Raw genomic sequence first — 47676 nt, forward strand, 5'->3', positions numbered from 1 at the left:
ACAAAAAATGGCTGAAAGCTAGATTTTATCTAACTTTCAGCCATTGAAATTTTTATACTTTCCTATACATTAAAAAAATGATGAATATTAATTCATCATTTTTCATTTTTACAATATTTAAAATTAGCCTAAAATATCAGTTAAATATTTTCTTAGTTCCATATCTAAAGAGTTATCTCTTAAGTACATTAATTTACTATTTATTTCTTCATCTTTATTATGTAAAGAATAAAAACTTAAAGCGGCCTTAAGTCTTAAATCTTCTGCTACAGATGATAAATCAAATTCACCATTTTCATTCTTTAAAATTAAAGATAATTCTAATACTTCATCGCTAAGTGCAACCGCTTTTAAAAATATTAATTGTTCTCTTGTAAATGTTCCAACATTATTTATTATGCTTAATGTAACATCGTATGCTGATTCGATATTATTATCATAAATATATTTTTTAAAATATATTTCTAGAGTTCTTAAAACTTTTGGATTATTTTTTACTTGTGATAAAAATCCTAATGTTGAAATTATATTTTCAGCACTAAAGTTCTCCATTATATAAATGATGGAATCTATAATTTTATCTTCTTCAATTCCTTTAGCAGCCATTTTACATAATAAGTTCACGGCCTTTATGCTACTACTAGATTTTTCATTAGCAATTTTTAATAGTTCATCAACACTATTTTCATTAAATGAATATAATATAGTTAATACGGCATTTTTTACAGCATTAGGCCAGGCTCCTAACCCATTATATCTTCCTTTTAATGCATTTGGTTTAGAAATACCACCATATAAATACTCTGTTAAAGGTTGTATGTTTTCTATGCCTATTGCTTTTGCAGCTTCCTTTGCATATGCTTCCATTGAATCAAAACTTTGAGACTTATCAACTACTCTTAATATTTCACCAGTTATTAAAGATTTTAATTCTTCTGGTGTAAGTTCATTTCTATTGTGAAATTCTTCTATATTATCTATTACAAAGTTATAATTAAAACTATCAGTTTCAGTATTTGTAGTATTTATATTAGTATTGTCTTCCTCTTTTATTTCTTTTATATTTAAAGCTTCTTCTAAATCAATATCATCTTCGATATCTTTTTTTCTTTTAAAAAAATCAAATATCCCCATTTATGTTACCTCCTAATTCAAGTTCACTTATTACATCTATAGATGATTCTTTTAATAATTGTGCTGTTAGGCCCATGCCTTTTATTTTAGTTCCATTAAATTTACCATCATATATATAATTAACACCACATGATGGGCTACCATCCTTTAGTATAGCTTTTTTAATGTTTAGTTTTTTTGCAATTTGTAATGTTTCTTGTGCGCCTTTTATAAATTGTGATGTTACATCATTACCATTTTTATCGATTACTACTCTATTATTATTTAATATATTTAAAGACTCTCCTATAATCTCACTTGGTATTCGAGGTGTAGGTAATCCTCCTAATTGTTCTGGACAAACTAAAATTGCATTTCCAGAAGTAAATAATTTATCACATATTTCATTATAATTATTCAATCCATTGTATTTACAATTTACTCCACACAAACATGCGCTTATTAAATACATAAAACCCCTCCTTAGTATGCTTTAATTATAGCATACTAAGAAAGGGTTTCAAATGAATTTCATTTATTAATTTAACTCTATTTTAGCTCTACGATGGTTACACCATCTCCACCTTCACCATATACTCCTAGTCTATATGATTTTACATGTGGATGTCTTTTTAACATATCATTAATAGCTTTTCTTAATATTCCTGTTCCTTTTCCGTGAACTATAGTAACTTCACCTAAGTTTCCTAAGTATGCTTCATCTAAATATTTATCTGTTCTGTAACAAGCTTCTTCAGAATCCATTCCTCTTAAGTCTATTCTACTATCAACAGATTTCATATTTAGTTTAACTTCTCTTTTCTTTTTTTCTTTTTTCTTTGGCTCTTCTGGAACCTTTCTTAAATCTTTTAGTTTAACACTAATTTTCATTATTCCTGCTTCTACCTGTACATCACCTTTGTTATCAGGAGTTGATACAATTATTACTCTTTGATTTAAAGATGGTAAGAATGCTTCCATACCAAGAGTAACTTTAGTAATAGCTTCACCAGTATTTTCTCTAGACTTAATTATAGCTGCTTCCTTTTCTTCAAGACTAGCTTTAAGTTTTCTTCTTTCTTCTTCAAGTCTATTTCTACCACCTTCAGCTATTCCCATTTTTTCAAGCTCTCTCATTGCTTTAACTATTTCATCAGCCTCATCTTTTGCATTAGAAATAATTTGCTTAGCTTCTTGACGAGCTTCATCATAAACTTTATCTCTAACTGTATCTAGCTTTTTAAGCTTTTCATCATACTTCTTTTTTAGGTTTTCTGCTTCATCTTTGATTCTTTTCGCTTCTCTTGCATCACGATTAGCTATTATACTCTTTTCTTGAAGATCTCTAATTAAATCCTCAAATTGTAGATTTTCTTCAGACATAAAATCTTTAGCCTTTATTATAACATCTTCACTTAATCCAAGCCTTTTTGATATTTCAAAAGCATTAGATTTACCAGGAACACCTATTAATAATCTATATGTAGGTCTCAATGTTTCTACATCAAATTCAACAGAAGCATTTTCAACACCGACTGTTCTTAAAGCGTATCCTTTTAATTCACTATAATGTGTTGTAGCTATAATTCTACATCCTCTTTTATTTAAAGTTTCGATAATTGCAACAGCTAATGCAGCACCTTCAGTTGGATCAGTTCCTGAACCTAATTCATCAAATAGTACCAACGAATCAAAAGAAGCAGCTTCTAAAATTGTTACTATATTAGTCATATGTGATGAAAAAGTTGATAAAGATTGTTCTATACTTTGTTCATCACCTATATCTGCAAAAATATCTTTGAAGAAACCAATTGATGAACCATCTTTTGCTGGTATTAATAATCCACTTAGTGCCATTAGATGTAATAAACCAACAGTTTTTAATGTTACAGTTTTACCTCCTGTATTAGGACCTGTAATCATAAGTGTAGTAAACTCTTCACCTAAATATATATCAGAAGGAACCACTACTTTAGGATCAATTAAAGGATGTTTTCCACCTAAGATATCGAAACTTCTGTCGTTTCTAACAGTTGGCTTTATTGCATTTAATGAAGAAGCATATTTTCCTTTAGCAAATATAAAATCTAGCTCTCTTAGAATGTTAGAGTTACTTTTTAAAGCGTCAATATTATCATGAACCTTTGCAGAAAGCTCACTTAATATTCGTTCTATTTCAGCTTTTTCTTTAAGCATTAATTCCTTGATTTCATTATTTAAATTAACTAAACTAATTGGTTCAATAAAAAGTGTTGCACCAGTAGAACTTTGATCATGCACAAGGCCAGGTACTGCACCTTTATACTCTGATTTAACAGGAATTACATATCTATCTCCTCTCATTGTGTAAAGAGAATCTTGTAAATATTTTGAGTTAGCCCTAACAATAGAATTAATTTTTTCTCTAACAGATGAATTTTTTTCTTTTAGACTTCTTCTTATATTATATAAAGTTCCACTTGCTTTATCACTTATTTCATCTTCAGAAATAATAGCAGAATCAATCTCATTTTCAAGATTTTTAAGTGGTACTAAAATATAAGCTAAATCTTCAAGATGTTTATAGCCTATTTCTTCCTCCTTTCTTGAAACATATTCTTTGAATCTTCTAGAACATCTAAGCATTGATCCAATTTTCATTAATTGTCCTGGATTTAATGTACCACCTTTACTAGCTCTTTCAAGTTCTTCTTTTGTTTCATGTAAGCCTTCAAATGGTGGAGTCCCTTTTTTTATTAATATATCTAAAGCTTCATTAGTCTCTTCTAGTTTATTTTCAACTTCATAAATTGAATTATATGGAGAAAGAGCATCTATTAACTCTTTCCCACCACTAGTTACAGCATAGCTTCTAAGCTTATTTTTCACTTTGTTAAATTCTAAAATTCGTAAAGTTCTTTCCTTCATAAATTTCTCCTATATAAACGCTATTTTTTTATATCTTTTGATAATTTTTGGTTATTAACAATTAACAATATTGTTACTATAATATTTATAATTAAAATTGATATATTAATTATATTCTCATAATAATGAGTTTTTCCAATAAAAGAAGAAATTAAAATTAGCATTGCACAAACTATTATAGCAAGTAAAATAATACTTGTTTTCCAATTATCTTTTATTTCAGCTGTTATTGTAAGCTTTTCATTATAAGATAAATTTTTGAACCAATCTGTTCTAATTATAGATGATGATTTTCTCATTTGAATAATACCAAATATAAATACAGAAACTAATAATAATATATTTATTATTTTCATAGCTCCCCCTCCTATTCTATTCCTCTTCTAAACAGCCCTTTAGTATAATTACTCTTATCATAAGATTCATTATTTTTATACATATTAATTACTTTTTTTACTTCTTCATAATTTTCATCTCTAAAATCAAATCTAAATGTCTTAATTCCCATTTCCTTCAGCATACTAATTTCATCAAATAAATTTAGTGGTACTGGATTCAAGATATAACTTCTGCAGAATAAATCAGTCATTACTCTATTTTTTTCATTTACTCTATCTATAAGAGTAAATTTATCTCTGGTACAAATAGCATTACATTCTACATTAGTTTTTCTACCTCCAAAAGTACTTCCTATTGGACAATATTCACTAATCATAAGCTCTGGTTTACCATAAATAACATAGGCATTATTTCCTTTATTTTTACGAGTTATTTCTTTAATTTCTGTCCTATTTAATTCCATGCTTAATGTAGGAATTGAAATTTCTCTTTGATAAAATTCTAAACTCTGAGAGTTCATTATATTAAGTTTATAATCACCAATTATAATAAGTGAATCTTTATATATGTTAATTAATCCTATATTAGAAGTTATTATTCCTTTTATGTAAGGTTTAGCCTTATCTATAAATTTACATACCTTATCAAATTCACCTTTTATTATAGAAGATGTTTTTATGTATAAATTTATATCTCCATTTACCCTATCAAATGTATCAATTAAGTCAGATATTCTAAGAGCACCTAATTCCCTACTAAATATGTCAAAAGCTATATGTTTAACTTTACAATCTAATAATGCATTAAGTTGGTCTTTTGTAATACAACTATATATTTCAGAAATATTAATATCATTATTTATTGAATCAGATAAATTTTTATCCTCTTTCTTTGGACGTTTTCTTCTATATTTCTTACAAATGCTTTTAGTGATACCCTCTAAAGCATCTCTTCTTAAATTATTTAAATCAGCAATACGTAAGAATCCATCTTCGAATTCAGTAAACTCAATAAAATCTAATTTAAATGGGATATCACCAGATTTTTTTAGTGCTTCTTCAATTCTTTCTTTATCTAAAGGTCTTTTTTCTGCTTTTTGTACAATTTCACCACTAAATCTATATTCTTTATTATTATGTATTATGTTTAGTTCAATTGGAGAATTAACAGCAAATTTAACTCTTGCATTTAAAGAAATTTTCTTATTATAAGGTTTAATATAATCTTCTAATTCATCAAAAAGTTGTTTATTTAAGCTCTTAAATAATTCATCACCTTTTTTATAATCTATAGGGAAAAGTTTAACGATATCTCCTCTTTTAGCATTGGAAACTTCTTTTCCATTCAATAAAATTTTACTTACTGAGAAGCCTTTATCTCTATATCTAACTCCATCGCCTAAAGATAAACTTTCTTTAAGTTTAATTTCACCTGATTTTTCTACTACTCCTAGTGGAACTCCAGCATTTTTTGGAGAGTTGAAACTCATCATATCCCTACCAGTATTACCTTTTAAATATGCGTTGGTAAATCCACTTCTATTAAAGAGTTGTAGTAACTGTCCTTTACCTTCTTGTACATTGTATTTTTTCTTAAATAATACCTTATCTACTGCTTTTCTATAGTTATCTACTACTCCAGCTACATATTCTGGTCTTTTCATTCTTCCTTCTATTTTTAAAGAATGAGTTCCACTTTCAACTATATCTTTAATATCATCTATAGTACACATATCTTTTGGACTTAATAAATGTCCTTTTTGCTCACCAGATTTTTCACCTTTTAATATATATTCCATTCTACAAGGTTGAGCACATCTTCCCCTATTACCGCTTCTTCCACCTATTATTGAACTCATTAGACATTGCCCAGAATAACTAACACAAATCGCCCCATGAACAAACATTTCAGTTTCTATCATTAAATCTGTAGATATATATTTAATTTCATCAATTGTCATTTCTCTAGACAAAACAACCCTATGAAAGCCTTTTTCTTTAAAATATATAGCAGCTTCTCCATTATGAATTGTCATTTGTGTAGAAGCATGAAGTTCAAAGTCAGGATAATCTTCTTTAATTCTTTTGAAAAGACCTAAGTCTTGAATTATTAGAGCATCGGCACCTATTTCATATAAATATCCAACATATCTAACAGCTTCTTCAATTTCATTTTCTTTTAGTATTGTATTTATAGTTACATAAATTTTCACACCATAACTATGGGCATAATCAATAGCTTTTTGCATGTTTTCATTATCAAAATTCGATGCATAAGCTCTAGCAGAAAATTTGTTTCCACCAAGGTAAACAGCATCAGCCCCCTTATTTATAGCAGCATACAAACTTTCCATACTTCCAGCTGGTGCTAGAACTTCTATTTTATTCATAAAAATCTCTCCTAAATTTAAAAAGTTAATGTAATCTTTCGTTTAAAATCTATAAGTATTTACTATTAATCTAGTATAACTACTTATTGTTATAACATAATTACTATTGTTTTTCTATACTAATTAAGATAAGTCCGCTCAATGATGAGCAGACTTATCTTAATAGTGGATTTTTATCTCTTTTTTCTACCGCTAGATTGAATTGAGTATCAATAAGTTTTTTTTCTAAATCTAAAACTTTGTACTTATAGTTTTGTAGTTGGAAGTTAATATCCTTATTACGTAACCTATAAGTTTCCTTCTTCTTTAAAGCATCTTGCAATTCTATTTCTAATGAATTAATCTTTTTTTCCATAGTGATTTTTTCTTCTAAACTTTGTTTTTCATTTAATTCCTTAAACTCTTCTAATTCAGCTTCTTTAAATTTTATTGTTTCTCTTAATTTATGTTCAGTTTCTTTTAATTCTGAATTTTCAATAGAATAATTATTAACTTGATTTTGATATGTTGATACTTTTTCTTTAAGATCATCATTTTCATCACTTAATATAAGATTAATTTTTTGTGTTTTTTCTAATTTTGTAATGGCTTCTTCAAATTCAGAAATTGATACTCTATTATTTATTTCATCAGTACAACTTTTAACCTTATCTTCAAGTTTTTGATTTGTACTTTGCAAGTCTAATAATTCTTTGTTTAACTCTGAAATTTGAGTTTCATTATTATTGTTTATTTCAGTTAATGTTTTTACTTTCTCTGTTAACTCTTCACTTAATAATTTATAGCTTTCTAACTCTTTTAACTTTGATTCCATATCAAAGATAACAGAATTTAGAGACTCAACTTCCGAGGCCCTTGCTTTTGCAGTTTCGTCTATTTCAACTTTAAGTTCTCTTAATCTTTCTTTTAATGTTAAATGACGTTCTTCAAGAGAATTTTTTTTCTTAGTAATATTTCCAATTTCTAAATCACATTTAAAAAGTTCATCAGCAATATTAACAGCAGTAAGAACTGCAGCAGAACTTGTACTTAATTTTTTATTGCTTCCTGAAATTTCTCTTATTTTAGTATCTACATAAGCGGCAACTTCAGACAAATATCTTTCATCTTCTTTTCCTCTCAAATTATATTCAATACCATTTATTACAACCGTTACCGTATTCATTATATTACACCTCTCGAATTTTCATTATGCCACAATTATACCACAGTTGACCTAAAATAACTATATGTTACCTTAAATTGATTAATGTAATATATACTGATATACTAATTTTTACGAGGTGTTTATATGGATTATATGAAATTATTAGAAAATTGTACTTTATGTATGAGAAATTGTAATGTAAATAGAAATAAAGGAATTAAAGGCGTATGCAATAGTACTAATAGTATAAGAATAGCAAGAGCTGCTCTACATTTTTGGGAAGAGCCATGCATTTCAGGGAAAAGTGGCTCAGGAACAGTATTCTTTTCTAATTGCAATTTAAAATGTGTTTTTTGTCAAAACTATAAAATATCAAGTGAAGGATTTGGAACAGAAATAACAATAGACAGATTAGCAGAAATATTCTTAGAATTACAAGATAAAGGAGCAAATAATATTAATTTAGTTACGCCAACGCACTTTGTGCCACAAATTATAGAATCATTAAAAATAGCAAAGAATAAAGGGCTTAATTTACCTATAATATATAATACGAATTCTATAGATACATTAGATACAATAAAAACTTTAAATGGATACATAGATGTTTATTTACCTGATTTTAAGTATTTTGAAGATAAATATGCCTTAAAATATTCAAAGATAAAAGGATACTCGAAAAATGTATTAGAAGTTATAGATGAAATGGTAAAACAAGTGGGGCATCCGAAATTTAATGAAGATGGAATTATTGTGAAAGGAGTTATTGTAAGACATTTATTATTGCCTGGATTATTATTTGATTCAAAAAAGATTATTGATGCAATTTATAAAAAATTTGAAGATAGTGTGTATATATCATTAATGAATCAATATACGCCAATGTACAATGCTAAAATGTATCCTGAAATTAATAAAAGCATTAATGAAAAAACATATGACTCTATTATTAATTATGCCCTTTCATTAGGAGTAAAAAATGGATTTATTCAAGAATCCGGAACTAATTCAGAAGAATTTGTACCAGATTTTAATAATAAAGGTGTATAAAATAAAAAGGATAGTTTAATACTAAACTATCCCCATTTTACTAATAACACTATCAATTATTTGCTTTCTTTTTTGACTTAAATATTCACTATAAAAAGCTTCTTGTTCTTCTAGACTTAATTTATCTAAAATTTCACTATTAATACTATTTAGTACTAATTTATTAATATCAAGTCTATAAGTTTTTTTAATTCTATTAGTAATTTCATTATATTCTTCTAATGATCTGCTTTTTTTATATTTTCTTATTAATGAGTCTAAAGATGTATCATATTTTTTAATTTTATAAATTATTGAGTTTAGAGTAGTTAATTTATTTTTTAGGAAATAAATTTCATAAGCTTGTTTACATTTAATTAACTCATTAATAGTATATTCAATATTGTTTATATTAAATTTAACGATTCCATCGTTAAAAGCCTTTTCTATGATATAGTTTAAAATTTCATTATTATCCTCTAATAGTAAATTAGATTTTCCGCCAACTATTTCCAAACCTTTTTTTAATTGATTAATTTTTTCATTTAATCCTCTATCCTTTATTTCCATGTATTTCCCTCCAATATCATTGATAAAAATTTTTTCTTTAGATTAACATAGAATAGTTAAATTATTTTAGCACTGTTGATTATACAGGATTTAATATATGTTTGTAAAATATATTTATAAAAATAATAGATTTTCTTACTAAAAAAAGGTGTTAAATTTATGTAATATTACTGAGCTTTCATTCCAATTAGAAAATGAATTTAAAGACATTAAAAATTTTTCAATTACAGAGAATTCAAAAGGCGAAATTAAAGAATTTTAAATTTATATATAATAAGGAATCCCCCATTTAATGTACTCATTACATTAGATGAGGGATTTAATAAAGTATTTAATAAATATTTTCTAGGAAATATTCGAAATTATTTCATTAATTTACAGATGTCGTTTGTGAATTCAACAGGATCTGATATTGATAATCCTTCTATTAACAATGCTTGATTGTATAAAAGATTAGTATATAAATTAAATTTATCTTTATCATTTTCATATGCATCCTTTAAAGCATTGAATACTTCATGATGAACATTAATTTCTAATACCTTTTGAGCCTTTATAGCTTGATTATTTGGCATTGAATTTAATACCTTTTCCATTTCAATAGATAAATCTCCTTCGTTTGATAAGCAAACAGGATGATTTTTTAATTTATTCGAAACTTTAACAGCACTTATTTTATCGCTTAGAATCTCTTTCATAGCATCAAATAATGATTTATTTTCTTCATTATTCTCTTCTGTTTTATTTTCTTCATCATTACTTTCTATACCTAAATCACTACTAGATACAGATTTAAATTCTTTTTCTTTATATTTCATTAACATTTTTATAGCAAACTCATCAATATCATCTGTAAAGTATAGAATTTCATATCCTTTATCTAGTAAAAGTTCAGTTTGTGGCATTTTTTCAATTCTATCAATAGATTCACCAACAGCATAGTAAATATATTTTTGTTCTTCGCTCATTCTTGTAATATATTCATCTAATGTAACCATCTTCTTTTCCTTTGATGAATAGAACATTAATAAATCTTGAAGTACTTCCTTTTCAGCTCCAAAATTATCATATACACCAAATTTTAAAGTTCTTCCAAATGCTTTATAGAATTTTTCATAATTTTCTCTTTCATTTCTAAGCATTTTTTCAAGTTCACTTTTGATTTTATTTTTAATATTTTTAGCAATGAATCTTAATTGTCTATCATGTTGAAGAATTTCTCTAGATATATTTAATGATAAATCTTCTGAATCAACAATTCCTTTAACAAATCCAAAATAGTCAGGAAGAAGGTCGGAGCATTTATTCATTATCATAACTCCATTAGAATATAACTCTAATCCCTTTTCATAATCTTTTGTATAGAAATCATAAGGCATATTTTCAGGAATATATAATATTGCATTATAGCTTACAGTTCCATCAACACTTAAATGAATATGTTTTAAAGGAGTATCAAATCCATAATGTTTTTCTTTATAAAAATTATTGTAATCTTCTTGAGTTAATTCATTTTTATTTTTTCTCCAAATTGGGACCATACTATTAACTACTTTTTCTTCTATATAGTGTTCATACTCATTTTCAGTTCCTTCTTTAAGTTTTCTTTCAGTAAGATCCATTTTGATTGGATATCTAATAAAATCTGAATATTTCTTTATTAAAGATTGAATTTTATATTCATTTAAATATTCATCAAAATTTTCATCCTCTGTGTTAGCTTTTACATGTAATATAATATCAGTACCAACTGTATCCTTAGTAGAAGGTTCTATTGTATATCCTTCAACACCAGTAGATTCCCATTTATATGCTTCGTCACTTCCAAAAGCTTTAGTAATTACAGTAACTTTATCAGCTATTAAGAATGAGGAATAAAAACCAACACCAAATTGTCCTATTATATCGCAACCATCTTTAATTTCATTTTCTTTTTTGAATTGAAGAGAACCACTTTTAGCAATAACACCTAAGTTATCATCTAATTCATCCTTACTCATACCAATTCCTGTATCAGAAATTTTTATAGTTCTATTTTCTTTATCTATAGAAACCTTAATAAAGAAATCTTCTTTATTGAAGTTTATATTATCATCACTTAAAGACTTATAATAAATTTTATCAATAGCATCACTAGCATTAGATATAAGCTCTCTTAGAAAGATCTCTCTATGTGTGTAAATTGAATTAATCATTAAATCTAAAAGTCTTTTAGATTCAGCTTTAAATTGTTTTGTTTCCATAAAACTCTCTCCTTTTAAGTTAACATATTATTGTTAGCACTCTACTGCGATGAGTGCTAACTCTATATTATTTATTTTACTCCTTTAAATTTTAATGTCAACATCTTGGAGGGATATTTTAGTAAAGTAGTTTTAGTGATAATGTTTTCATTGTCATTCTAGTTTGAAAAATTTATGAATATAATTAGGATATACTACTTGTAATATGGGGGAGTTATTACGAGAAGATACTGTAGAGAGAATAAAAGTTTAAATAATTATATCAATGAAAAATTTATAGTAATTTCACTTTATCAGTAATTTCAGCACCATTAATATTTATATCTACAGCTATTTTTATTTTATTATCAATAATTTTTATTATAGATAGCTATTCTTTTAAATAATTTAGATACTAAAGTATTAAATAGGTTTATTTATAACTCTCCTTGATATTTAAATAAGGAGAGTTATATTTTTATTAGACAGGTAATTAAATTTCTTTTAATATTTTACTGCTAAAAGGTTCCATTTTTATAATCATTTTATTATTTTCATTTATATATTTATTATTTTCATCTAACAAATTAGTAATAGTACTATTTTTAAATGGAGCATTAAGTTCAATTGATTCTTCTTTATCATCTAGATTTAATAATATTATTATCCAATTATCATTTAGGTATCTACCAAATGCAAATTGTTTATTTTTGACAACAAATTCTTTATATATACCTAAAGTAAGTTCTTTATTATTTTTCCTTATAGTAATTAACCTTGTAATAAAATCTTCAAGATTTTTTGATTTTTCATTATTATAGAAATCATCTATTGAAAGTTCTGGCCTTAGATTAAGATCAGTTATACTTCTATCGCCCTCTATTCCCCACTCACTACCATAATAAATTGATGGGATTCCTGGAATTGTGAATAATAAAGTGTATATATTTTTTAAATATCTTTTGTCATTTATTATAGTTGCTATTCTATTTACATCGTGATTATCAACAAAGTTATATAATGTTAAATTTTTATATATCCCATATTCACCGAATTGTCTATTAAGTGAATAAGCTATTTCAAAATAATTTTTATCATTATGACTTGAATATAATCCTTTATATAATTCATAATTTGTAGCAGAATGTAGCATTTCTGGTGAAACTATAGAATTATAATCGCCATGAATCATTTCTCCCATTAGCCAAAAATCATTTTTTAATTTATTAGTTGTAAATCTTAATTCTTTAATAAAGTCTTTATCTAATAAATATGCAACATCTAATCTTATACCATCAATATCAAATTCATTAATCCATTCTTCAACAACATGAAGTAAATAACATTTTACATCTTTATTATATAGATTTAATTTAACTAAATCATAGTGACCTTCCCAGCCTTCATAATAAAAGCCGTCATTATAGTTACTATTGCCATTAAAGTCAATGTTAAACCAAGAAGAATACTGCGAATTTGATTTGTTATTTTTAACATCTACAAATGCCCAAAACTCTCTTCCTACATGATTAAATACACCATCGATAATAACTCTTATATTATTAGCATGGAGTTTAGAAACTATATTTTTAAAATCACTATTTGTTCCTAAGCGCTCATCTATTTTTAGATAATCTATTGTATCATAACCATGATAGCTAGATTGAAATATAGGTCCAAAATAAATTGCATTTATGCCCATATTTTTTAAGTGATTTATCCATTTATCATCAAACTTATTAAATCCAGAAGCTGATGATATACTTTTTCTATTATTTATAACCCCACAAAAGCCTAATGGATAAATGTGATAAAATATTGCATTTTTTATTGACGTTAACATCTAATACCCTCCTGAAACATTTACTTTTTATCATAAATACAACTATTTACCATATAATATATAATATCGAAAAACTCATAATATTCTCCTATAAATAAAGACTTTTGGATTAAAAATTATTATCTGCAGATTTTATTCCTGTAAATCCATCTCCATAGTAAACAACATTAACATAAAGCTCTAGAATTTCTTTTTTTGAGTATAATTTTTCAAGTTCAAATGCTATAAATATCTCATTTATTTTTCTTTCTAAAGTTTGATCCATATTTAGAAATAAATTTTTTACTAACTGTTGAGTAATAGTACTTCCCCCCTCAACAATTTCTTTATTTTTTATGTTAATAAATGTTGCACGAGCTATAGATATTAAATCAATTGCACCATGTTTATAGAAACGGTGATCTTCAATTGCAACAATTGCATCTAAAAAAATTTGGCTAATATCTTCAGCTTGTACATAATTAGATCCAGATTGTATTTCATTAACTATATTTTGAATTTCTATATCATTAACAATAGAACGATAAATACTAGAAATTATCAACATAAAAGTGAAAAATATTAAGAGTATGGAAGTCAATAAAAATTTTACCAATTTAAATCTACCTTTTTTTGCCATACATATAAATTCCTTTTCTTTAATTTAATTATAAATATATTATACAATAAAAATTAAAAGCACACTCATATAAATATATTACATTTAAATTACAATTTTGTAATATATCAAGAAGAAAAAATATAAATATTGTGTATAAAATATAAAAAATGGTAATAATCTTTAATGTAGATACATTTTGTGTATTAAGCTACACATACCTCTGTATAATTACCTTAAAATAAATGAGCAGGTTTTAATATTACCTGCTCATTTTAATTCATTTAATTTTATTTATTAAAAATCTCTATAACGTAAATATCTTTGATTTAAAAGTTCTCTTACAGTTTTGTTTTGCAAAATTTTTATTTCATTTATTAAATTACTTTTAATTTCATTTGCAACAAAATTAATATCATTTTGAGCACCGCCATCAGGTTCCTTAATAATCTTTTCAATTATACCTTTTTCTAATAAGTCATAAGAAGTCATTCCCATTATTTCTGAAACTTCTTGAGCTTTTGATGAATCTTTTAATAATATAGAAGCAAATCCTTCAGGTGATAAAATAGAATATATAGAATTTTCTAGCGCCCACACTCTATCACCACAAGCTAGTGCTATGGCGCCACCACTCCCTCCTTCACCTATAATTATAGAAATAATAGGTACAGTAAGTTGAGATATTTCCAACAAGTTTCTAGCAATAGCTTCTCCTTGACCACGTTCTTCAGCTTCTACACCGCAATATGCTCCAGGAGTATTTATAAAACAAATAATTGGTCTTTTAAATTTTTCAGCTTGCTTCATTAACCTTAATGCTTTTCTGTATCCCTCAGGATAAGGTGAACCAAAATTTCTTTCCATATTCTCTTTTAAGTTTTTACCTTTTTGAATACCAACTATAGTAACTGGAATATCTTCTAATAACCCTATTCCTCCAATGATAGATTTATCATCTCTATAGTTTCTATCTCCGTGTAATTCAAAAAAATTATTAAAAATTAGTTTTATATAATCTTCAGCATTTGGTCTTTCAACCATTCTAGCAATTGTTAATCTATCCCATGCTTTAACCTTTTTATTCAACTGATGCACCTCCTTGAGGTTTGTGTAACTCTAATAATAGGGATAGTGTATTCTTTAATTCAGCTCTATCTACAATATTATCTACAAAGCCCTTTTCTAATAAGAATTCTGCACTTTGAAAATCATCAGGTAGCTTTTCTTTAATGGTTCCTTCAATAACCCTTCTTCCTGCAAATCCAATTAAAGCTTTTGGCTCTGCAATAATTATATCTCCTAACATTGCAAAGCTTGCAGTAACTCCACCTGTTGTAGGATCAGTTAAAACCGTAATATAAAGTAACCCTTTTTCACTATGCTTTGCCAGTGCTGCACTAATTTTAGCCATTTGCATTAATGAAAGAATTCCCTCTTGCATTCTTGCACCACCAGAAGCTGTAAAGATTATTATAGGAAGCTCTTCATTAATTGCTTTTTCAATAGCAAAGGTTATTTTTTCACCAACAACTGTACCCATACTTCCCATCATAAAGTTAGAATCCATTATACAAATAATAGATTCAGTTCCGTTTATTTTACATTTTCCAGTTACAACGGCTTCATTAATTTTAGAATTTTCTTTACTCATCTTTAATTTATTATCATAGCCAGGGAAGTTCATTGGATTTTTCGACTCTAGACATTTATTAAATTCAACAAATGTATCCTTATCACAAATTAAATCTAATCTTTCATGTGCACCTAATCTAAAATAATAATTACAATTAGGACACATTTTATAATTTTCTTCTAAATTTTTTTTATATAAAATCTTTCCACAATGATTACACTTTACCCATGCTCCATCAGGAACAATGGGAGTATCATTAGTATCAACAGGTGGCATATTTATTACACCATATTGTTTTTTCTTAAAAATACCCATAATTTCACCAACTTATAGATTATATTCTTTGCTTATAAAACTTGTATCAAAAGTTCCTAAGCGGAATATATCATTATTTAAAATATCAATTTGAAAATCTATATTGCTCTCTATTCCTTCAATAGTAAATTCATCTAGAGCCCTTAACATTTTATTGATTGCTTCTTCTCTAGTTTTTCCATGAGAAATAACCTTTGCTATCATAGAATCATAAGTTGGTGGAATAGTATAACCATTATAAACAGCTGTATCAACCCTAATACCATTACCTCCAGGTATATTTAAAAAGCTAATTTTGCCAGGGCAAGGAGCAAATGATTTCTTTGGATTTTCAGCATTTATTCTACACTCAATAGCATGACCTTCTATTTTTATATCATCCTGTGTAAGCTGTAATTCATTACCGTTAGCAATTTTTAATTGTTCTTTTACTATATCAACAGAAGTTATCATTTCAGTTACAGGATGTTCTACTTGAATTCTAGTATTCATTTCCATGAAATAAAAGTCACCATGTTTATCTACTAAAAATTCAATTGTACCAGCATTAACATACTTAACTGCTTTTGCGGCTTTAATTGCTGCCTCACCCATTTCTTTTCTTAATTCATCATTTAAGATATAAGATGGAGCTTCTTCAAGTACTTTTTGATTCCTTCTTTGGATAGTACAGTCTCTTTCACCAAGATGAATTATATTACCAAAGGTATCACCTAAAATTTGAAATTCTATATGCCTTGGATTTTCTATGAATTTCTCCATATATACTGAATCATCACCAAAGTTATTTTTTGCTTCTGTTCTTGCAGTAAAAAATGCATTTTCTAGTTCATCTTCATTAGCAACAATTCTTATACCTTTTCCTCCTCCACCTAAGGAAGCTTTAATCATTATTGGATATCCAATTCTTTTGGCTTCTATTTTAGCCTCTTCAATATTTTCAATAAGACCATCACTACCAGGAATAACTGGAACACCGGCATTTTTCATTATTTCTCTTGCTACTGATTTATTTCCCATAATATTTATTGTTTCGCTACTTGGGCCAATAAACTTAATATTACATTCTTCGCACATACTTGCAAAGCTAGCTTTCTCTGATAAAAATCCAAAGCCAGGATGAATTGCGTTACAACCTGTTACTACTGCTGCACTTATTATATTACTTTCATTAAGGTAAGAATCTTTAGATTTTGAAGTTCCAACACAAATAGCTTCATCTGCAAGTTCTGTATGCATGGCATCTTTATCAATTTCAGAATAAATAGCAACAGTTTTTAATCCAAGCTCTCTACAAGCTCTTATGATTCTTACAGCAATTTCACCTCTATTAGCTATTAAAACTTTTCTAATCATAAAACACCTCTTTTTATTAACCTACCATGAAGGTTAATTCTCCTTCACAAACCTTCTTATCTTCAACATAAGCAATTCCATATCCTACACCAGCTTTGCCACGTATTTTAGTAAGTTCAACTTCCAATCTTAATGTATCTCCTGGAACAACTTTTCTTCTAAATTTAGCATTATTTATTCCTGCAAAATATGCTATCTTACCTTTAAATTCATCTTTACTTAAAAGAGCCACAGCACCAGCCTGTGCTAAAGACTCAATTATTAATACCCCAGGCATAACAGGTTCAGTTGGAAAATGTCCTTGAAAGTAGTATTCGTTTGCTGTAACGTTTTTTATCGCAGTTATTTTATTTTCCTCAATTTTTATGACCTTATCTATTAAAAGAAAAGGATATCTATGAGGAATTATATCCATAATTTCCTTAATATCCATTTTAAAATCTCCTTAAATAATAGATATTTTAATAAGTGGTAGTAAAAATGTTTATTAGATTTTCACCACCACTAATATCTATATTATATTTATTATTAGGAACGAATCTTGAATAATTCCATTCCAAATTCAACAATTTCTTCATCACTTCTTAAAGCTTCAACAATTTCTCCATCAACTTCTGATGTTATTTCATTCATTATCTTCATAGCTTCAACTATACAAAGCACATCACCTTTTTTTACTTTAGATCCAACTTCAACATAGGGAGCTCCCCCTGGAGTTGAAGATGAATAATAAGTTCCAACTAATGGTGATTTAACTATATTTAAGTTTTCTTCTATTAATTTTTCATCTTCAACTAAAGTTTCTTCAGTTGTGGTTTTAGTTTCCTTTGTAAAGATTGTAGAATTTTCAGAAGATGTTGTGTTAATAACATTTTCTTTAGATGAAGTATTTTCTTCGTTTTTACTAAGCTTTAATTTTATATCACTATTTTCTAATTCAAAGACTCTTAGAGACGATGAATCTATCTCCTTAATAAGCTCTTTTATTTGGTTATAGTCTAACATCTTAACTACCTCCATTTTTTAAATATAAGAGTTCCGTTATGTCCACCAAATCCTAAAGAGTTTGACATTGTATATTCTACATTAGATTCTTTTCCTTCGTTGACAACAAGATTTAAATCACAATCCTCATCTTCATTTACATAATTAATTGTTGCTGGAACAAAATTATCTTGTAGTGCTTTTATTGAAACAATAGCTTCGATAGCACCTGCAGCACCTAATAAATGACCAGTCATTGATTTAGTAGAACTAACATATGCATTCATATAATTATCTCCTAAAGCTTTTTTGATAGCTAAGGTTTCAACTTTATCATTAATTTCTGTTGATGTACCATGTGCGTTTATATAAGATATTTTATCAGCAGTTATATCAGCATCAGTTAATGCATCTCTCATAGCTCTATATGCACCATCACCATCTAAGCAAGGTGATGTTATATGATAAGCATCACAAGTTGAACCATATCCAACTACCTCTGCATAGATTTTTGCACCTCTTTTTAAAGCACTGTCTAAATCTTCTAATATTAATGAACCTGCACCTTCTCCCATAACAAATCCATTTCTTTCTTTATCAAATGGAATTGATGCTCTATTTTTATCTTCACTTCTACTTAATGCAGTAAGTGATTGGAATCCTGCAATACCAAATTCACATATAGAAGATTCAGCTCCACCAGCTACAACAATATCAAGATAACCATCTTTAATGCTTCTATAAGCTTCACCAATACAATGAGTTGAAGTTGCACATGCAGAAGTTAAACTTAATGTGCTTCCTAAAATCCCATATTTTATAGCAATAGTACCTGAAGCAATATTTGATATAGCCATTGGAATAGTAAGTGGTGATACTCTATTAGGCCCCTTAGCAACTAAAGTTCTTATTTGGCTTTCAATAGTACAAAGTCCACCAATACCAGATCCAAACATCACTCCAACTCGTTCTCTATTTAATGTATTAAAATCAAGATTACTATCTTTAATAGATTCTTCTGCTGCTATAATAGCAAACTGAGTATATCTATCCATTCTTTTTGCTTCTTTTTTATCTATAAAGTTGTTAGGGTCAAAATCTTTAACCTCAGCAGCCATTTTTACCTTTAAATTTTCGGCATTAAATAAAGATATTTCATCTATTCCGTTTTTGCCTAATTTAACACCTTCCCAAAAACTATCTACATTATTTCCTATTGGAGTTATTGCTCCAAGTCCAGTGATTACCACTCTTCTTTTCAATTTAATGCCTCCTTTATGCCATTACCATTCCACCATCAACATTTATTACTTGACCTGTAATGTAGTCTGATAAATTTGATGATAAGAATAATACTAAATTAGCAACTTCTTTTGGATTACCTATTTTTTTCATAGGTATACTTTTAATTATTTCTTCTTTAACTTTATCAGGTAGATTCTTAGTCATATCAGTATTTATATATCCTGGAGCTACTACATTAACATTTATATTTCTTGAAGCAAGTTCTCTTGCTACCGATTTAGAAAATCCAATAACACCAGCTTTTGAAGCTGCATAATTACATTGTCCTGCATTACCAGCTATACCAACAACAGAAGAAATATTTATTATCTTTCCATATTTTTGTCTAACCATAATAGAAGATATTGATTTTGTAGTATTAAATGTACCCTTTAAATTAACATCTAGAACATCATCAAAATCTTCTTCTTTCATTCTAAGAATTAATCCATCTTTAGTTATACCTGCGTTATTAACTAAAACATCTATTGTATTATAATGAGCTTTCACTTCTTTTACGAAGTTCTCAACTTCATTAGTACTACTTACATCACATTTTATTGCTAAAGCATCTACACCAAAGCTTTTAATTTCATTGATTAAATCTTCTACTTCACTATTTAAGTTTCTATAATTCATAGCTATATTAGCTCCATTTTGCGCTAGAGTTAATGCAATTTCTCTACCGATTCCTCTTGTAGCCCCAGTTACTATTACATTTTTCCCTTTTAACATATAGCTTCCATCCCTTCTAGTGTCTTATTAAGTGATTTTAAATCTTCTACATTAAAGATTTTTACAGCAACTTTTTTTTCTTTGCTTATTTCACGTACAAAACTACTTAAAGTTTTTAAAGGTCCTATTTCAATAAATGTATCTATACCTTCATCAAGCATTTTTTCAATAGTTTCACTCCATCTTACAGAAGATTTAACTTGATTTATTAATAAATTTTTAATTTCATTTCCATTTTCAATAAAATCTGCTGTAACATTTGTTATTGTCTTTATTTTTGGATCATTAAAATGTATATTTTCAAATTCATTTTTTAACTTAATAGATGCTTCATTTAATAATGAAGTATGGAAAGGGCCAGATACTTTTAGGGGAATAACCCTTCTTGCACCACACTCTTTCAGTAATTCACTTGCGAATTCAACGGCTTCACTTTCTCCACCTATTACTATTTGATTATTAGTATTATAGTTAGCTATTTCTACTATTCCTCTTTCACTAGCTACTTTTAATACTTTTTTTATTTTATCTTCATCTAATCCAATGACTGCAACCATTGAACCAATACCTTGGGGTACTGCTTCTTGCATAAAACGCCCTCTTTTTTTTACTAAAGAAACTGCAGTTTCAAAGTCCAAAGCTTCACTAGCAACAAGTGCAGAATATTCTCCCAAGCTTAATCCTGCAACTATATCTGGATTGATACCTTTATCTTTTATAGCTTGTAGAATAGCTATAGAAGTTGTTAATATTGCAGGTTGTGTATTTTCAGTAATATTTAATTCTTCTTTATCACCATTAAATATTAATTCTTTCAAATCAAACCCTAAAGCTTCATTAGCTTTATCATATATTTTTTTACAGCTAGGAATATTATCATATAATTCTTTTCCCATTCCTATATATTGAGAACCTTGACCTGAGAAAATAAATGCTATCTTCATAATTCCTCCATTATCTATTAGTTATAGACTTCTTTTTACTTCTTCGTATTCATTAAACATTTCTTCAATTATTTCTTTAACACTTTGAACTTTTTTTACCATTCCAGATATTTGACCTGCCATTAGTGAACCATTTTCAATGTCACCATCTACTACGGCCTTTTTAAGAGCTCCTTTACCTAGTTCTTCAAGTTCTTCAATGCTTGCATTATCATTTTCAAGTTTTAAATATTCTTTTGCAAGTTTATTTTTTAGTACTTGAACAGGGTGTCCTGTAGATCTTCCAGTAATAACAGTATCAATATCTCTTGAGTTTATTACAGCATTTTTATAATTATCATGAATTTGACATTCTTCTGATGCTAAGAACCTAGTACCAACTTGAATGCCACTTGCTCCAAGAGCAAAAGCAGCGGTAATACCTCTTCCATCACCTATACCACCAGCACCTATAACAGGAATATTTACGGCATCAACTACTTGTGGTAATAATGCCATTGTAGTTAGCTTACCAACGTGACCACCTGATTCACAGCCTTCTGCTATAACAGCATCAGCTCCGTAACGTTCCATTCTTTTAGCTAATGCTACAGAAGCTACAACAGGAATAACTACAATACCTGCTTGTTTCCACTTATCCATAAATTTACCGGGATTACCTGCACCAGTAGTTATTACTTTAACCCCTTCTTCAATTGCAATATCTGATAATTCATCAGCATTATCTGATAAAAGCATTATATTAAGTCCAAAAGGCTTATTTGTAAGTTCTTTAGTCCTTCTTATTTCATCTCTTATATGGCTAGCAGGAGCATTTGCTCCTGCTATAATACCAAGTCCTCCAGCATTGGAAACTGCTGCAGCAAGAGTACTTTCTGAAACCCAAGCCATTCCACCTTGAAAAATAGGATACTTAATACCTAAAATACCGCATATATCCTTTTTCATATATTTACCTCCAATACTATTTTGCTGTTGCTTTTTCAATGAAATTTACAGCATCTGAAACTGTCTTTATGTTTTCAACTTCTTCAACTTTTACATCAAAAGCATCTTCAATTTCCATTATTACTTGGAATAAATCTAATGAATCAGCTTCTAAATCTTCTATAAATCTTGTTTCTAATTTAACATCCTCTTCATTCACACCTAATTGTTCTACTACTATTTCTCTAATTTTTTCAAATATCATTTCTATTTCCTCCTAAATCTTAACTTTTTTTATTTCTAAATTTTAATTTCATTTTATAAATTAATAAATATTACCATTCTAGTAATATTCCAGCCCAAGTTAATCCACCACCAAAAGCAACTAAAATAATTTTATCGCCTTTTTTAATTAAACCTTTCTCTATGACTTCACTAAAGGCAATAGGGACACTAGCCGCTGAAGTATTTCCATAAGAGTCCAAGTTGACATAGAACTTGTCCTTACTTATATTTAGTTTTTTAGCAGCATCATCTATTATTCTAAGATTTGCTTGATGTGGAATAATATATTTAATATTTGATATATCTTCGCATGAATCATCTAATAGTTTATTTACTACTTTAGGTATTATTGATATAGCAAATTTAAAAACCTCTCTACCATTCATTTGTATATATTCTTCTCTTTCTAAAGAGGCATCTGCAAATGGTGTTTTAATTGGAAATTGATTAGCAGTTAATGCTTTAGTACCTGTTTTTCCATCAGAGCCAAAATAAGTACTTATTATCCTACTATCATCAGTACTTACTTCTAGAATAGCAGCACCAGCACCATCACCAAATAATACGCAAGTATTTCTATCATTCCAATCTACTATTCTTGAAAGAACTTCGCTACCAATAACCAAAGCTTTACTTCCTTCTCCATTTTTTATTAATGAATTTGCAATTATGGATGCATATAAAAAACCTGAACAAGCAGCACTTATATCAAATGCAGCTGCATTTTTGCAACCTAATATGCTTTGGACACTACAAGCAGTAGATGGCATAATTCTATCTGGGGAAGTTGTTGCAACTATAATTAAATCAATATCTTCAGGTTTACATTTTGCCATTTCCATAGCATTAATTGATGCTTTAACAGCTAAATCTACTGTACCTTCACCTTTTGAAATCTTTCTTTCATATATTCCAGTTCTCTTAACTATCCATTCATGTGATGTATCAACTAAATTTGACAATTGATCATTACTTATAGCATTTTCTGGACAATAATGTCCAACGCCTACTATTTTTACTACACTCATTTTAGCACCTTTGTTTTAAAAATATAATTATTTGATAATCAAATAATACTCCTAAAAATATGAAATATTAAATTTCTTAATATTTCTCCTTAGTTAATCTCATAATAAATAATAAGTTACTGCCATCTTCAATCTAAAAAATAATATTAGATTATTGTATAAGTTTATATAAATAAAAATAATTCCAAAATAACAATAAATATGAATTTAATTTCTAATATAAAAATAATTCAAATAGCGACTTAACTTCTAAAATTATCCACTCTCCTTTCAAATATTTTGACTATCAAACATCTTTATAATAAGTCTACTTTTAAATTTTGTCAATCTTTTTTTATAATATTGCCTTTTCTTTCAGTATATATTATACTTTAAAATATATTTTGATAATCAAAGCATTTAGAATAAAGGAGAAAAATATGGAGTTAAAAATAGGGAATTTAATAGCAAAATTACCAATAATACAAGGTGGTATGGGAGTTGGAGTTTCACTTTCAAATTTAGCTGGAAATGTTGCAAAATATGGTGCTATAGGAGTTATTTCTGCTGCACATCCTGGATACCTTGAAAAGGATTTTGAAAAAAATACATTGCAAGCAAATATAAGAGCATTAAAAAATCATATAAGAAAAGCAAAAGAAATAAGTAATAATGGAATAATTGGTGTAAATATAATGGTAGCGATGAAAAATTATAAAGAATTAGTTCAAGCTAGTATTGAGGGTGGAGCTGATTTAATAATATCTGGAGCCGGCTTACCATTAAAATTACCTGAATATACAAAAAATAGTGAAATTAAAATACTACCAATAGTATCATCTTCCAAAGCAACAAGGCTTATATTGTCATATTGGAAAAAACATTATAATAGAATTGCTGATGGGATTATCGTAGAAGGCCCTGAGGCAGGAGGACATTTGGGCTTTAAAGCAGATGGTATAGAAAATGATATAAATAAATTTGAAAGCAATGTTAAAGATATATTAAAAACGGTCAAAGATTTGGAACGTGAATATAGTAAAGAAATACCTGTAATTGTTGCTGGTGGAGTTTTTGATTCTAATGATATAAAAAGATATATGGAATTAGGGGCTAATGGAGTTCAGATAGGAAGTAGATTTGTTACAACGTATGAATGCGATGTTGATATGAAATTTAAAGAAGCTTATTTAAATTGCAATAAAAGTGATATTAAAATTGTTAAAAGTCCTGTTGGTATGCCTGGAAGAGCAATAAATAATAATTTTTTAAGAAGGATTAATAATGAAAGTAATAAAATAAGTAAATGTTATAATTGTTTAGTTCCATGTAATCCCTCTACTACCCCATATTGCATAAGTGAAGCGTTAATAAATGCAGCACAAGGTGATATTGATAATGGATTAATATTTTGTGGGGCAAATGCATATAGAATTAATAAAATGATGTCAGTTAAAGAGTTATTAGATGAATTAATTATTTAGAAAAAAGAAAGTAGGATACTGTTATTTAGAAATCCTACTTTTTTTAATTATATTTTATAAATTAATATCAGACTTTTCAGTTGGTTCTAATTCACCTAAGATAAATGGTAATACTTCATCCACTTTAATATTAAGAACTAATGCAAATTCTTCATGTAATAGCCTTTGAGCTTCAGACATTATTTTCTCATCACCAACATATAGCTTTTTACCTTCATTTTTTTTCTTTTGTTTTTCAAGATATAAAGTTCGTATTAATTTAACTAGCTCTACCTTATCTCCTTTTTTTAGAATTTCATTATATTTTTCTTTACGAAGATTAATATCATCAATCCATATAGTTTTATTATCTGGCATTGCCATTATTAAATCATAAACTTCTTTTACAGTCATAATTTTTCTAATATTTATTATATTATTATCAACAGGAGCATAAATAGTTGAGTTAGGATCATAAGCTGGCTTAAGGATATAATATTCTCTTTCTGCACTGGTATTAAATTTCTTTTTTTCTATACCAGTTATTTTACATACTCCTGTTGTACCATAAATAATATAGTCATTTTTTGCAAACATTAGATTATTCCTCCTTAATAAAAAATGTGCAATTTATCGACAACTGGACTTACGTTTTATATCGACAAACTACACATTGTTTATTTTATAATTTACATATTAAAGAAATTTAATATTATTTCTATACCATTATTATACATCTAAAATAATAATTTTTCAAATGTTTATAGTTAAAATTAACAATTACTAAAAATATATATAAGAAAATATAAGATAATAATTTTTTATATTTTAATGTTATCTTTCCTTTTCTTTAATAAGTATTTATAATAGTATCATAATATATTATAGGAGAGATTTTTATTTTATGAGTAAGATATTAACAGAATCTAATATTAAAAAATTACAAGAAGAGCTAGATTACAGAATGACTGTAAGAAGAGCTGAGATTGCAAAAGAAAAATTAATTGCAGCAGCACATGGAGATAGATCAGAAAATGCTGAATATAAGGCTGCTTGTGAAGAGTATAGAGAAAATGATAATAGAATTCAACACTTATTAACGCTTATAACTACCGCTACAGTTATAGAGGATGAGAGTATTGATAAGTCTATTCTAGGGATAAATACTAAAGCTAGAATTGAATTTCTTGATGATGGTTTTGAAGATACTATTACCTTAGTAACAACTTTAGATGCTAAACCTGAGGAAATGCTAATAAGTATTGAATCTGAGCTTGGAAAAGCATTAGCAGGTAAAAAGGTTGGAGATATAGTTGAAGTTGAAGCCCCAGGAGAAAATTATTCTGTAAAAATTTTAGAAATACTTTAAAGAAAATGAGGCTAATATCATAATTTAATTTTGATATAGCCTCATTATTTAATTATAATAAGTTTATTTTTTATATCATTCTAATAAATAAAAGCTTTTATATTACATACTTATTTATATCATTAGAAAATAATTTAGAAACTTTTATCTTAATATTACTGTAATTCTCAATTGCATCCCTATTATTATTCAATTAATAGCTTTAATTATCGTCTCTTATAATAGAAACAAATCTCAATAAATCAATTAGTAAGTTTAAGAAACTTATAAAGATAGAAAATGCAAGGGCTACTACTTCTTCTTCAGACAAAATACCATATCTGCATCTATTTTGAACAGATTTCATAATTATTAAAGAATAAACAAAATAGATGATTATTCCAATAGTTGAAATAAATAAATCGAATGTTCCAAACTTAAAGAAAAATATGTTTATAAATTCTAAAATTAATAATACTAAAATACCTATAGTAACAATAGGCCCTAATTTAAATATATTTTCTTCATTTTGACTAGCTGCTACTAAATAAGATATACCAAATATTAATACTACTCCGATTATAACTGATATAAATGTTGCAGATCCTAGGCTATAAAAATAATATACATATGTTGAACCTGTAAGTATTCCTAAGATAAAAGCATATATGTTCATACTAGTTTTATTTCTGACAAATCCACCACGTCTACTAAAAGCAGAGATTAAAACTAATATAAAAAATGCTATATTTAAAAGATATCTAAAAGTTGCTGGTATAAAATTTACCCCTATAAATGATCCTATTGCCATAAATAATAAAGCTATAAAGAATGTTTTCAATATTTCAAGATAATTGTTTTTTATAATACTTTTCATAACATCACCTCTAATTGTCTTTATTTAATATTATACCCCTATAGTTTTAATTAATCTTATATATTTTGTTAATTTTTTATCAAAATTTTAGTGAAAAATAAACACACCTATTTATGTAGGTATGTTTATTTCTAATATGCTTTACTTTCAGTCTGTGAAACTATAGGATCAGAGATTCCTTTCATAGCTCTTCTAAATTGTATAAAGAATAATATTGCTGTAGTAGAAACTGCTAGTAAATCTGCTACAGGTTCTGCCATAAATACTGCTGTTGTTTTATCTGCCATAAACATAGGCATAATATAAATTAAAGGTATTAATAATATTATTTTTCTTAATAATGCTAAGAATAAGGATGCTTTTGCATTGCCTAAAGCAATAAAAGATTGCTGACAAGCAATTTGTATACCGAATACGCATGAAACAGCCATATATATTCTAAGAGCATGACTTGTAAAGTCAACAAGTTCTGGATCATTATTAAATATTAATACAAATGTTTCAGGTATTATCATTGCCAATGCCCATAATATAACTGAATAAGATATACAAGAAATAAGTAGTATTTTAAAAGCCTTTTTCACACGAGTTGGATTTTTAGCACCATAGTTATAACTTATTATTGGTTGTCCACCTTGTGTTAATCCTGTAAGAGGAAGCATTGAAAATTGCATTACGCTTGTAAGAATTGTCATTGCTCCTACTGCAATATCACCACCATATTTTAATAATGAAGAATTAAAACATACTGCTATTAAACTTTCTGTAGATTGCATTATAAATGGTGATAATCCTAATATTATTGAAGGTATAATAATCTCTTTTGATAAACGGAAATTTTTCTTTTTTAATTTCAAAGTTGATTTTTTACCAGTTAAGAAAAATAGTATCCAAATCATAGATAATGATTGAGATATAACTGTAGCTAAAGCTGCACCAGATACTCCCATATTAAATCCAAATATAAGTATAGGATCAAGAATAATATTACTTATAGCACCTATTAAAACAGTCATCATACTAGTTGTAGCAAAGCCTTGTGCGCTTATAAATGCATTAAGTCCAAGGGTTAGTTGAACGAATATAGTTCCTAGACTATATATTTTCATATAACTTACTGCATATTCTATTGTATTTTCACTTGCTCCAAATAATAAAAGTAAGTCTTTTGAAAAGAAAAAGAAAATTACTGTAATAGTAATAGATAATATTATTAACAGTGAAAATGAATTTCCTAATGTTTTTTCTGCATTTTCATGTTCACCTTTCCCTAAAAAAATCGAAGCTCTAGGGGCTGCACCCATACTTACAAGAGCGGCAAATGCTGAAATAAGCATAATAAGTGGTAAACATACTCCAACTCCAGTAAGCGCTAATTTACCAACATCAGCTATATGACCAATATACATACGGTCTACTAGATTATATAATAAATTAATAATTTGTGCTGCAATTGCAGGAACAGCTAATTTAAGAAGTAGCTTTCCTACACTACAACTTCCTAATTCATCTGTGTGATTTTGTTGCATAATATCTTTCTCCTTTAATAAAATTGACAAAAAATAATAATAACTATAAAATAGTTTACAAATAAACAGTTTCTTTGTCAACTATATTGGAGGGTAATGATGAAAACTAAATTTGATATTACAGAAATACTATACTCAATAAAAAATATAAATGATTTATATTATAACTTATCTGTAAAAGCAGCTTATGAATGTGGAATTAGTAAGCCTGAGGCAGATATACTAGCTTTTCTAAATAACAATCCATCTTGTGATACAGCAAGGGATATAGTTAAATTAAAAGGATTTTCTAAAGCATATGTTTCTAAAGCAGTAGAACCATTAATATTAAAGGGATTTATAGAAGTTGAAGTTGATAAAGATGATAGACGTTGCCAGCACTTAAAATTAACAGAAAAATCTAAACCTATAGTAATAAAATTATATAATATGCAAAGTAAATTTATAGATAAAATTACAGAAGGAATAGATCAAAAGGATATAGAAAAGTATCTTGATGTAATTCAACGCTTTTCAGAAAATGCTTTAAAAGGGACAGTGGATAATTATGTATAATTATCTATTGTCCCTCCTACTACTTACTTTGATTATATTATTATAAATTATATTTAGTTTGCTTTTGAAAACATAATATTATGCCTTAATAAAAAATGTGCAATTTATCAACAACTGGACTTGCGTCGTATATCTAAAAATTACCTGTTGTTTATTTTATATTTTGCATTATTAAACAAATGTTATTTCATCAAGATTAGGAAATTCATATTCATTTAATTGAATTCTTTGAAGTACTTTTATTACTTCATCGAAGTTATTAATTAAATTTATATTATTTTCTATTAATAGTGATTGTAAAGAAGAATTCTCCCACTCTATCCATCGTATATAATTATCACGTTCTTCAGTATATTTTTTAAATTCATTATTATTATATAAGTTTTCTACTATTTCATCACAAATAAAAAAGTTACAAACATAACTTCTATATTGACTATTCAAGGTACATCCTTTTCCAGAAATAACAAAAGGACATGATCTAAAGAACATAGATACATCTTTAATTACGCGTGGTTTTTTTATTTGTTTTCTTTCTATAAGATCTTGATTATCATATTCTTTATATATCTCGTATTCTTCATCTTCATATAAAATTTCTTCACGAATTTCTTTAACATCTTTCTCTATTGCAAATTCAAGAGAACACTTTCCTTTTGTATTAATATATTTATTATAGCTTTTTTCATCAAAAAAACCTTTAGCATGTATATAATAATTATATACTACTGTATTTGGCATATTTATAATCTTTTTTAGTATCTCTAATCCATCACTGCTTTTAGCCATTTTTTGAATTTCATATAAGTTAAATTTAGGAAAATACCAGCAACAACCCCTCTTTTTTACTTCACATAAACTTTTTCCAAAAATACTATTACATTCATAGCATGTACTACATCCAATCTGTGGAATTCCATTTGTATTAGATAAAAATATTTTTCCCATCAGTACCCACTCCTATAAATATATATAACAAATTTTCTATGGCTATTATATCATTTAAAATTAATCTATAAAATATTAAACCATTAATGCAATATATATATTCAATAAATAAAAACTTTATTTATTGAATTAATTCATTGTTATTATCATCAAAATATTTTACCTCTAAACGAATACCAGCACTTTCTTCTAAAGTTAAATTTTCTTTTATTAAAACCATAGATTCTTTTCCAATTTCTAAATTTGCATTATATTTATAAACATCATTTATTGTAATTTCAACTTTAGAAACCTTTTTACCATTAGATATTATAATGTAACCATATTTAGCATTAGTTATATCGTTATAATTTTGATAAATTATTCTGTAATTTGATATACCTAAGCCATTTGTATCTATGTCCAATTTATTAGCTTGGTTTAATATATAGTTTCCTTCACTATCCTTTTCATAAACAAAAACACCTTGTGTACTATCAGTTGAAAAGCCAACTATTTTTGTATCTGCAACATAAATTTCACCTATAGCGTAAAGACTATACTCATCAACTATATTTTCTAATTCTTCTTTATTAATACCTTTTAACTCTTCATTATTTTTATTTAAATAAACTTTAGATTCTACACATCCCATAGGAAATAAATTTAACAAAATAACTAAAATTAATAATATAATTTTTTTCATAGGTTTCCTCCCTTTTATTATAAGAAGATGCTTAAATTATATTTTATTATGTATAATTAAATTATACATTTAAATTTGTAATAAAATCCATATTTTATGATTATTCATATAAAAAAAGTACTAAATTCAAACACATCTCCTATTATAAAGATAAATAAAATAAGTTTATTTTTATTTATATAATTAATGAAGCTTTTATATGCTATAATAAGTAATAATTAATTTCTTAAATTTGAAAGGATACGAAAGATGGAAAAATATATTTCTAATATAAAAGTACCTAAGATAAGTATTGCACCAATGGTTGATAAATCACATAGACATTTTAGATATTTCTGTAGAATAATGAATAAAGAAGCTCTTATTTATTCAGAAATGATAACAGCACAAGCAATAATTAATGGTGATTTAGATAAAATTCTTTATTTTAGAGAAGATGAAGGAGATGTTGCTCTTCAAATAGCAGCATCAAATCCAGAAGATGCTTATAAAGCAGTTAGACTTGCCGAAAAATATAATTATTCAGAAATAAACTTAAATTGTGGATGTCCTTCTGATAGAGTATCAGGAAATCTTATGGGGGCAGCTTTAATGTCAGATAAGAATCTTGTGTATGAAATACTTGCAGCAATGAAAGAAGCAACAAATAAGCCAATAACAATAAAGCATAGAATTGGAATTGATGGTACTGGAGTAATTGATAATAAAAACAATAAAATTATAATGAGTGGTTATGAAGATCTACTAGAATTTTTAGATACAGTATCTAAGGCACACCCTGATAGATATACTGTTCATGCACGTTCAGCTATATTAAAAGGACTAAGTCCTAAAGATAACAGAGAAATACCACCTTTGGATTATCAGATGGTTTATAAATTAAAAAAAGACTTTAGTTATTTAAATATAGAGATAAATGGTGGATTTAAGAGTTTAGAAAGTGTTAAAGATGCATTAAAAAAAGTTGATGGAGTTATGATTGGAAGAGCTGCCTATGAAGATTGTTATCTTTTAGCTGATTTACATAAAGTTAATGAAGAAAATAAAAACATTAAATCAATTTCACGTGGAGAAATTATTAAAACATATATTCCATATGTTATTGAAGAACTTGAAAAAGGAAGTAATGTACATGCTTTAGCTGCTCCACTACAAAGTTTATTTCAAGGTCAAAAAGGAAGTAGAAAATTTAAGCAGTTGTTATCATCATCTAATGTAAAAAAAGAAACTTTAGTAGATGTATTAAATAATATATTAGAAGTTATGCCACAGGATATACTTTGGGATATATAAAAACAATATAATAAAAAGTACTTATACTTACTATAGGAATAATATAACTTACTATAGTAATATTAAGTACTTTTTATTATGATTTCTTAATTATTAAATATAAACTTTTTTATACCAACAGCAACACCATCATTATGAACTGTTTCTGTAACTTTATTAGCATATTTTTTTACTTCATCATCTGCATTTCCCATAGCTATTCCACAGCCTACAGTTGAAAGCATTTCTATATCATTTTTACCATCTCCAAAAGCATAGCTATTTTCAATATCCACATTAAGGTATTCTAAAGCTTTAAGTATTCCGGTTGCTTTTGTATTTTTCTTTGAATATAATTCAAAAGATTTTAAAGCAATACTATTAACATAATCGTATTCTTCATTTCTTTGAACTATTTTCAAACATAAATCAGCTATCTCATCATCAGGACACATCATTTCAATTTTAAAAGCTTTAACTTCATCTAAAGAAAATTCATCTTTAATTAATTCTTTTGAAACACCTACTGTGTCATAAAAATCATAAAATTCTTTGAATTTTTTATACATATATGAATAATGTTCGCCCTCTAATATATATTGAATATTGAGTTCATCTAATTCATTTATTAAATCATTTATAAATTCTCTATCTATATGCTCACTATGTATTGTCTCGTTATTTATAATTACGTGGGAACCATTTGCTAAAATATAACCATCAAAACCAAAATCTAGTATGGATTTACTTAAGAATGCATATGGTCTCCCAGTTGAAATAAATACATGATGTCCTTCTTTTTGAAGAGAGCGAATAGAATCTTTAACTATTGGAGTCATATCAGTTATTCCACCAAAGTAATCTAATAATGTCCCATCAATATCAAAAAATACAGCCTTTTTCATGAAATCCCCCACTTTTCTCTTTAAGCCTATTTTATTTTACACTTACCTAATTGTCAATTAACTAATACTTATAAGTAATTTTTTTTAATTGCTATGAATAACAATATAAGTATACATAATTAAATAAGGAGGCAAATATGTATATTGTTATAGCTATACTTGGTTTTAGTTTGTTAGTGATTATTCACGAACTTGGGCATTTTATTATGGCAAAAGCAAATGGAATAAAGGTTGAAGAATTTTCAGTAGGCATGGGACCAGAGGTATTTTCAAAAAAAGGTGAAGAAACTAGATATTCATTAAGGCTTTTGCCTATTGGAGGATTTGTTAGTTTATTAGGCGAAGAAGTAGTTATAGATGATGAAAGAAGTTTTTCAAGTACTTCTCCGGTAAGAAAGATTTCAATTATATTAGCTGGTGCCATAATGAATATTATTTTTGCAGTTATAGTATTCAGCATGATTATTTCATATAGAGGATTTAATGAATTAAAAATTAGTAAGTTATCTGAGAATTCACCTGCCATTAATTCAGGATTACAAATTAATGATGAGATTTTAAAGATAGATGGAGCTAAAGTATATACCCCTACAGATGTTACTATGAGCATACAACTTTCTAATGGTGATCCTATAAATTTATTAGTAAATAGGAATGGTGAAAAGATAGAAGTAAGTCTTACGCCTGAATTAATTGAAAATAATGGTAGCAAACTTTATCGCATTGGATTCTATTATAGTGCTATTAAAGAACCTACTATTGCTCAAGCAATAAAACAATCTTTTAGAGAAACATTTTCACTAATTAGTCAGACCTTTAAAAGCCTTAAACTTATAGTTTTAGGAAATGTAAATTTTAAAACTGATATAGGTGGACCTATTACTATAATTAGAATGTCAACTCAAGCAGCCCAAAATGGATTATTGTCTCTTGGTTATTTATTAGGTTTTATAAGCGTTAATTTAGCTATATTTAATTTGTTACCTTTTCCAGCATTAGATGGCGGATGGGCAGCTGTTACTATTATTGAGTTAATAATAAAAAGAAAACTTCCAGATAAATTTGTTGGGGCTGCAAATTATGTAGGATTTATTATTTTAATGGGAATTATGATTATAGTAACATTAAAAGATCTATTATTTCCTATTAAACTACAATAATTAAAAAGCTATCATCAAATACTACTAATTTGATGATAGCTTTTTAATCCAGCCATTCCATGTATTCAGATACATTTAGTTGCAAGGATCATTGAGTTTAGTTAAATATAACATTTCTATAAGTATTAATATTTGCCCATTTATTCCAAAACTCATTTGTATTATTCATATTTATTTCTTTATATTCAACCAACAGACTTTTTAAAGAATTTTCATCACAAATATTTAATTTGAATCCTCTTCCATTAACAACGGGTAAATTATTGAAATTATATTTATCCATGCTTTTAATATTAGTTATCACTTTATCTCTAATTTCAATTGCAATCCAATCTCTAAGAATTAGTATATCAAAGTCTTTTGGATATTCAAAAGTTTCTCCTTTTATATCTATCACATCCCCAATTGTATATACTTTCTTGTTTTTCTTATTTTTATAAATTGATAAGCTTTCAGTATTGTAATAATATTCTTCAAAAATATCTCCTCGTGCATTTAGATTTTCAAATCTAAATGTCACATCTTTTTTACTATCATTATAATCGATATTTTCAATAACACCACAAGCAGAAGTCATATTTGTAACTCTATCAATTAATATTAATTCTCCTAGAGTTTTATTTGAAGAAAATTTATCTACTACTATTTTTTCAGAAAGAAAAATATCGCATAATGCAATTTCATTTTTCTTTAATATAGTTGTTTTTAAATGTTCGCCTGAATTTACATCAATTTTATATTTTATATCTGTAATAATTGCAGGAATCATCTTTGTTCCTACTTTTATAAAATATTCTTCTCCTAGTTTTAAATTATTGTCATCCATCCATAAAATAGTTGAATTTATAAATCTACTAGTTGTTATTTTTTTATTTTTAGTAAGTACACAACCTCTTGATACGTCTACCTCTTTATTTAATTGTATTGTGACTGGTTGTCCTTTTTGTGCTATATCTACTTTATTATCTGTTACATAAATACTTTTAACAATAGCTTTTTCATTACTTGGTAGAATAATAACTTCGTCACCAACAGATATTTCTCCTTCTTCTATTTGACCTTGGAATCCTCGAAATTCATGATTTGGTCTGCAGACTCTTTGAATAGGAATATAAAATTCATTATTGCTTATAGTATCTGATATTTCAACATTTTCAAGATAAGTTAATATATCAGGTCCATCATACCAAGGAGTATTAAATGATTTTGTAGTTACATTATCACCTTCTGTAGCTGATATAGGTATTATTTTAATATTTTTTAATTTAAGTTCTTGCTGTAATTCTTTTATAGCTACTTCTATCTTTTCAAATTTATTCTTATCATATTGAATTAAATCCATCTTATTTATAGCAAATATAAAATACTTAATTCCCATTAAAGAACAAATTCTTGCATGTCTTCTTGTTTGAACTAAAACACCTTGTTTAGCATCAACTAAAATTATTGCTAAGTCTGCAAAGGAAGCTCCAACTGCCATGTTTCTAGTATATTCCTCATGTCCTGGTGTATCAGCAACTATAAAACTACGATTATCAGTAGTAAAATATCTGTAGGCAACATCAATAGTAATCCCTTGCTCACGTTCAGCCATAAGTCCATCTAATAGTAATGAATAATCTATTGCACCTTCTCTACTTCCAACTTTACTATCTAGTTCTAATGCTTTTTCTTGGTCAGCATATAATAATTTTGCATCATATAATATATGACCGATAAGAGTTGACTTACCATCATCAACACTTCCACATGTTATAAATTTAAGTAATCCTTTCATATTAAAAATACCCCTCTCTCTTTCTTCTTTCCATACTGCCAGCCGCTTCATTATCAATTACACGACTTGATCTTTCAGAAGATACAGCACTTAAGGTTTCTTCAATTATTTCATCTAAATTTACTGCATCAGATTCAACTGCACCAGTTAATGGATAACATCCTAAAGTCCTAAATCTAACCTTCTTATATTCAATCTTTTCACCTGGTAATAACTTCAATCTATCATCATCTACCATTATTAAGTTTCCATCTCTATATACAACAGGTCTTACAGCAGAAAAATATAAAGGTACAATATCTATATTTTCACGTTTAATATATTGCCAAATATCTTTTTCCGTCCAATTTGATAATGGAAAGACTCTCATACTTTCACCCTTATTGATTTTTGTATTATAAAGCTTCCACATTTCTGGCCTTTGATTTTTAGGATCCCAAGCTTGAGCCTGGTTACGGAAAGAGAGAATTCTTTCTTTTGCACGAGATTTTTCTTCATCACGACGTCCTCCACCAAAAGCTGCCGTGAAGCCATATTTATTTAATGCTTGTTTTAAAGCTTGTGTTTTCATAATATCAGTATAGGCAGAGCCATGATCAAATGGATTAATTCCTTGTTTTACTCCTTCTTCATTAGTATAAACAATCATATTAATTCCCAGCTCTTTTGCCTTTTTATCACGGAACTCAATCATCTCCTTAAATTTCCATGTAGTATCTATATGCATAAAATCAAATGGAGGCTTTTCAGGATAAAAAGCCTTCATTGCAAGGTGTAACATAACAGAACTATCTTTTCCTATAGAGTATAGCATAACAGGCTTTTCACACTCTGCAGCTACCTCTCGAATTATATATATAGCTTCCGCTTCTAATTTAGCTAAATGTGATAATTCACTCATACTATTAACCTCCTCATTGTTAGTACTTATTAGAATCCTTAGGATTTATATCTATATAGTGTTTATTTCCATTTGTTTCTTCTATAGTCCATCTAAGAATCCCATCATTATTTTTTACAGTCATCAGGCTTCCTCTTCCACCAATATCTGCTCCTAGATATAAAGCAATTGCAGAAGTACCACATTCCTTAATACAAGAACAGCATCCCCAGCAATCCGTTGGATATTTAATAAAAGCTTTAAGATCATCTCCTATTTTTATTAGATTTCCTGGACAAGCAAGTGTACATTTTTTACAGCTAACACATTTTTCTTTATTAATTGCAATGCTCATATCTATCACCTCTATTTACTAAATCTCTAAAAATAATGGTAAGTTTTCCATCAACAATCTTTGAGTTAACATATTTAAGATAATCATCATTTTTTTCTGGATAATCTAAATTTTCTGCAAAGCTATGCCATCTTGTTTCCTTTCGTGCTTGCAAATGTGCTATTAAAGATTTACAAATAATTAATCTATCTTTTAATTCATAAACAAACATTAATTCATGCATATCATTAGCTTTCAATTTATTACTTAATTCAATTATTTGATCAATTTTTTCATCAGCTAGTGCTAATTGCTTTTCATTATATTGATAATTACTTCCTATTCCTCCTGCATAAGCATCCATAACTTTTTGCATTGCTTCTTCTAGTTCTTCTATTGAAAATAAAGTATTATCAAAATTTAGTATGTCCTCAACCTCTTTTTTCTTTTTATTAACTAAAGAATAATATTCTTCATCACTTAGATCTAATCTATTTTCTTCTATATTAATAGTATTTATTGCATTTAAAGCTGCAATTTCACCTTCTACTAAAGCTCCAGTTACATATTTTTGTGGACATCCACCTGCAACATCTCCAGCTGCATAAAGTCCCTTAATCGTTGTTTCTCTATTTGTATCTATCCAATATCCACTAGCAGTATGTCCACCTACTATATATGGCTCTGTTCCTTCGATTTCAACATTTTGCTCACTAGGATTTTTTCCACTTTCAATCCACTTAAGTGTTTGACTTGGTGCCATATTTAAATATGCTTTTTTAACTCTTCATCTTGTGATGAAGTAATACCTTCAGTTCTAAGATAACAAGGTCCTCTACCATCAATTTTTTCCTTTACAGTTCCATAAAGTCTTTGAGAAGTAGTAAGTCCATATTTATCTTCATATATTTCATTTTTCGAATTTACTTGTTTTGCACCAACACCTTGTGCAATAGTACCAGTTGGAGCTATAGTATCTTTACATCTTAAAGCTATGAATCTCATTTCAAGAGTAGTCATTTCAGCACCAGCTCTTATACCCATAGCATAACCGGCACCAGTATTAAAAGGTGGATACCACATTTTATGTCTAGAGAATCCTGGATTATTAGGCTTGTATAAACCAGCTGCACCACCAGTAGTGCAAATTACTTTTTTTGCTTTGATATGATAAAATAATTCTTCTTCAACATTTGTTGCAAAAGCACCAAAAACAACATTATCCTTAACTATATAATCAATAACATTTACTTTATTTAATATAGAAACATTTTTTTGATTAGCAACTGCCCTTGCTAGAAGTGGCTTAATATTTTCACCATTTATCTTTATATTTCTATTTCCTCTTGCTACATACTCATTATTATCATCCTTTAATATTACAAGACCTAAGTCTTCTAATTTTTTAGTAACTTTATTTAAACCTTCACTCATTGTTAAAAGCAAATCTTCTCTTACAATATTATCAGCATCTTTTTTTGCATAATCTACATAGTCTTCAGGAGTTCTTCCTTTTACAATATAAGCATTTATTGCATTTACTCCTGCTGCTAAACAGCCACTTCTTTTTATATTAGCTTTTTCAACCACTAATACAGAAAGATCAGAGTTTTCTGCTATAGTTAGGGCGGCATAACATCCAGCCGTCCCACCTCCAACTATTAATATATCTGTTTCTATCTTTTGGGCCTTTAATTTCTTCATAATTTTATCCGCTCCTTTAAAGCTATAAATAAAGTTTTACTATTAAATAAATACAGAGTTCTTATCATTCATTGATGAATTTTCAACTATATATGATTTATCTTTATGAAATACATATAATCTATAAATAAGAACTCTTACTTTTTCACCAACATAAACAGCTTTATCTTCAGTACCTCTTGTTGTAGTTAAAATAATACCTTTTACATTAACCTTAATTTCTATATAGTTGCCTCTAAAAGATACATTTTCTATAATACCTTCCTCAGAAGCTATAATATATTGAGTTTCTTCATCTAATTTTGACACCTTGATAAATTCTGGTCTAATAATTACTTTATCTACATTGTCTATTTCCTCAAACCCTTTAAGTTTATTATAATAATCAATAACAGTTGAATGACCGATAAATTCTGCTACGAAAGGTGTCAATGGATTTTTATAGATTTCTAATGCAGAACCTTTTTGTTCTACTCTGCCAGCATTAGTAATTATTATTTCATCTGCTACTTCTATTGCTTCATCTTGATCGTGAGTAACGAAAATACTTGTAACTCCGACTTTAGTAATCATATCCTTAAGCCAATTTCTTAGTTCTTCTCTAACTTTAGCATCAATAGCAGCAAAAGGTTCATCTAACAATAAAAGATTTGGCTTTGGAGCTAATGCTCTTGCAAAAGCAACTCTTTGCCTTTGACCTCCAGATAATTCACTTGGATATCTTTTTTCTAATCCTTCTAATCCTATTAATTTAATTAAATCTATAACTCTTTCTTTAATCTCACTTTTATTCTTTTTTTGTACTTCAAGACCAAAAGCAATATTATCAAATACAGTCATATATTTAAATAAAGCATAGCTTTGAAAAACAAAGCCAATTCCTCTCTTATTAGCAGGAATATCATTTACACAAACACCATCTATAAATATTTCACCACTATCTGGTTGTTCAAGACCTGCTATCATCCTTAATATAGTTGTTTTACCACTACCACTTGGTCCTAATAATCCAATTAACTTACCTTTTTCTATTCCAAAGCTTATATTATTAGAAGCTTTATAATTACCAAAGTTCTTATTAATATTCTTTAATTCTACATACACTACATTTCACTATCCCTTTTTCCTTTATATTCAACAATATTTCTTATTATTAATATAATTATTGCTAAAATTACTAATATTGAAGATACTGCAAAAGCATCAACAAGTTTAAACTCGTTGTACAATATTTCCACATGTAAAGGTAATGTATTAGTTTTACCTCTTAAATGTCCAGAGACAACATGAACTCATAAGCCCAACCAATTCTTCCAAAAGCCAAAACAAATATAAGTCCTCCTATTACAGGAGATATTGCAAAAGGTATATCTATTAAAGTTGTTAATAGATTCTTTCCCTTAAAATTGAACTTTGTTATTGTCCATGCTGCAAAAACTCCAAATATAGTATTTATAAATACAGAAACTATAGTTGCTAACAAAGTAAGTTGTAAAGCTTTTATAGTATATTCATCTAATACTGCCTTTTTATAAGCTTCAAATCCATTTTTAAAACAGTAAGAAATAACTACAAAAATAGGAACTATAAGCATAACAAAAATAAATATAATACTAATTGTTAATAAAACAGTTTTAGTAATATTAGTAGTTTTATTATTCCTTTTTAAAGTTAAATTTGCCATATAGTTACCTCCTTAATTGAAAGCTCTTTTACTTACATATGATTGTATTATATTGATTAAAAGCAATATTATAAATGAAATTACTAACATGACAATTGCTATTGAAGTTGCATCAGTATATTTATATTGCTCTAGTTTAGTCATAATAATTAAAGGTACAACTTGAGTTTTAAAGGGTATATTACCTGCAATAAAAATGACACTTCCATATTCCCCTATCCCCCTTGCTAATGCTAAGCCAAAACCTGTAAGTATAGCTGGAAAGATTTCAGGTAAAATAACACGGAAGAATGTTTTACTTCTAGTAGCACCTAGCATAGTTGCTGCTTCTTCATATTGTTTATCCATTTTTTCTAAAACAGGTTGTATACATTTTACAACAAAAGGAATACCTATAAATATCATTGCAATAATTATACCTATTTGTGTATATGCAATTTTAATATTAAATTTATGAAAGATACTTCCTATCCATCCTTTATCTGAATATAAAGAAGTTAATGATATACCTGCTACTGCGGTAGGTAAAGCAAAAGGTAACTCTATTAATCCATCTAATATCCTTTTCCCGAAAAATTCATATTTCACTAAAACCCAAGCTAGTATAACTCCAAAAATTGAATTAATTAGTGCAGCAATTACAGCTGAAGATAAACTTACTTTATAAGCTGAAAGAACCTCTTTGGTAGTTACAATTTGAATAAATTCTTTAAATGTTATTCCTGATAAAGAAATTATTAATGATGCCATAGGAATTAAAACAATTATACTTAGTAGTGTTAATGTTATTCCTAGTGATACTCCAAATCCGGGAATTATTCTTTTTTTATTTTTTGCTCCCTTCTTATTCATAAAATATAACCCCTTCTTATTTATTGCTTATTACTAGCACTTATTTATATATTTGATCAAAAATTGCTCCATCTACAAAGAACTTTTCAGTAGCTTTTTCCCATCCTCCAAGATCATCAATAGTTACTAAATTAATATTTAAATCAAATACATCTGAATATTCTTGTAAAATTTCATTATTTGAAGGTCTATAATAATTATCTGCTGCTATTCTTTGAGCTACATCTGAGTATAAATATTGAAGATATTCCTTAGCAACATCTTCTGTTCCTCTACTTTCTGTAATTTTATCAACTACAGCTACAGATGGTTCTGCTAATACACTTATACTAGGTGTTATTATTTCAAATTCATCTGGATGTTCTTCAACTGAGAGATAAGCTTCATTTTCCCATGCTATTAATACATCACCTTGTCCATTTTCAACAAAGGTAGTTGTAGCAGCTCTAGCACCTGAATCAAGTACAATAACATTTTTATATAATGAGCCTACAAAATCTTTTATATTTGATTCATCACCTTCAAATTTTTTATTTGCATATTCCCAGGCAGCAATAAAGTTCCAACGAGCTCCACCTGAAGTTTTTGGATTTGGAGTAATAACTTCAACTCCTGGTTTAACTAAATCATCCCAATCTTTAATATCTTTTTCATTTCCTTTTCTTACAAGAAAAACAATAGTTGATGTATATGATGCACTATTATTATCAAACTCATCAATCCATCCTTCATCTATTAATCCTGAATCTTCAATAGCTGTAATATCTTGAGCTAATGCAAGTGTTACAACATCAGCATCATTACCTTCAATTACTGAACGGGCTTGACTCCCAGAGCCACCATGTGATTGAACAATAGTAACGTCTTGACCTGACTTTTCCTTCCAATAATTTTGAAACTCTTTATTATAAGATTCGTATAATTCTCGGGTTGGATCATAGGATACATTTATTAATTCTATTGAATTTTCATCTACACTTGTTTCTTTACCACATCCAACAAATAGTCCTATGGCTAAAATTAATGTTGAAGCTAATACTATTATTTTTTTACCTTTCATATCTTTCTCCTTTATGAATATTATTTTAATTCATAGTTCTTTTTTGATTTGCAAATATACCTCGCTTTTCCTATAGGATTACTATGAATTAACAAAAGTATACTTCCATATTATTCCATTGTCAATATTTTTTTTATAATTTTAGTTGAAATATTGATTTATGTTATAATAATGTGTAAAAAAGTAGTGGCTAAAAATGATTTATAATCATTTTTAGCCACTATTTTAATTGCTTTTGTTTTTATAATATAAATAACTTTCTATTTTCTAATCATCTCTCTAGAAATTTCACTAATTGAATATGCACCACACATAGTCATAGTATCTTCAAGTTCAGATGCTAATTTATTAATATATAGTTTTATACCTTCTTCTTCACCACCATAAAGTGCAGTAACAAAAGTTCTGCAAATAAGAACACCATCTGCACCTAATGCTAAAGCTTTAAATATATCTACACCAGATCTTATACCACCATCAACAAAGATCTTCATGGAGCCTCCAACTGCATCAACAATATCAGCAAGAACTTCGGCCGTGGATGGACATTGATCTAATACTCTTCCACCATGATTAGAAACTACTATTGCATCTGCTCCAGCTTTCTTAGCCTTTAAAGCTCCCTTTACTGTCATAATGCCTTTAACTATAAATGGAAGATTTGAAAGTTTAATGATTTCTTTAAGTTCTTCTACTGATTTTGCACCAGCTGGTGGATTCATATTCTTTAAAAATGGAAGGCCTGCAGCATCAATATCCATTGCAACTGCAATTGCACCACTATCTTTAACTAATTGTATTTTTTCTTTAATAGTGTCAATATTCCATGGCTTAATAGTTGGAACTCCTAATCCACCAACAGCTTTTATTGCAGTAGTAGCTGATTTCATAACTTCTGGATTTGTTCCATCTCCTGTAAAAGCTAGTATACCAGAATTAGCACATGCTGATACTAAGATATTATTATATGACATATCATTATATTTATCACCGTAATGCAAATTAACTGCTCCTACTGGACCTGCAAAGAAAGGATATTTAAATTTTTTACCAAATAAGTCTATACTTGTGTCTATAGGTTTGTTTTCAGTTAATGTATCCATATTGATACGTATTTCTTTCCATTTATCATAATTACGAATCGCTGTATCACCAACACCTTTAGCTCCTGGACCAGGAATTTGATTTCTACAGACTTTTCCGTTACACTCTACACAGGCCTTACAATAATCGCCAATATAATTTTTAGCGTTTTCTAAAACTTTATTATAATTCATAATTTAACATTACCTCCTAGATTTTTAATTTATATATATTTTAAAATAATAAAAAGACAAAACTATATTTTAAAATATAGATTGTCTTTATTATATAATATTTTAAATTAATAATCTTATAAATGTTATATAAAAAGAAATACCCAATGTAAAATAAGTATTTCTTTTTATTACTTTAATTTGTTTAATCTTTTTAAAAGTATTAATCAATATTTTCAGTTAATTCTTGAATTAACTCTTTAACAGTAAGAATTTTATCTAGTCTATAAGCATTTTCACCACAAAATACTAGTGAGTTTTCTACATCCCCTTTTACAGCACGAACTAATGCACCAGTTATGCAATATGGTATGGTAGACATATCACATTTCTTTAAGCACTTATAACATTTACTTATTTTTTCATTTGTTAACCTTCTTTCTTCCATAAACTTATTACTTATAGCACGTCCAGGCATACCAACAGGACTTTTTACAATCATTATATCTTCTTTTTTAGAATTTATATATGCCATTTTAAAATTTATATGTGCATCACATTCTTCAGTAGCAACAAATCTTGTTGCCATTTGAACTCCTGAACATCCTAAGCTAATATAATGATCTATATCATTTCTATCATAAACTCCACCAGCAAATACTACTGGAATCTTTTTATTATATTTTTTTTCATACTCTTTAACAATATCTATTATTTCAAGAACTTCTTTATCATAGCCCTTAGACACGTATTCTAATATGCTATCATTAGAAAATCCTAAATGTCCGCCCGCCTTTGGTCCTTCTATGATTACCATATCTGCAGTTTTTCCATAACGTCTATCCCACATTTTAAGAATAATACTGGCTGATTTTGGTGGTGATACTATTGGGGCTATCTTTATATTTGAGCCTTCTGTAAATTTTGGTAAATCAGTTGGTAGTCCTGCACCAGATATAATTAAATCTGCTCCATTATCTATAGCACATTTTACATAATCCTCATAATTTCGTGTTGCACACATAATATTAACACCTATTATTCCATTATTTGATATAGCCTTTGCTCTCTTAATATGTTTTCCTAATGCTCTTATATTAGCTTTTAAAGAATCTATTTCAAAATCATTCTCTAAATATCCAGGTTGTGCAGCAGATATAACTCCTATTGCACCTTCCTTTGCTACAGCTCCTGCAAGTGAAGATAAGCTTACACCTACTCCCATGCCGCCTTGTATTATTGGTACTTTTGCAACTAAATCTCCTATTTTTAATGTATTTAATTTCATATATTAATCCTCCTAGTAATCCAAACTGAAACAAGTAGTTTTAATAACCACTTGTTATATATAAGTATATCCTCGTTGCAAAAATATGTCAATATATAATAATCCAAGAAAATTTTTCTTAAATTTATTTATAAAAAAACACATATGTATAATGAAAACATTTCTATCAAATAATATTGGTTCTTCATTATACGTATGTGATTATCTTGTTTTATAGATTTATTTTTATACAAAAAGTAAACAATTAAATTAATAAAATTCTAATCATAGAAAAAGCTTATCATTCTTTCCTGAATTTTTTTAAGATAAATAAAATTTTATTCAAACTTAAGATATGTTGTATTCTCAGGTACTCCGCTTACTGATACATTATCACCTTCATTTACTGAATCGATAATACTCATATCATCATTAGAAAGTTCAAAATCAAAAATACTTAAGTTTTCTTTTATTCTTCCTTCATTTGATGATTTTGGTATAGGAATTATCCCTCTTTGTACATGCCATCTTAATATTATTTGAGCTATGGTTTTCTTATATTTTTCAGCTAACCCTAGTATTAATTCATTAGAAAATAATTTACCTCTCATTATAGGACTCCATGCAACAAGTTGAATATTATTCTCTTCACAATATCTTAACATATCATTTTTTGAGCTTTGAGGATGGATTTCAACTTGATTTACCATAGGCATTATTTCAGCTGTTTTCTTTAATTCTTCTAAATGTCCAATTTTAAAATTACAAACTCCAATGGATTTTACTTTACCTGTTTTATAAAGATGTTCAAATGCTTTCCAAGTTTCAGAGTTTAATTTATTTGGCCAATGTATAAGATATAAATCGATATAATCCACTTGTAATCTTTCTAAAGATTTATTAAATGCTTCAATAGTTTTATCATATCCATGATCATCATTCCAAAGCTTGGTAACAAGAAAAATATCTTCTCTATTGATTCCACTTTCCTTTATTCCATTTCCAATGCCAACCTCATTTACATAAAAAGAAGCAGTATCAATTTGCCTATACCCTATCTTTAAAGCATATTTTATAATCTTAGCAGTTTCTTCATCACTTCCAGATTTATATGTTCCAAATCCAATAGAAGGCATTTTTACCCCGTTACTTAATATCTTAAAATTCTTATTCATAATATACAACCTACCTTTTACTTTCTATTAATTTTACTCTATTTTAGCCAACTACTAGTGCTTTTGTAGCTATATTATAAAATAGTGAAGTATCTAGAATCCCTATTATTTTTTAGATTATTATTAAAATTAGAAATATCAACAATATTTTTTTATTAAATTCAACATCAATTTATATTTTTTCATCTGCAATAGATTGAGCATGTCTGCTTATATTAGCATAAACATCATCTTTTCCAACTGTTAAGAAAAGATATAATATTTCAATTACAGTCATAGCTGATATTCTAGAAAAATAATATTCGGATAAAAATAATTTTTCTCTAGTTGATGTTTTAATATGATAATTACAAATCTTTGCCAATGGAGAATTAGCACTATTAGTTATTCCTATAGTAGTGGCTCCCTTTTCTGAAGCTATTTCGACAACATCAATTAATTTCTTTGATGCACCGGAATTTGAAATAACTATAACAACATCATCTTTTGATAAATTATATGTATATGCAATTTGAGTTTCCCAAATAGTATTAGTGACAGCGGGAATTCCAATTTGATTTAACTTATAACATCCATCTAACGCAATAGGTATTGTATTTCCAACTGCTACAAATTGAACTATTTTTGCATTTTTTAATATGCTTAATATTTCTCTTAATTCTTCCTCATTAATCATTGAAATTGTTTGTTTTAACTCTTCAATTTTATTAGCTAAAATATTATTAAGAGAATCTTTAATATTATTTTCACTAACACTACCCGAAATGGTGAAACCTTCTTTTTCAGAGTCAACAATTTCTTGTGCTAATGTTATTTTTAAATGATGAAACCCTTTCATATTGCATTTTTTACAAAACCTTGTAATTGTTGCTTCACTAGTTCCAGCATTTTCAGCTAATTCAGAGATCGTCATTTCAATTACTTTTGTTTTATTAGCTAGAATATAATCAGCTATTTTTTTTTCTGCCTCAAAAAAGTTATTATATTCTGAACAAATTATATTCATAACTGACTTTAAATTTTCCACACTAACACATCCTTACATTAATATATCTCTTACTAAAAATATACCAATAAAAATTATTTTTGTAAATATAAATTTTATAAAAATAATTTTCGTTGTATAAACTTTATTTTCATAAAATTTTCACCTGGATTTAAATATATTAGCTTTAGTATAAGTAAAAAAGAGTAAGAAAATTTAACTCTTACTCTTTTTTACAATTTAATATTAATTTCTATAATAGTGCAAAAATACTTGAATAATTTTACAACTGAATAAAATAAAAAAACATTTATGATAAATCCTTGCTAT

43 protein-coding genes and 2 pseudogenes are annotated in these 47676 nt (G+C 27.4%); 6 read left to right on the forward strand and 39 right to left on the reverse strand.

Going from position 1 to position 47676, the window contains the following annotated elements; all coding sequences use genetic code 11:
• Window positions 1-123: 123 nt before the first annotated feature.
• The 6 genes from I2E98_RS12350 to zapA form a co-directional block, all read right to left on the reverse strand.
• The gene (locus I2E98_RS12350) at window positions 124-1134 is read right to left on the reverse strand and encodes a hypothetical protein (RefSeq protein WP_195469204.1); all 1011 of its coding nucleotides are present in this window, start codon (window positions 1132-1134) and stop codon (window positions 124-126) included.
• Window positions 1121-1585, reverse strand: coding sequence for a DUF523 domain-containing protein (locus tag I2E98_RS12355; protein WP_195469205.1), 465 nt, complete (start codon window positions 1583-1585; stop codon window positions 1121-1123). Before I2E98_RS12355 ends, I2E98_RS12350 begins: the two co-directional genes overlap by 14 nt.
• Before the next feature lie 77 nt (window positions 1586-1662).
• On the reverse strand, window positions 1663-4020 hold the full coding sequence (locus tag I2E98_RS12360; RefSeq protein ID WP_195469206.1) for an endonuclease MutS2: 2358 nt from the start codon (window positions 4018-4020) through the stop codon (window positions 1663-1665).
• A gap of 20 nt (window positions 4021-4040) precedes the next feature.
• Window positions 4041-4376, reverse strand: coding sequence for a hypothetical protein (locus I2E98_RS12365; RefSeq protein ID WP_195469207.1), 336 nt, complete (start codon window positions 4374-4376; stop codon window positions 4041-4043).
• 11 nt (window positions 4377-4387) lie between these two features.
• A complete protein-coding gene (locus I2E98_RS12370) occupies window positions 4388-6748 on the reverse strand; it encodes a U32 family peptidase (protein WP_195469208.1) in 2361 nt (786 codons plus the stop codon).
• Window positions 6749-6902: 154 nt separating this feature from the next.
• A complete protein-coding gene (zapA, locus tag I2E98_RS12375) occupies window positions 6903-7913 on the reverse strand; it encodes a cell division protein ZapA (protein ID WP_195469209.1) in 1011 nt (336 codons plus the stop codon).
• A gap of 126 nt (window positions 7914-8039) precedes the next feature.
• Here zapA and I2E98_RS12380 point away from each other — a divergent pair, with 126 nt between their 5' ends.
• On the forward strand, window positions 8040-8945 hold the full coding sequence (locus tag I2E98_RS12380) for a radical SAM protein (protein ID WP_195469210.1): 906 nt from the start codon (window positions 8040-8042) through the stop codon (window positions 8943-8945).
• Window positions 8946-8966: 21 nt separating this feature from the next.
• Here I2E98_RS12380 and I2E98_RS12385 read toward each other — a convergent pair whose 3' ends face one another.
• The 15 genes from I2E98_RS12385 to I2E98_RS12455 form a co-directional block, all read right to left on the reverse strand.
• Window positions 8967-9494: a hypothetical protein gene (locus tag I2E98_RS12385; protein WP_195469211.1), complete on the reverse strand. Its 528-nt coding sequence runs from the start codon at window positions 9492-9494 to the stop codon at window positions 8967-8969.
• Between the two features lie 362 nt (window positions 9495-9856).
• Window positions 9857-11737 (reverse strand): molecular chaperone HtpG, encoded by a 1881-nt coding sequence (gene htpG / locus I2E98_RS12390; protein ID WP_195469212.1) that lies wholly within the window; start codon window positions 11735-11737, stop codon window positions 9857-9859.
• Window positions 11738-12209: 472 nt separating this feature from the next.
• Window positions 12210-13559: an alpha-amylase family glycosyl hydrolase gene (locus I2E98_RS12395; RefSeq protein WP_195469213.1), complete on the reverse strand. Its 1350-nt coding sequence runs from the start codon at window positions 13557-13559 to the stop codon at window positions 12210-12212.
• 109 nt (window positions 13560-13668) lie between these two features.
• Window positions 13669-14178: a biosynthetic peptidoglycan transglycosylase gene (locus I2E98_RS12400; RefSeq protein WP_243251121.1), complete on the reverse strand. Its 510-nt coding sequence runs from the start codon at window positions 14176-14178 to the stop codon at window positions 13669-13671.
• A gap of 276 nt (window positions 14179-14454) precedes the next feature.
• Window positions 14455-15255: an acetyl-CoA carboxylase carboxyltransferase subunit alpha gene (locus I2E98_RS12405; protein ID WP_291656418.1), complete on the reverse strand. Its 801-nt coding sequence runs from the start codon at window positions 15253-15255 to the stop codon at window positions 14455-14457.
• Window positions 15239-16108 carry an acetyl-CoA carboxylase, carboxyltransferase subunit beta gene (gene accD, locus I2E98_RS12410; protein ID WP_195469215.1) on the reverse strand — a complete coding sequence of 290 codons (870 nt, stop codon included), beginning with the start codon at window positions 16106-16108 and terminating at the stop codon, window positions 15239-15241. The genes I2E98_RS12405 and accD overlap by 17 nt, the downstream gene beginning before the upstream one ends.
• 12 nt (window positions 16109-16120) lie before the next feature.
• Window positions 16121-17464: an acetyl-CoA carboxylase biotin carboxylase subunit gene (locus I2E98_RS12415; RefSeq protein WP_195469216.1), complete on the reverse strand. Its 1344-nt coding sequence runs from the start codon at window positions 17462-17464 to the stop codon at window positions 16121-16123.
• A 16-nt stretch (window positions 17465-17480) separates the two neighbouring features.
• Window positions 17481-17897, reverse strand: a complete 417-nt coding sequence (gene fabZ, locus I2E98_RS12420; protein WP_195469217.1) for a 3-hydroxyacyl-ACP dehydratase FabZ — start codon at window positions 17895-17897, stop codon at window positions 17481-17483.
• 95 nt (window positions 17898-17992) lie between these two features.
• Window positions 17993-18469 carry an acetyl-CoA carboxylase biotin carboxyl carrier protein gene (gene accB, locus I2E98_RS12425; RefSeq protein ID WP_243251123.1) on the reverse strand — a complete coding sequence of 159 codons (477 nt, stop codon included), beginning with the start codon at window positions 18467-18469 and terminating at the stop codon, window positions 17993-17995.
• Window positions 18470-18474: 5 nt separating this feature from the next.
• Window positions 18475-19710, reverse strand: a complete 1236-nt coding sequence (gene fabF, locus I2E98_RS12430) for a beta-ketoacyl-ACP synthase II (RefSeq protein WP_195469219.1) — start codon at window positions 19708-19710, stop codon at window positions 18475-18477.
• Window positions 19711-19723: 13 nt separating this feature from the next.
• On the reverse strand, window positions 19724-20467 hold the full coding sequence (gene fabG / locus I2E98_RS12435; RefSeq protein WP_195469220.1) for a 3-oxoacyl-[acyl-carrier-protein] reductase: 744 nt from the start codon (window positions 20465-20467) through the stop codon (window positions 19724-19726).
• Entirely contained in the window at window positions 20461-21414 is a 954-nt protein-coding gene (fabD, locus tag I2E98_RS12440) for an ACP S-malonyltransferase (protein WP_195469246.1), read from the reverse strand. Before fabD ends, fabG begins: the two co-directional genes overlap by 7 nt.
• Before the next feature lie 18 nt (window positions 21415-21432).
• Entirely contained in the window at window positions 21433-22359 is a 927-nt protein-coding gene (fabK, locus tag I2E98_RS12445; protein WP_195469221.1) for an enoyl-[acyl-carrier-protein] reductase FabK, read from the reverse strand.
• A gap of 16 nt (window positions 22360-22375) precedes the next feature.
• On the reverse strand, window positions 22376-22603 hold the full coding sequence (acpP, locus tag I2E98_RS12450; RefSeq protein ID WP_195469222.1) for an acyl carrier protein: 228 nt from the start codon (window positions 22601-22603) through the stop codon (window positions 22376-22378).
• Between the two features lie 70 nt (window positions 22604-22673).
• Window positions 22674-23651, reverse strand: coding sequence for a beta-ketoacyl-ACP synthase III (locus I2E98_RS12455; RefSeq protein WP_195469223.1), 978 nt, complete (start codon window positions 23649-23651; stop codon window positions 22674-22676).
• Window positions 23652-24070: 419 nt separating this feature from the next.
• Here I2E98_RS12455 and I2E98_RS12460 point away from each other — a divergent pair, with 419 nt between their 5' ends.
• Window positions 24071-25114, forward strand: a complete 1044-nt coding sequence (locus I2E98_RS12460; RefSeq protein ID WP_195469224.1) for a nitronate monooxygenase family protein — start codon at window positions 24071-24073, stop codon at window positions 25112-25114.
• 54 nt (window positions 25115-25168) lie between these two features.
• Here I2E98_RS12460 and I2E98_RS12465 read toward each other — a convergent pair whose 3' ends face one another.
• Window positions 25169-25690 (reverse strand): CarD family transcriptional regulator, encoded by a 522-nt coding sequence (locus I2E98_RS12465; RefSeq protein WP_195469225.1) that lies wholly within the window; start codon window positions 25688-25690, stop codon window positions 25169-25171.
• A 307-nt stretch (window positions 25691-25997) separates the two neighbouring features.
• Here I2E98_RS12465 and greA point away from each other — a divergent pair, with 307 nt between their 5' ends.
• Entirely contained in the window at window positions 25998-26462 is a 465-nt protein-coding gene (greA, locus tag I2E98_RS12470) for a transcription elongation factor GreA (RefSeq protein WP_195469226.1), read from the forward strand.
• A gap of 202 nt (window positions 26463-26664) precedes the next feature.
• Here greA and I2E98_RS12475 read toward each other — a convergent pair whose 3' ends face one another.
• Both I2E98_RS12475 and I2E98_RS12480 read right to left on the reverse strand, forming a co-directional pair.
• Entirely contained in the window at window positions 26665-27318 is a 654-nt protein-coding gene (locus tag I2E98_RS12475; protein WP_195469227.1) for a Bax inhibitor-1 family protein, read from the reverse strand.
• A gap of 131 nt (window positions 27319-27449) precedes the next feature.
• A complete protein-coding gene (locus tag I2E98_RS12480; RefSeq protein ID WP_195469228.1) occupies window positions 27450-28847 on the reverse strand; it encodes an MATE family efflux transporter in 1398 nt (465 codons plus the stop codon).
• Between the two features lie 99 nt (window positions 28848-28946).
• On the opposite strand from I2E98_RS12480, the gene I2E98_RS12485 reads away from it, so the two are divergent.
• Complete coding sequence (locus I2E98_RS12485; protein ID WP_195469229.1) at window positions 28947-29402, forward strand: MarR family winged helix-turn-helix transcriptional regulator; 456 nt, start codon at window positions 28947-28949, stop codon at window positions 29400-29402.
• Window positions 29403-29573: 171 nt separating this feature from the next.
• On the opposite strand, the gene I2E98_RS12490 is transcribed toward I2E98_RS12485, so the two are convergent.
• Both I2E98_RS12490 and I2E98_RS12495 read right to left on the reverse strand, forming a co-directional pair.
• On the reverse strand, window positions 29574-30350 hold the full coding sequence (locus I2E98_RS12490) for a hypothetical protein (protein ID WP_195469230.1): 777 nt from the start codon (window positions 30348-30350) through the stop codon (window positions 29574-29576).
• A 121-nt stretch (window positions 30351-30471) separates the two neighbouring features.
• A complete protein-coding gene (locus I2E98_RS12495; protein WP_195469231.1) occupies window positions 30472-31035 on the reverse strand; it encodes a hypothetical protein in 564 nt (187 codons plus the stop codon).
• 249 nt (window positions 31036-31284) lie between these two features.
• On the opposite strand from I2E98_RS12495, the gene dusA reads away from it, so the two are divergent.
• The gene (gene dusA, locus I2E98_RS12500) at window positions 31285-32328 is read left to right on the forward strand and encodes a tRNA dihydrouridine(20/20a) synthase DusA (protein WP_195469232.1); all 1044 of its coding nucleotides are present in this window, start codon (window positions 31285-31287) and stop codon (window positions 32326-32328) included.
• Between the two features lie 86 nt (window positions 32329-32414).
• On the opposite strand, the gene I2E98_RS12505 is transcribed toward dusA, so the two are convergent.
• Window positions 32415-33212 carry an HAD family hydrolase gene (locus tag I2E98_RS12505; protein ID WP_195469233.1) on the reverse strand — a complete coding sequence of 266 codons (798 nt, stop codon included), beginning with the start codon at window positions 33210-33212 and terminating at the stop codon, window positions 32415-32417.
• A 137-nt stretch (window positions 33213-33349) separates the two neighbouring features.
• Here I2E98_RS12505 and I2E98_RS12510 point away from each other — a divergent pair, with 137 nt between their 5' ends.
• The gene (locus I2E98_RS12510) at window positions 33350-34372 is read left to right on the forward strand and encodes a M50 family metallopeptidase (protein ID WP_195469234.1); all 1023 of its coding nucleotides are present in this window, start codon (window positions 33350-33352) and stop codon (window positions 34370-34372) included.
• A 97-nt stretch (window positions 34373-34469) separates the two neighbouring features.
• Here the strand turns inward: I2E98_RS12510 and I2E98_RS12515 are convergent, their stop codons facing one another.
• The 12 genes and pseudogenes from I2E98_RS12515 to I2E98_RS12570 form a co-directional block, all read right to left on the reverse strand.
• Complete coding sequence (locus tag I2E98_RS12515; protein ID WP_195469235.1) at window positions 34470-36149, reverse strand: GTP-binding protein; 1680 nt, start codon at window positions 36147-36149, stop codon at window positions 34470-34472.
• 1 nt (window position 36150) lies between these two features.
• Window positions 36151-37050: a sulfate adenylyltransferase subunit CysD gene (gene cysD / locus I2E98_RS12520; RefSeq protein WP_195469236.1), complete on the reverse strand. Its 900-nt coding sequence runs from the start codon at window positions 37048-37050 to the stop codon at window positions 36151-36153.
• Between the two features lie 19 nt (window positions 37051-37069).
• Complete coding sequence (locus I2E98_RS12525; protein WP_195469237.1) at window positions 37070-37384, reverse strand: ferredoxin family protein; 315 nt, start codon at window positions 37382-37384, stop codon at window positions 37070-37072.
• Window positions 37368-39067: pseudogene (locus tag I2E98_RS12530) on the reverse strand (adenylyl-sulfate reductase subunit alpha). The gene I2E98_RS12525 and the pseudogene I2E98_RS12530 overlap by 17 nt, the downstream one beginning before the upstream one ends.
• 42 nt (window positions 39068-39109) lie before the next feature.
• Complete coding sequence (locus I2E98_RS12535) at window positions 39110-40171, reverse strand: ABC transporter ATP-binding protein (RefSeq protein WP_195469238.1); 1062 nt, start codon at window positions 40169-40171, stop codon at window positions 39110-39112.
• Window positions 40171-40751 (reverse strand): annotated as a pseudogene (locus tag I2E98_RS12540) (hypothetical protein). Before I2E98_RS12540 ends, I2E98_RS12535 begins: the two are co-directional and overlap by 1 nt.
• A 12-nt stretch (window positions 40752-40763) precedes the next feature.
• A complete protein-coding gene (cysT, locus tag I2E98_RS12545) occupies window positions 40764-41603 on the reverse strand; it encodes a sulfate ABC transporter permease subunit CysT (protein ID WP_195469239.1) in 840 nt (279 codons plus the stop codon).
• 40 nt (window positions 41604-41643) lie between these two features.
• Entirely contained in the window at window positions 41644-42663 is a 1020-nt protein-coding gene (locus tag I2E98_RS12550; protein ID WP_195469240.1) for a sulfate ABC transporter substrate-binding protein, read from the reverse strand.
• A 260-nt stretch (window positions 42664-42923) separates the two neighbouring features.
• A complete protein-coding gene (locus I2E98_RS12555; RefSeq protein WP_195469241.1) occupies window positions 42924-43940 on the reverse strand; it encodes an alpha-hydroxy-acid oxidizing protein in 1017 nt (338 codons plus the stop codon).
• A 202-nt stretch (window positions 43941-44142) separates the two neighbouring features.
• Complete coding sequence (locus I2E98_RS12560) at window positions 44143-45207, reverse strand: nitronate monooxygenase family protein (RefSeq protein ID WP_195469242.1); 1065 nt, start codon at window positions 45205-45207, stop codon at window positions 44143-44145.
• Window positions 45208-45524: 317 nt separating this feature from the next.
• Window positions 45525-46361 (reverse strand): aldo/keto reductase, encoded by an 837-nt coding sequence (locus I2E98_RS12565; RefSeq protein ID WP_195469243.1) that lies wholly within the window; start codon window positions 46359-46361, stop codon window positions 45525-45527.
• A gap of 172 nt (window positions 46362-46533) precedes the next feature.
• Window positions 46534-47388, reverse strand: coding sequence for a MurR/RpiR family transcriptional regulator (locus I2E98_RS12570; RefSeq protein ID WP_195469244.1), 855 nt, complete (start codon window positions 47386-47388; stop codon window positions 46534-46536).
• Between the last annotated feature and the right edge of the window lie 288 nt (window positions 47389-47676).

Origin of the sequence: Clostridium sp. D43t1_170807_H7 (assembly GCF_015555905.1) — a bacterium.
Taxonomy (GTDB): domain Bacteria; phylum Bacillota; class Clostridia; order Clostridiales; family Clostridiaceae; genus Clostridium.

Coding starts and splice junctions, on each gene's coding strand:
- I2E98_RS12465 (WP_195469225.1), bottom strand. CDS start 25,690: ATGTTTGCAAAAAATGACTATATTATTTATGGTACAACAGGAGTATGT.
- fabG (WP_195469220.1), bottom strand. CDS start 20,467: ATGTTAAAAGGGAAAAATGTAATAGTAACTGGGGCTACAAGAGGAATC.
- I2E98_RS12400 (WP_243251121.1), bottom strand. CDS start 14,178: ATGGCAAAAAAAGGTAGATTTAAATTGGTAAAATTTTTATTGACTTCC.
- htpG (WP_195469212.1), bottom strand. CDS start 11,737: ATGGAAACAAAACAATTTAAAGCTGAATCTAAAAGACTTTTAGATTTA.
- I2E98_RS12370 (WP_195469208.1), bottom strand. CDS start 6,748: ATGAATAAAATAGAAGTTCTAGCACCAGCTGGAAGTATGGAAAGTTTG.
- I2E98_RS12555 (WP_195469241.1), bottom strand. CDS start 43,940: ATGAATTATAATAAAGTTTTAGAAAACGCTAAAAATTATATTGGCGAT.
- I2E98_RS12480 (WP_195469228.1), bottom strand. CDS start 28,847: ATGCAACAAAATCACACAGATGAATTAGGAAGTTGTAGTGTAGGAAAG.
- I2E98_RS12495 (WP_195469231.1), bottom strand. CDS start 31,035: ATGAAAAAAATTATATTATTAATTTTAGTTATTTTGTTAAATTTATTT.
- I2E98_RS12380 (WP_195469210.1), top strand. CDS start 8,040: ATGGATTATATGAAATTATTAGAAAATTGTACTTTATGTATGAGAAAT.
- accB (WP_243251123.1), bottom strand. CDS start 18,469: ATGTTAGACTATAACCAAATAAAAGAGCTTATTAAGGAGATAGATTCA.
- I2E98_RS12515 (WP_195469235.1), bottom strand. CDS start 36,149: ATGAAAGGATTACTTAAATTTATAACATGTGGAAGTGTTGATGATGGT.
- I2E98_RS12355 (WP_195469205.1), bottom strand. CDS start 1,585: ATGTATTTAATAAGCGCATGTTTGTGTGGAGTAAATTGTAAATACAAT.
- I2E98_RS12360 (WP_195469206.1), bottom strand. CDS start 4,020: ATGAAGGAAAGAACTTTACGAATTTTAGAATTTAACAAAGTGAAAAAT.
- I2E98_RS12415 (WP_195469216.1), bottom strand. CDS start 17,464: ATGATTAGAAAAGTTTTAATAGCTAATAGAGGTGAAATTGCTGTAAGA.
- I2E98_RS12565 (WP_195469243.1), bottom strand. CDS start 46,361: ATGAATAAGAATTTTAAGATATTAAGTAACGGGGTAAAAATGCCTTCT.
- I2E98_RS12460 (WP_195469224.1), top strand. CDS start 24,071: ATGGAGTTAAAAATAGGGAATTTAATAGCAAAATTACCAATAATACAA.
- I2E98_RS12550 (WP_195469240.1), bottom strand. CDS start 42,663: ATGAAAGGTAAAAAAATAATAGTATTAGCTTCAACATTAATTTTAGCC.
- dusA (WP_195469232.1), top strand. CDS start 31,285: ATGGAAAAATATATTTCTAATATAAAAGTACCTAAGATAAGTATTGCA.
- I2E98_RS12490 (WP_195469230.1), bottom strand. CDS start 30,350: ATGGGAAAAATATTTTTATCTAATACAAATGGAATTCCACAGATTGGA.
- I2E98_RS12455 (WP_195469223.1), bottom strand. CDS start 23,651: ATGAGTGTAGTAAAAATAGTAGGCGTTGGACATTATTGTCCAGAAAAT.
- I2E98_RS12395 (WP_195469213.1), bottom strand. CDS start 13,559: ATGTTAACGTCAATAAAAAATGCAATATTTTATCACATTTATCCATTA.
- fabZ (WP_195469217.1), bottom strand. CDS start 17,897: ATGGATATTAAGGAAATTATGGATATAATTCCTCATAGATATCCTTTT.
- I2E98_RS12485 (WP_195469229.1), top strand. CDS start 28,947: ATGAAAACTAAATTTGATATTACAGAAATACTATACTCAATAAAAAAT.
- greA (WP_195469226.1), top strand. CDS start 25,998: ATGAGTAAGATATTAACAGAATCTAATATTAAAAAATTACAAGAAGAG.
- accD (WP_195469215.1), bottom strand. CDS start 16,108: ATGGGTATTTTTAAGAAAAAACAATATGGTGTAATAAATATGCCACCT.
- I2E98_RS12505 (WP_195469233.1), bottom strand. CDS start 33,212: ATGAAAAAGGCTGTATTTTTTGATATTGATGGGACATTATTAGATTAC.
- cysD (WP_195469236.1), bottom strand. CDS start 37,050: ATGAGTGAATTATCACATTTAGCTAAATTAGAAGCGGAAGCTATATAT.
- I2E98_RS12365 (WP_195469207.1), bottom strand. CDS start 4,376: ATGAAAATAATAAATATATTATTATTAGTTTCTGTATTTATATTTGGT.
- fabK (WP_195469221.1), bottom strand. CDS start 22,359: ATGAAAAAGGATATATGCGGTATTTTAGGTATTAAGTATCCTATTTTT.
- zapA (WP_195469209.1), bottom strand. CDS start 7,913: ATGAATACGGTAACGGTTGTAATAAATGGTATTGAATATAATTTGAGA.
- I2E98_RS12350 (WP_195469204.1), bottom strand. CDS start 1,134: ATGGGGATATTTGATTTTTTTAAAAGAAAAAAAGATATCGAAGATGAT.
- I2E98_RS12475 (WP_195469227.1), bottom strand. CDS start 27,318: ATGAAAAGTATTATAAAAAACAATTATCTTGAAATATTGAAAACATTC.
- cysT (WP_195469239.1), bottom strand. CDS start 41,603: ATGAATAAGAAGGGAGCAAAAAATAAAAAAAGAATAATTCCCGGATTT.
- I2E98_RS12560 (WP_195469242.1), bottom strand. CDS start 45,207: ATGAAATTAAATACATTAAAAATAGGAGATTTAGTTGCAAAAGTACCA.
- acpP (WP_195469222.1), bottom strand. CDS start 22,603: ATGATATTTGAAAAAATTAGAGAAATAGTAGTAGAACAATTAGGTGTG.
- I2E98_RS12510 (WP_195469234.1), top strand. CDS start 33,350: ATGTATATTGTTATAGCTATACTTGGTTTTAGTTTGTTAGTGATTATT.
- I2E98_RS12385 (WP_195469211.1), bottom strand. CDS start 9,494: ATGGAAATAAAGGATAGAGGATTAAATGAAAAAATTAATCAATTAAAA.
- I2E98_RS12525 (WP_195469237.1), bottom strand. CDS start 37,384: ATGAGCATTGCAATTAATAAAGAAAAATGTGTTAGCTGTAAAAAATGT.